Genomic DNA, 55,547 nt, shown 5'->3' with positions numbered 1-55,547 from the left:
GTACGTCGGCATCCACGCGGCAGCCGACACCGAGTACAACTGGCCCTTCTACGAGGGACTGGCCGGTGCCCTCTTCCACTCCCACCCGGCCATCCAGTCCGCCACCGTCGAGGTCGAGGACCGCGCCCACGACGCCACCGCCCATCTCGGCACGACCTGGCAGCGTACCGACGAGTGGTACAACTACCGCACCAACCCCCGCACCACCGCCCACGTGCTGGCCTCCCTTGACGAGTCCAGCTACTCGGGCGGGAACATGTCCGGCGACCACCCGATCGCCTGGTGCAAGGACTACCAGGGCGGCCGGGCCTTCTACACCGGCGGCGGCCACACCGACGAGTCCTACGCCGACCCCGCGTTCCGCCGGCATCTCCTCGGCGGCATCCGCTGGGCGGCCGGCATGGCCGAGGCGGACTGCCGTCCCGAGACCGGCTTCACGCCCCTGTTCGACGGCTCCGCCACGACCGGCTGGAAACAGGCCGGTCCCGGCGGGTTCACCCTCGCCGACAGCACCCTCACCTCGTACGGCGGGCTCGGGATGCTCTGGTACTCCGCCAAGGAGTTCACCGGCGACTACTCCCTCAAGCTCGACTGGAAAGCCGCCGGCGATGACAACTCGGGCGTCTTCATCGGCTTTCCCGCCTCCGACGACCCCTGGTCTGCGGTGAACAACGGCTACGAAATTCAGATCGACGCGACAGATGCGGCCGACCGCACCACGGGTGCCGTGTACGGGTTCAAGTCCGCCGACATCGTCGCACGTGACGCCGCACTGAACCCGCCCGGCGAGTGGAACACCTACGAGCTCCGCGTCACCGGTGAGCGACTGGAGATCTTCCTCAACGGACGCAAGATCAACGACTTCACCAATACCGACCCCGTGCGCAGCCTTCAACAGGGCCACATCGGCATCCAGAACCACGGGGACGGCGACGACGTCGCGTTCCGCGACATCCGTATCAAGGCGTCGGGCGACACGCAGCCGGGCCCCTGGTCGGGCTCGGTCGGGGGAGTCAACGGCAAGTGCCTGGACGTGGAGGGTGGCGGCAGCGCGGACGGTACCAAGGTCCAGCTGTGGACCTGCAACGGCACCGCCGCCCAGACATGGACCCTGGCCGGCGACGGCACCTTCCGGGCCCTGGGTAAATGCCTGGACGTCTCCGGCGGCGCGAGCGCCGATGGCACCAAGGTCCAGCTGTGGACCTGCAACGGCACCGGCGCGCAGAAATGGGCACCCCAGCCCGACGGCACTGTCCGCAACCCCCAGTCCGCCAAATGCCTCGACGCATCCGGCGGCACCTGGAACGACGGAACCCCCGTCCACCTGTGGACCTGCCACACCGGACCCAACCAGAAATGGACCCTGCCATGACGACCTGAGCGACCCATAGACCATTGCGGCACTGCACATGCTGGTGAGGGTCGGCGTGCATGCCGGCCCTCACCCGTAGTCATCGACGCGTGTTCCTTTCGAGCACACGGCCTCGACCCGAGCGCACGGCGGGGAGCACGCCGGTGTTCAGCTTCCGAGGAAATCGGTCAACCGCGGATCGTGGACATCAGCAGCTCGTGGGTATCGACGTCGGCGGTTGCCACGAGCTCACGGCCTGGTGTTCTCACGTCGGCTGAGCGGGTGGGACGATCTTCGGGTTGATCATGCTGGAGGGGGATCGTCTGTGGTGGGTACGTCGCCGTCGTACAGGGGGCACCGGTGCCAGGTCGAGGTGGTCCCGCACTGCGTGGGGCTGTACTTCCGCTTCCCGCTCAGCTTCCGCGAGGTGGAGGAGCTGATGCTCCGGCGCGGCGTGACCGTCTCCCACGAGACGGTGCGGCGGTGGTGCCTGAAGTTCGGACAGGCCTGTGCCGACGGACTGCGCCGCCGCCGTCCCCGGCCGGGGGACAAGTGGCACCTGGACAAGGCCCGGGACAGGTGGAAGACCATCTGGCGCCACGCGTATGCGGCGTCCTTGATGATGCCCAATGGCCCGCGCACCTGAGCACCGCGATCGACGTCGCGATGTGGCCGAGCTGCCACAGGACCTGCCGGCGGGGTCGGTCGCCTACGCCGCCGAAGGCAGCCACGCCTCCGGAACCGGCGGCGGGTCCGGTGCAGACGGGAGCGGACCGTTCCCACCGGCAAGGAGAGGGTCTGCGCCATCTCCTCCTCGGTGAGTCCGTAGGCGCGCAGGGTGAGCACCTGCCGGTGGGAGAGGGTGAAGGCGGCCTCCAGCTCGTCGCGGCCCTCCGTGAAGTGGACCCGGCTGTCGTAGTGCACGGGAACGACACGGCGGGCGCCGAGGAGTGCGCGGCCTCGGAGGCCTGGGCGCTGTCCAGGACAGCGCCGTAGTGGCGGCCCTTGCGGGTGGCGTACTCGTCGGCGCCGACCACCCGCGGCGCCGGCACCCGCGGCTCTGGCAGCGAGTCGAGCAGACGCAAGACGGACTGCGGCCAGGGCCGAACGCAGCCGCTCGGTCCGCTGACCGTGCCTGCGGGTCAGACCAGGTATCTGCTCCACGAAGGTCCGGCGCGGACACATGGTGCTCCCGCACCGGAACCGCCGAAAGAGGAGCTGGAGTACGACGCTTCGTCCGGCGCTCGGTACGTCGGCGGGACACCGCAAGTAGGAGCTGTGAACCGAGTCGACCAGGCTCCGCATCCCGGACAGGCGGCGCCAGCAGCAGCGCATTGCGCCTCGACGCGCGCTATCTCCATATCCATGTCCACCGACAGCACCGCGACGTCCGCGATCGACGGAAACAACAGCTCCTCCAGCCGGAGCACAACCTCTTCCACGGCCGGGACTCCCAGCCCGACCACCTTGACCGCAGTTCATTTTCGGGCGGCCTCGCAGGTGCCCGGAGGCGCTCAGCCGTCACTCACAGTGGCCGCAGCACGGAAGTTGAGCCAGAGCCGTTTCTCGTGAACATCCACGAACGGGTTGATCACTGAACGCTGCTGAAACTCGTCAACAACGCTGCTGCTGAAGCTGAACGAAGCCACGCACACGACGCGCAGTACACCGACCGGCTGACGCTGGTGTCCCCCGGATGCCGGAGTGCCCCGTGTGAGCGGGGGAGCGACGGGGCATCATCCTGCATGCGCATCGTGGTCACCGGGGTGACCGGGAACATCGGTTCTGTCGTCGTGCAACGCCTGCGTGCCGAGGGCACGCACGACCTCGTAGGTCTGGCTCGACGGCTGCCCGAGGGCCCCGACAGCCGTGGTGTCGACTGGCGCTCGGTGGACCTCAGCACCGAGGCCTGCCACGACGCGCTCGTAGAGGCGTTCACCGGTGCGGACGCGGTCGTTCACCTGGCGTGGGGCTTCCAGCCGTCCCACGCTCTTGCCTACCTCGCCCAGCTCGGCGTCGGCGGCACCCGCCGCGTGCTCCGAGCCGTCACCGAGACCGGTGTCCCGCACCTGGTCCACATGTCCTCGGTCGGCGCCTACTCACCGAAGAAGGACGACCGTCCGGTCGACGAGTCCTGGCCCACCGGGGGCGTGCGCAGTTCGCGGTACAGCCGCCACAAGTCGGCGGCCGAGCGCCTCCTCGACGGGCACGAGGCCTCCGGCGCCGGCACGCTCGTCACCCGCCTGCGGCCGGGGATCGTCGGGCAGCGCGCCGCAGGCAGTGCCCTCCTCCGCTACGGCGTGCCCGCCCTCGTGCCCCCCAAGGTGCTCGACCTGCTGCCGGTCCTGCCGATGGACCGGAGGCTGACCATTCCGATGGTTCACACCGACGACGTCGCCGAGGCGATCGTCGCGGTGCTCCACCGGCGCGCGGGCGGTCCGTTCAACCTCGCCGCCGCCACGCCCGTGACCGCGGCGGTCATCGCGGACGCGCTCGGCGCCAGGCTGGTGCACGTGCCCTCCGCAGTGATCCGCGCCGCCATGTCGGCCGCCTGGCACACGCACCTGCAACAGGTCGACACCGGGTGGCTCGACATGGGCTTCGCGCTCCCGACGCTGGACACGACCCGGGCGCGCACGGAACTCGACTGGGCCCCGACCAAGGACGGCCCGCAGGTGCTCGCCGAGGTGATCGAGGGCATGAGGGAGGCCGCGTCCGGCCGGACACCCGTGCTGCGCCCACGCACCGTCCTCGGCGCGCTCGGCGACGCGATCCGTCACGGGCCGGTCGCTGTGCGGCGGCGCCCGTGACCGCCGGCGCGGCCCCGACGCGCTCCGGGCCGCAGCCCGTGCTCGCGCTGCTCGCTGCCGCCCACGGCGGGCCTGCTCTGGCGGTCGGCGTCATCGCGGGCCTGCTCGCGTTCCGCAGTGACCTGCGCCCGCTCGACGCCGCCATCCTCACGGGGGCGGTACTCACCGGCCAGCTCACGATCGGTTGGGGCAACGACCTGTGCGACCTTTCTCGCGACCGCGCCGTCGGCCGCGCCGACAAGCCGTTGGTCACCGGAGCCCTCCCGGTCGCCTGGGCGGTGCGCGCCCTGGTGGCGGCCGGATTCGCCTGCCTTGTGCTTTCCGCGCTCGTCGGCTGGCGCAGCGCGCTGGTCAACGTCATCCTCGGTGCCGGCGCGGGCCACGTCTACAATCTCGGGCTCAAGGCGACCCAGTGGTCCTGGGTGCCGTACGCCAGCGCCTTCGGGACGCTGCCCTCGGTCGTCACCCTCGCCGGCCCCGCCCCGGCCTGGGCGCCGCTGTGGATGACCGGCGCCGGGGCCGCGCTCGGTGTCGGGGCGCACCTGCTCAACACGCTGCCCGACCTCGCCGACGACGAACGCACCGGCGTCCGCGGCCTGCCGCACCGGATCGGCGAACGCCCCTCGCGCGTCCTGGCCGTCGTACTGCTGTCCGCCGCCTCACTGCTGGCCGTTCTCGGTCCCGCCGGGTCTCCTCCGGCATGGGAGTGGGCGGCCCTCGTGCTGGTGATGGCCCTCGCGGTGCTCACGCTGGTCGCCCGGGGACGCATCCCCTTCCGGGCCGCGCTGGCCATCGCCCTGCTCGACGTCGTGTTGCTCGTGGCGGCCGGTTGATGGCGCCGGCACCCACCCACTGGGACCTTGCGGTGGTCGGCGCCGGGCCGGCCGGTGCCGCCACCGCCCTGGGCGCGTTGCGCGCCGACCCGGATCTGCGCGTCGCCCTCCTGGACCGGGCGGACTTCCCGCGGGACAAGGCCTGCGGCGACGGGGTGGCCCCGCACGTCCTCGACCTCCTCGCCAAGGTCGGCGTCACCGGTCTCGTCGACGACCGGGTCCCGGTCGACCGCCTCCGCCTCGGCCGTGGCGGCCTGGTCGCCGAGCGGCGGATGGCCCGCCCGGTGTGGGTGGTACCGCGCCGGATCCTCGATGCCCGACTGGTCGACGCGGCCGTCGCCGCCGGCGCCCGACTCCTCCGGCACCGCGTCCGCGATCTGCGGCAGCACACCGACGCGGTGGTCCTGGACGGGGAGGTCTCCGCCGAGGTCGTGGTCGGTGCCGACGGCGCCCACTCGGTCGTCCGACGCGCGCTCGGCCGGCCCAGCGGTCCGGTGGCCCTGGCGCTGCGCGGTTACGCCCCGGTCGGACCCGGGCGGCGCGGCGCGCAGGTCATCGAGTTCGGCACCCGGCACCAGCCGTCGTACGCCTGGTCCTTCGACCGCGGTGACGGCCTCGCGAACGTCGGGTACGGCGAGTTCCTCCACGAGGACCGTCCGGCGCCGAACCGTGCCCAACTGCTCGAGCGTCTCGAGGCGCTCCTGCCCGGCGCCTCCGAGAGCGGGCGGCACTGGGTCGGGCACCACCTGCCGCTCTCGACGGCGCGCTGGCGCCTCCCGACCGGCCGCGTACTGCTCGTGGGCGACGCCGCCTGCCTGGTGAACCCGCTGACCGGGGAGGGCATCCACTACGCCGTGGCCACCGGCATCACGGCCGGTCGCGCCGCCGCCGCGGCCCTGCGTGACAGACGGCCCGAGGGGGCGGGGGAGCGGTACGCCCGCGCCACCCGCCGGATCCTGCTGCCCCACCTGCGTCACACCGCCCTGGCCGCCCGGCTCGCCCGCAGCACGCACGTCATCGAGGCCGGACTGCGGGCCTCGGCCGCCGACCAGCGCGTCTTCGACGACTTCGTCGAACTCGGTCTCGCCCGGGGCCGGCTCACCCCCACCGTCGCGCTCGGCCTCGGCCGGGCGTTCCTCACACCCGTCCGTCCGTCCGGCCGACCTCAGGAGCCAGCATGAGCATGCGCGTCCTCAGCGTCCGCGGCGTTCTGCCCGAGCACTGCCACCGGCAGGAGGAGATCACCGAGTCCTTCACCACCACGCTGGTCGAGGGCGCGCTCGACCGCGGCGTCGTCGAGCGGTTCCACCGCAACGCGTGCGTCGAGACCCGGCACATCGTGCTCCCGCTGGAGGAGTACGCCAGGCTCGGGGACTTCGGCCGGTCGAACGACGTCTTCATCCGGGCCGGCGTCGAGCTCGGCGGGCGCGCGGTCGTCGATGCGCTCAAGGACGCCGGCCTCACCCCGGCCGACGTCGACTACATCGTGTCGTGCACGGTGACCGGTCTGGCCGTCCCCACGCTCGAGGCCCGCGTCGCGGCGCAGATCGGGCTCCGCCCCGACGTGGTGCGCCTGCCCCTCGTCGGCCTCGGCTGCGTCGCCGGCGCGGCCGGCATCGCACGCCTGCACGACCTGCTGCGCGGTCGCCCGGACGGAGTCGCGGTGCTGATGTCGGTCGAGCTGTGCTCGCTCACGCTCCAGCGCGAGGACACCTCGGTCGCCAACCTCGTGGCGAGCGGCCTGTTCGGGGACGGTGCCGCGGCGGTGGTCGCCGTCGGTCCCGAACATCCACTCGCGCGGTCCGACCACCCCGCCCGCCCCGAGGTGCTCGCCTCGCGCAGCCGCCTCTACCCCGACTCGGAGCGCACGATGGGCTGGGACGTCGGGCCCGGTGGGTTCAGGATCGTGCTCGACTCCTCGATTCCCGACCTGGTGCGCCGATACGTCGGCGACGACGTTCGCGGCTTTCTCGCCGACCACAAGCTGACCGACGGCGACCTCGGCTGGTACGTCGCGCACCCCGGCGGTCCCAAGGTCATCGAGGCCTTGCAGGAAGCACTCGGGGTCGAGCGGGACGCCCTGGCCGTGACCTGGGACTCGCTGCGCCGGATCGGCAATCTGTCCTCCTCCTCGGTACTGCACGTCCTGGCGGACACGCTCGCCGACCGCCCACCTCGGCCCGGCTCCCACGGGCTCATGCTCGCCATGGGCCCGGGCTTCTGCTCCGAACTCGTCCTCCTGCGCGCCCCGGGGGAGGAGGGATGAACGGTCAGGTCCTGTTCACCGTCCTGGTCCTGGCCGTCGGTCTGGAGAGGATCGCCGAGTTGGCCGTGTCCCACCGCAACGCCGGCTGGAGCCTTGCACGGGGCGGCGTGGAGTCCGGGCGGGACCACTACCCGTTCATGGTGGTGCTGCACACGGGCCTGCTCGTCGGCGCGCTCGTGGAGGTGTGGGTGCGCCGACCGGACGCCGTACCGGTCCTCGCCTGGACCATGCTCACCCTCGTCGCGGCCTCGCAGGCGCTGCGCTGGTGGTGCATCGCCACCCTGGGCCGACAGTGGAACACCCGGGTGATCGTCGTGCCCGGTGCTCCGCGCGTGACCGGCGGCCCCTACCGCCGGCTCCCGCACCCGAACTACATCGCCGTCGTCGTCGAAGGGCTCGCGCTCCCGCTGGTGCACTCGGCCTGGGTCACGGCGGCCGTCTTCACCGTGCTGAACGGGTTCCTGCTCGCCACCCGCATCCGCACCGAGGACGCCGCCCTGGCGCGGCTGGCCTGAGGGGACGCGCATGGACCTGCTCGTCGTGGGCGGGGGACCCGCAGGTCTCGCCACGGCCCTGCACGCGGCCCGGGCGGGGCTCGAAGCGACCGTCTGGGAACAGCGCGCCGGCACCATCGACAAGGCGTGCGGCGAGGGGCTGATGCCGGGTGCCGTCGCCGGTCTGGCAGCACTCGGCGTCCACCCGCCGGGCTACGACCTGCGGGGCATCCGGTACGTAGCCGGGGCACACCGGGCCGACGCCGACTTCCGAGCGGGCCCGGGCCGCGGAGTGCGCCGCACTGTGCTGCACGCGGCGCTACGCGAGGTGGTGCTGGCCGCGGGCGTGCGGGTCGAGCAGCGCGCCGTGCGCCGTGTCGAGCAGGACGAGGACGGTGTGGTGGTCGACGGCACCCGTGCCCGCCACCTCGTCGCGGCCGACGGCCTGCACTCACCGATCCGCCGGGCCCTGGGGCTGCACCGCCCGTGTCGGGCCCACCGGCGGCACGGGCTGCGGCGCCACTACGCGCTCACCCCCTGGAGCGACCACGTCGAGGTGCACTGGGCCCGTGACGCGGAGGCCTACGTGACCCCGGTGTCCGACGACCTCGTGGGCGTCGCGGTGCTCACCGCCGACCGGGGACCGTACGACGACCACCTCGCCGCCTTCCCCGAGTTGCAGGAGCGGCTGGCCGGAGCCGGGACCGCCACACCGGCGCGCGGGGCGGGCCCGCTCCGCCAGGACGCGAGCGCGCGCACCGCCGGCCGGGTGCTGCTCGTCGGTGATGCGGCCGGCTACGTCGACGCGCTGACCGGCGAGGGCATCGCGCTGGCGCTCGCGCAGGCGTCGGCGGCGGTGCGGGCAGTCATCAACGGCGACCTGGCGGCCTACGAACGGGAGTGGCGGAGACTCACCCGGCGCTACCGATGGCTGACCCACGCGCTGCTCGGCGCGACGAGGGTGCCCCCGCTCCGCACGGCGCTGGTGCCCGCGGCGCAGCGGCTGCCGTGGTTGTTCTCCGCGACCGTCGACGCGCTGGCGCGTCCGCCGGGGACGTGATCCGGCGGGCTCCGGGCACTGTCGGCCACGACGGCCGGCGGCCTCGATCCGGTTCGCGGTCCTCGTGTCGGCCGCGAGGTGGGCAGGGTGTGCGTGTGCGGCCGACCGGCCGCCATCCGCACCACGCACATCCCGGATCTACGTTCCTCATGTCGTCGTCTCCGGGCTGTGCCCGCACCATGCAGGGGGAACATGTGGGTACTGACCGGGTGGGATGATCTTCTGGTTGGTCATGCCACCCGGTCAGTCAACGTGACAGTGCCCACGGCGGCGGTGCTCGCTGGAGGCGACGCTTCGGCGGCCGGTGCGGGAATGGCGAGGAGCAGGACCGTCAACACTGCGGCTGAGCTCATCCACTGTCGGCTCATGACCGGTCAACTCGAGTCCCTGGGGCGCGGGTAACGGCTGGCAGCCGCTGATCACCCGCCCGGCCGCCAGGCTGGGTCACAGCGTGCCCCACTGCCGGGCTTCCGGTACCCGGTCGGGTGAAGACGCTGCAGTGCCGGAACCCTCCCCGGAGCCTGGCCGTGGTGCAGGGCACGGATCCGATCAACGAAGTGCACGTAGCAGAGGCTGGCCTGGTCGTCGTCGATATCGCCTCCGTCGACGAGGCGACCGCGCTCGCCTTCCAGCAACTGCTCGTCGGGCGGTGGGCGACGGCCACCGCCCGGCACACGAGCCGGGATGCAGGCCAGCCCGGGGTGCGGCTGCGCTGCTACCTGGGTCTGCGTCAGGAGCTGACTTCGCTGTGAAGGCGAAGCGGTGGTCGGCTCTCCAGTGTGGGGTGTTCGAGGGGCCGACCACTTGTCTGCGAGGGGAGGGCGTGGGGCGGAACCGAGAGTGTTGGTCTGCGCGGGCAGCACGTGAAAGCGGATGGGCGGCGCCCTGTTCGGCCCGGCCGCAGACCCGCTTGTGGGTGGAGTCGACATTGATGAACGCCATCGCGTCCGCGCCGGGCAGCAGTGGGGTGTGCGTGGCCGGTTGCGAGGAACCGGCGATGGACAGTGTGGAGTTGAAGATCATGTTCGTGGGTGGACGCACGCGGGAACGTGCCCAGCGTGGACGGGGCGCGAATCCACCGAACACCGTCGGCATCGCCCCGTGACAGACCTGCGCCCCCGACGAACCCTGTGACGGACCTGTCCGCCACATGATCAGCGGAGCGTCGGGGGCCCCGACTCACTCGTCGATCGACGTACCGAAGCGCGCGTCGGTTCCGGAAGCGCCGAGCGAGCCTCCGCCGTACGACCACGATCCGGTGCTCACCGTCCCGGTCGTGGAGGCGGCAAGCCACCAGACCACCCCGTCGTCGGTGTTCTCGCCGGGCGCCGCGGTCAGCAGTTCGGAGCGGCCGTCGGCGTCCGTGTCGGCGAGCCGGACCTGCCCGCCCCAGCGGTCCCCCTTCTCCGCCGTGCCGGGCACGCCCGCCAAGCTCTGGTCGAAGGACTTCGCGCCCACCGCGGTCAGCCCGGCGGCCGAGCCGCGCAGGATCCGCACCCCGCCCGCGTCCGCCACGGCACCGATGTCCTCGCCGGGCACGCCCACGGCCAGATCGGCGTAGCCGTCACCGTCGATGTCGGCGAGGGAGACATCGGCGCCGAAGGCGTCGCCGAGCTCGGCGGTACCGGGCACGCCGGCGGTGTTCTGGGTCCACACCTGGTCGGGTGTGCCGAGTTCGTTCACGTCGTCCATGCCGTTCTCGGAGCCCAGGTACACGCCGACGACTCCGCCCGTGAGGGGTTCGTTCTCGTCCTCGGGCTTGTCGGGTTTGCCGTAGACCAGGTCGTCGTATCCGTCGTTGTCGATGTCGCCGGAGGCCGTGGCGGAGCCGCCGAGAAGGCCGCGGGTGTAGACCGGCCCGTCTGCGGCGCCCATGTACAGGGAGGACCGTGGTCTGTAGTCCTCCTCCAGGCTGCTGCCGGACACGAGCAGGTCCGCGTATCCGTCGCCGTCGTAGTTTCCGGTGGTCAGGGAAGCGGGCTGCATCGAGTCGCGGCCGGGAACACCGGCGGTGTCGAGCCGGCCCGTTCCTTCCAGGGAGCCGGCGCCGTAGGTGAACAGGGAGGCGCCTCCGCGGTCGGCCACGGCGAGGACGTCGCCAGGTGTGGTTCCGGAGAGCCGGGCGGCGGCGACGGCCAGGCCGAACCGGGTGTCCGCCGCGGGTACACCCGACCCCAGGGTGACGCTGCGGGCGGGAGTCAGCCCGGCCCGGGATCCATAGAGGACCGTCACCCGGCCCGCGTCGCTCACGGAACCCTCGTCCTCACCCGGCGCGGCGACGATCGCGTCGTCGTAGCCGTCGGCGTCGAGGTCCCCCGTGGCCACGGCGGTGCCGAAGCCGTCACCGGACTCGGCGGAGCCCGGGACGCCCGCGGTCGCCTGACCGAAGACGGCAGTGCGGACCCGGGGGATGCTGGTGGCGGTACCTAGGCCGCTCGCGGCGCCGTACTGGACGGTGACGTAGCCCGCCCCCTTCTTGCCGCCGTCGGTGCCGCCCGGAGCGCCGGTCAGGACGTCGTCGTAGCCGTCGCCGTCGAAGTCGCTGTTGCGGTCGTCGGCGTAGGTGCCTCCGGGCGTGCCCGCGAAGACTGCGGGCGCGGCGGTGAGGGCCACACCGCTCAGCAGCAGGAATGACGCGGCAGCAACGGCCGTGGAACGTCTGTGGGTCATGATCTGCTCCCGTGTGCGGGTCAATGGTGGGCCGCGGTCACAGGTTGGATTCATGACGCACAGGGAAAGTTGCGCAGGAACTTCTTGAACTCCTCGGCCCGGTGTCGGCGGTGCAGGGAGCCGATCACCTTGCCGGTGGCGACCTCAAGCGCGGCGAACAGTGTGGTGGCGCCCGCCCGCACGTGGTCGTGGGTGACCCGCTGCGGGATCCCGGGCATCATCGGCAGCACGGGCTGAGAGCGGTCCGGGGCCCGGATCTGTGACTTCTCGTCCACGCGGAAGACCAGTGCCCGCCCGGGCGGGTCCAGGTGGAGGCAGGCCGACCACGTCGTGGACCTTGTCGACGACGTACGGGTCCGTCGGCAGCTTGAACGTCTGGGCGCGGTGCGGTTGCAGGCCGAAGGCCCGCCGGATCCGCGACACGGTCGACTGCGACAGGCCCATCTCCTTGGCCATCGCCCTCGTCGACCAGTGGGTGGCGTTCTCCGGCGTGGTCTCCGGCGTCTTGGTGACCACCGCGGCGACCTGCTCGTCGGTGACCGTGCGGGGGCCGCCGGAGCGCGGCATGTCGCCCGGGCCGGCGATCCGGTGCTCGACGAACCGTGCCCGCCACCGGCCCACCGCATGCGGCGTGGAGCCCAACTGCGCGGCCACGTCCTTGTTCGACGCGCCGGCGGCGCACGCCAGGATGATCCGGCACCGCAAGGCCCACGCCTGCGGCGTCGAACGGCGCCGCACCCACCCCTCCAGCGCAGCCCGCTCCCCATCCGACAGCGTCAACCAGGCCTTCGGCCGCCCAGTACGCGCCACCAGGCAAGCCCACACATCTGAACAGAATTCCTGACTCAGAAGACTGGGGCGTGTCCTGTAAGTCGGTGCGCAGCCACAACACGATGGCCGCGATGATGATCTCCGACCGGTAGGAGGCCACTCGCTTCGCGTAGCGGGTGGCCAGGGCGCGGAACTGCGTGGGCAACCCGCCGACGAGGTGCGCTTCGTCCGGGATCTGACGGTTGAAGGGACCGGCCGGCCGGCCGATCGATGAGTTCCGGGTCGTGCGGAGGTCACAGCCTGCAGGACTGCTGGCACGGGCTCGTACCCGAAGGAGACGCATGGCAAAGCTCATCTACTCGATGATCACCTCGCTCGACGGCTACGCCGAGGCGGCGGAGGGCGACCTCGGCACCGGGGCCGACGACCAGGAGGTGCATACCTTCATCAACGACCTCTTCCGCCCCGTCGGCACGTACCTCTACGGCCGACGGATGTACGAGACGATGGTCTACTGGGAGACCGCGCACACCGAGCCCGACCAGCCGCCGCACATCCTGCAGTACGCCCGCGACTGGCAGGCCGCGGAGAAGATCGTGTACTCCACGACGCTTGAGTCGGTGTCCAGCGCGAAGACCAGGATCGAGCGGACCTTCGACCCGGACGCGGTGCGCAAGCTCAAGGCCGAGGCTGATCACGACCTCACCGTCGACGGCCCGAACCTCGCGGCCCAGGTGATCGCGGCCGGCCTGGTGGACGAGTACCACCTGTTCATCACCACGAGCGTGGTCGGCGGCGGCAAGCGGTTCTTCCCCGACGGCGTGCGCCTCGATCTCGAGCTGGTCGAGGAGCGCGCCTTCGACAGCGGACTGATCTACGCGCGCTACCGGACCCGCTGAGCCACACCGGTCGGTCTCACCTGGCGGCAGCCGAACCGGGGCAGGTGAGACCGAGCCGCAGGCGGGGAGCGGGGCGCCTGGGTGGCACCAGCCCAGTGACAACAGCACCCGGAGCGGTCAACGGTCAGTGCAGAGGACCGTTCACAAGCTCGCCGCGCACCAGGCCGCCGCTCCCGCACAGCGGCTAGACCCGGCGATCGCGGAGGCTATGGAGCGGCAGACCAGGGCGATGCGCGAGCTCAGCCGGAGGACGTTCCCGGAGTCGGAGGCCACGCCCGGCGACGCACCGGTCCCGATCACGGCGGCCCTCACCCAGCGCCGCCACCTCCCACACGGCGGCCCTGCGCCGGGCGAGGGCGGAGCGCGTGCCGAGGGAGACCGGGACGGCGGCCGTGCTGCCGCAGCCTGCCCCGCTCCGCACATCCGCATGAGCGGGATCGACCGGATCTCCTCCGTGCTCGGTTCGTCGGGGACCACCATCGTCGAAGGGGCACTCAGCGGGTGCGTTACTACGCCTACTTCACCGATCCCGACGCTTCCGGGACAGAGGACGACGAACTGGAGGTGCTGGTGGAGTCCTGGGACGCAGACGGCAGAGCCCTCGTCCTGAACCAGGAGGAAGGCCGGCTCGTGGCCGCCAAGGACCGGCCGGGCTTCCGGCGAGTGGAGCGGTACGAGGAGCCACAGGCCCGCTGCGTGCTGCCGGGCGGGAACTGGAGGCCGCGGAAAAGGACGGCCCCGCCCGCATCGAATCCCAGGTCGTCGCGTTCCTGGTCTACGACACGTACGTCCGGCCCGTGTCCGGCCTCCCTTCCACCAACGGCCGGTGGCGGACCGCCTCGACAACGCGTGAGCTCTTCCAGTCGGACTGATCAACCGTCCAGTCTGGCCGCGGCGTCCTGCTGAGCAGGGACACCGCGCGTCTTTCCACCCCTCGAACGCTTTTCGTACGCGATCCGTACGGTAAAAGTACGCGATCCGTACGGTTAGTGGGGTAGGGTATGGCTCAGGAGGTGCTCCATGTCCGAGTTGTTCGACGCGGTCGACGCGCTGGTCACGTCCCGCTCTCCGCTGCCGCCGGCGGAGGAGCGCAAGCGGTTGCGGGTCGCGCACGGTCTGACGCTGGACGAAGTCGCCGCTGCACTGAAGGTGCGCCGGGCCACGGTGTCCGCCTGGGAGTCGCCCAAGAAACCGACCGAGCCGCGCGGTCCGGAGCGCGAGGCGTACGCGCGTCTGCTGGAGAAGCTCGCAGAGCTCTACCCAGCGCCCTCCGTGCCGGAGGAGTCGGCCGCCCGGCGGTGCCGCCGGACACGTTCACCGGCACGCCCGCCCCGGCAGAAGCTCAGACTCTGTCCACAGGCCCGGCGCCCGAAGCTGCGTCATGACTGCAACCGAGAACACCCAGACCAACCCCGCCCCCGTCGTCGCTGCTCCGGCGGCCGCGCCGCGTTCGGCGCGTACCACCAGGCCGTCGACATCGCGCCGTCCGGGCGCGAAGAAGGCGGCTCCGGCCGGAACCCCGGCGGGCGGCACCGACCCACGGTTTGAGAACGGGCCGCTGGCGGTCGTCGACGTCGAGGACGGACAAGTGCTGGCGTACTGCACCGGCGGCCTGGTCCTGGACGTGCCCGCCAAGTCGATTCCGGCCCTGGACGCTGCGCGAGGCGAAGCTCGGGCAGCCGAAGCTGTCCGGTCCGGGCAAGGACGCCGACCCGCTGATCGTGCTCACCGAGGCCGCGCTGGAGCGCTAAGGAGGTGTACTTCCAGGACAACGGCCACCGCGCCGGAAGCCTGGAGGAGGTCCGGTTCACGGACATCGAGCACGTCGAGTTCGACCTCTAGACCTACCAGAAACACCCTGCGAGTCTCAGACCGGTTGAGCCGAAGAGCGATGTATGTCACAAAGGCAGAAGTGTTGTCACTCGGGGTTGTCGGGCGGCGCTCGCGAGGTGCCGGATCGAGGCCCTCCAGCGCAGGACACCACTGCTGCCGCTGCGGCGTTGAGGAAGATCGTGAACACCGAGGACTTGTCCACCGCACTGATGCGGCCGACACGGAGAAGTTGTTTCCCCGCCTGTTCGAGGATGCCGACGGTGGCGGCAATACCCTCGACGGTGTGGCCACGCCTCAAGATGTAACGGAACCGAACCCGGTAGGTATGCGCGAGCCGGTTGGCGGGGATCAGGCCGTCCCAGACGTCGAAGGCACTCCCGGCCATCGAGGCGTCGCGTGCAGGACCACATGCCGGCGCACTTGTTGCCGGCCTTGAGCGACACCAGGTCCTCGGTCGCGTTGATCTTGAACTTCTGCCCGGCCGACGCGTTGCACCGCTGCAGCCGGATCGCCGTGCCCTTCTCCACCGACCCGCTGTCCAGCCCCATGCACAGGTCCTCGCCGATGCGCAGGGTGCGGTCGTTGTCGTGGAAGGACCAGATCTGGGCGCCTTGCGAGGCTCCGCAGGGCTGGACGACCAGTTCCGCCCCGGCTCCCCGGGAACTCGCGGTGAGGCACTTGCCGTCGTCCTTCCCCTCCTCCTTGCCGTCCTTCGCCTCCTTGCCGTGCTTCCCCTCGTCGCCGTCCTTGTCCTTCGACGAGCCGGCCTGAGCATCGCCCTTCGGGGGCTCCGCGGCGTAAACGCCCGGCGGCTGCTGTGCCTCCCGACCGTCGTACAGCGCCCGGGAGTCGGCAGCCACGGTGGCGTGGTCCTCGGGCTGCTCGTCCCGGTCGTTACCGGCCACGATCAGCAGCGGTACGGCGAGCAGGACCACCCCGGCGATTCCGGCGGCGGCCAGCATGGGGGCCTTCGGCCGCCCCAACACACCTCGACGCGCCGTCAGACACTCACCCACCCAACAACGGGACGACGCCGTCGTGGTGACTCTCCGCGGCTCTGGCAAGGAAAGTGATCCGGAACCACGGTTCAGGTGTCGCCGAGACCGGCAGAGTCAGGGCGAACTCGACTTCGCGGCCTCCTGGATGCCGTACGGCGAGGGAAGCCCCACCAGGCGGGAATGTCCGAAACGCGACTGTCATCGCCTCCAACCAATCCTTTGCCTCCTTTGTCTCACATGGCGTGGATGCGTAATACACCAGAAGTAGAAGGGGGTTGCTCACCGATGAGACGCTGGGCAACGGCGCTGGCGACGCTGGCGCTGGTACTGGCAGGGACAAGCGCCGCGCCGACTGCCGCGGCCACGTCGCAGACCACCACTTGTAAGACGGACTGGGGGAGTCTGGCGAAGTCGGAACCGGGTTCGGTAGCAATGATCGGTTCCCTGACGGACGTCAGGACCGGCCGTCACGACTGCTACGACCGGATGGTCTTCGACATTCCAGGCATGACCACTGCCGATCCGGCCCTGTACCGGGTGCGGTACGTGCCCGGTTTCGCCCACATCCCGTCTGAGACCGGCATCCCTGTCGAGGGCGGAGCGATCATCGAGATCGTGTTCACTGCGCCGGTCAACCAAGCGCAGTATCCGGTCGCGATCGCGGATCCGCTGCCGGGGCTGGACTTCAGCGGTTACCAGACCTTCCGGGACGCGAAGTTCGGCGGCTACTACTACGGAGGGACCAACATCGGGCTCGGGGTCCGGGCCAAGCTGCCGTTCCGAGTGCTGGTACTGCCTGACCGGCTGGTGGTGGACGTGGCACACAGCTGGTAGCCAGGCCCCTGGCCCCGCCCTGCTCGGCGTCGATGTCGGTCGGCTCCGTCTCCGCGACGCCCGGCCAGGAGCGGGTGTCCAGGGCGCCCCACGACGGGCCGGGGCGGTTCACTGCCAGTCCAGCGACACTGCCCCGTGCCGTTCATGCGGCACTGTCATGTTGGCTGACGGGGTGGGATGATTTTTGAGTTGATCATGTTGGAGGAGGATCCGTGGGGGACGCGTCACCGTCGCACAAAGGGCACCGGTACCGGGTCGAGGGAGTCTCCCTACTCACGTGAGTAAGCGCACTCACGTGGAGGTGGTGGCTCGATCGGAGACTTGGTGCATGAGACGCACCCCTTTCCCGACCAGCTCGGTTGCCCGTTCCTCACGCCGCCCGCGGCTCACGCTCGTGATAGCAGCGCCGAGTGACGCTCCGTTATGAGTGGACATCGAAGAGAGCGAAGGAAGGTGGGGGCGGAGCGAGTACTGCGCGAAGGCGGGTGAGCGTCGTCTGCCGTTGCTTCCAGTCCTCCGGCTCGACCCGGTCTGAGGCCGGTCCCGCCGCATCGCTGGCGATGCGGGCGAGGGTTTCGTCAGCGAGCGTCCGAAGGCCAGTGGGAAGCGCGGGCACGGGTGTTTCCGGCCACGGCTGTCAGTACACGTCCATCAATCTCACAACCCGCTTGATGAGAGCGGGAATTGAGGCGTCCATGGAGTCGGTGGACGACTCGTTCGACAATGCCCTGGCGGAGAACCTGTGGATGCTGGTCAAAGCCGAGTGCATCCGCAGCCGGTGTTCGCCAGCAGAGCCGAGGCCGACCTCGCGCTCTTCGAGTATCTCGACGGGTTCTACAACCCCCGCCGCATCCAGGAACGACTCGGCTACCTCAGCTCCATCGAGTTCGAGGAGAAGCACTACGCCGACCGGGCAATGGCCGAACCGGTGAACCTGAAACCCCGACAACCTGCCCTGACCAGCTGGTCAGCCACTCCCGCACAGCGGGGGAAGCTCAGGAAACCCGGATCCTCACCGAGCTGCTGCGTGCCAGCAAGAACGCCGCGACGGCAGCCGTAGCCCGGTGCCGCTGAGGGTGAAGGCCTCCCGGCCCCTGGAGAACCTTGCCAAGGACGGGCTCATCGAAGCCGTCGAAGAACGCATCATTACCCATCTCGCCTCTCTCACTTCGGGCGTGCAGCGCCAGTGGTCCTACACGCGGGGACAGGTGATAGATGACTCCTGCCTCGCGCGTGGTCTGGAACTGATGCTGGCCGTCGTAGAAGGCCGCACCTCGGCCCGCCCGCTGGAGGTCTCGGGTTTGGGCTACGTCAACCTGCTCCACATGGCCGTCACGCTGGCCGCGATACCCGACTCCGCCGCCCGCGCCGCAGTCGCATCCCGCGCGGCACCTCCCGCGGCAGGCCCTGGAGCAACGCGGCCAGGAACGCCCGGTCGCTCGCGTAAAACCGGACCCGCTGCCCGTTCAGCTGCCGCTCCAGGACCGCAATCCGATGGCGCAGGGCCAGGATTTCTGCATCCTTCTCGCGGCTGCTCACCGGCAAGCAGCCGCAGCATCGCGAACGTGTTCGTCATACCCGGGTACGCCAGTCTCAGCAGCACGACCGATCACCAAGCCGCAACCACCGACCGCGCGAGAGCGCCGACTCGGGCAACCGCCGGCCGACACCCAAACCCGCACCCACCTGCATGGATGAGGTATTCGGCAAGGGCGGCGTTGCCCGCGGCCAGAGGTCCTGGCGAGCACGATGGCCGTCAAGGGCCGATCGCGGATGGCGGTCACTTCCAGGGCCGGACAGTGGACCTTCGCGAGCAGTTCGCGTATGGCGGCGGAGTGTCGCTGCCATACCGCCGACCATGCAGGGTTGCAGCCCGGGTCAAGTTTGCGCAGTGCCGTCTCCCGCTCCGGTTGTCCGTGGGCGACGCGTGCTCCGATGGTGGGGCCGGGGCGTGAAGGGTGTGTTCGGGGGGCGTGAATGCAGTGAACGCGGCCAATTCGCCCGACAGTGCCGGATACTGATGTCTTTCATGACACAGTGCTCAGGGAGGCGGATCGGTGAACTCTGCTGGGAAGAGCCATTGGGGCGTAGACGGAGACCGGGACGAGCGGCATGCGGTCGTCGTGGGCGGGAGCCTCGCAGGGCTCCTCGCAGCGCATGTCCTGGCCGGGCACGCCGAGCGGGTGACCGTTGTCGAGCGCGACAGGTTCCCGGAGGGCGTGAAACCGCGGCCCGGAGTGGCGCAGGGCCGGCATCCGCATGTCCTGCTGGAGGGCGGGCAGTTGGCCCTGGAGTCGCTGCTGCCGGGCTTACTCGCGGAACTGGAGGCGGCGGGGGCGCCGCGGGTGGGTATGCCGTCGGACTTGGTGCTGTGGCAGGACGGGCGCTGGTTCCGGCGGCTGCCTGCAACCACGCACATCTACACCGGTTCCCGCGCACAGCTGGAAGAGCTGGTGCGGCGGCGTGTCCTCGCCGATCCAGGGATCAGCGTGGTGGAGGCGACCGATGTACTCGGGCTCCTCGGTGACGCCTCGCGCGTACGGGGTGTACTGCTGCGGGACCGCTCCGGTGGCGCCCGCGGGGAGCAGCGTGCCCTCAAGGCCGACCTGGTCATCGACGCGTCAGGCAGCGGCACGAAGGCCCCGCAATGGCTCACGGCGATCGGGGCCAGAGCCCCGTACGAGGAGACCATCGACACGGGGCTTGCGTACGCATCCCGCCTCTACCGCGGCAGAAACGGCTTCCTTGACGGCGACACAGCCGGCTACTACGTCTATCCCAGCCCGGCCCAGGTTCACGCCGGCGGTGCGCTGCCGCTGGAGGACGGCACCCATCTGGTCATTGTCTCGGGGCTGCGCGGCGACGAACCACCCACGGCCGACGACGAGTTCGTGACGTACACGAAGAGGCTGCCGCATCCACTCCTGCATCGGTGGCTGGAGGAGGCCGAACCGCTCTCACCGGCGTTCGGCTACCGGCAGACCGCGAACATCCGCCGCCGCTACGACCTGCCCGGCCGCCACCCGGCAGGGTTCCTCGCCACAGGCGACGCCCTGTGCACCTTCAACCCGGTCTATGGGCAGGGCATGGCCGTCGCCGCGATGAGTGCGGTCGCCCTGCGCGATGCACTGGCCGATCCGCGCCGGACTTCTACGACGCGATGCGTGCAGCGGGCACTCCTCGCGGCGTCCCGGCAGGCGTGGAACATCTCCGCCGGGGCGGATCGCAAGATGCCCGGCGCGACCGGCACCGTAGTCGGCGGCGGGCCCGTAGACCGCGCTGCCGACTGGTATCTGCAGCGCGTCCAGGCGTGCTACCCCGGCGACCCGGTCGTGGGGCGCGCCTTCCGCTCCGTACTGACCCTCTCCGCTCCCGTCACCGCCCTGTTCGCCCCGTCCGTGGCCCGGGCCGTCCTTTTCCGCCCGCCCCCGACGACCCCGGCCGAGCCACCGGTGACACCGGAGGAATGCGGAAGCAGCAGGCACCGTCCGGGAAGATCCTCCGCCGACCGATGAACCGCGCAGCGCATCACCACCATCCCACTGTGATCCACCCGACGGCCGCGGCCAAGCGCCACAGTCAGTCGGCCTTGCCGTGCACGCGGCGAGGCGCCGGTCGTAGCGCGGCGGGGGAGGAGCGCGAGTGGGCGCGACGCTGGGTGTAGGTGCGGCCGACACCACCCGCCCTCGACGCCGACCGGACGTCACTCGTCGCGGTCGCCGTGGAAGCGGGCGACACCCGGCCGCAACTGGCTGCCCTCGACGACGAGCCGACCGTCACCCGCCCGCTGTCCGGCCTCCGGGCCGAATTACGGCCACGCCCGAGGCCGTGCTGCGCACGCACACCCACGCCCACCTGCCCTGCCATGATGTACGAGACCCGGCCGACCCCTCGCACAGCAGGCTCCTTCTGCACGACGGCAACCTTGCCCTGCGAGAGCTGGTCGCCGAGCGGCTGCCGCACGCCGAGTTCGCCCACCTGTCCGCTTGCCACAGTTCCGCCCCGGGTAGGGAACTGGCCGACGAGGTCATCTCCATCGCCTCCGCCTTCCAGTTGTGCGGCTACCGGCAGGTGATCGGGGGCCTGTGGAGCGTGGAGCACCGTATGGCCCCGCTGCTCGCCCGCGAGGTCTGCCGGCGCTTGGCGCACCCGACGCTCCGGACGTCGCCTACGCCCTGCACCGGGCGATCGCGGCACTCCGCGAACACGACCGCTACAGCGAACCACTGTTCTGGGACGGGTGGTGACGGGGCTCCCACGCGGGGCGGGACGTCGTCACAGCGGCGTCGTATCCGGCAGCGTGCTTGCCTGATGTCGGCGAGTCCGCCACGCGTCACCGCAGACGGCACTGTCACGTTGGCTGACGGTGTTGGATGGTCTTCGGGTTGATCGTGCCGTGTCGGGGGTTGCTGGTGCCGTCGACCAGATCACCGGTACCACCGCACAGCCCGCCGATGTCTGATCCAGACCCGGCACCGGTGCTCCCGCACCCTGGTACAACCTCGGACGATCATTCCTCAGTCAACGTGACAAGGCCCCCCGCTTGCATCCCGGCTCGACGCTGTCCCTGTGCACCGTCCACCTGTTGTTCAAGGGGACCGCCCGGCCATGGTGTCGTTCGGGAGCGAGGAAGTGAAGGCCAAGCCGCTGATCCGGCGTGCCGATTCCTGAGCTAGGTCAGGCTCTGAGCTTCTCGTAGTCATGCGGTGCGGGTCTCCGTCTCCCGCCAGAACGCGTCGACGAGGGCGTTCCATTCGTCGGGGATCTCCTGGAAGGGCTGGTGCGCTTCCTCCTCCATGACCGCGAACCGGGCGCCGGGGATCGCGTCGGCGACGGCGCGGCAGAGTTCGGGGCGGCTGGTGGAATCACGGCCGCCGGCGAGTACCAGTGTCGGCACGTCGATGTCCGGCAGACGGTTCGTCGTGTCGTGGTCGAGGACGGCATCGAGGAAACGCTTCAGGTTCTCGGTCGTCTGCTTGTGCGGGAAGGCGAGCGCGTCATCGATGAACCGGTCGACCGTGCCGTCGTTGTGCGCCCGGGCCGTGTAGATGTCCAGGAAGAAGCCCTCGAGGAAGGTGCGTTCGCCGGGGGCGGTCTCGACCAGCCAGCGGACGAACAAGCCCCACCGGCGCAGGTAGGCATCCGGCACCGACCAGGTGCTCTGAAGGACCAGGCTGCGCACCAGCCGGGGGTGGCGAAGAGCCAGCTCCTGGCTGATGACGCTGCCGCCGGAGAAGCCGGCGACGTGGGCGGACGGGATGTCCAGTGCCCGCAGCAGCGCGGCGGCGTCGTCGGCCATCGCTTCGACCGAGACAGGGCCCTCGGGCATGGCGGTCCGGCCCGCTCCCCGGTTGTCGAAGGCGGTCAGCCGGTAGCGGTCGGCCAGCCCGTCGAGCTGAAACTGCCAGGACTCGACGGTGTCACCGAGCCCTCCGACCAGCAGGACGTCCGGCCCGGTGCCGACCTGCTCGGTCCAGATGTCCAGTCCGTCCGCGCGCACATACCGTCCCATCGGCCCTCCTTCCTCCACGGTTCCTTCAAGGGTCCGCCCGTCGAGCACGGCACGCCAATCAGGCTCCAGCTCACCGGCCCTGATGTGAGAAGGCCGCCCAGTAGTAAGGGGACCCGGACCCGCCCTCCGCGGCGGCCGTATAGGCTTGTGCCTTTGCCAGGGCCTCGGCAGGGGAGAGTCCGCCCCTGCTCATAAGCCGGTGGAACTCCTCCATCAGGGCGGGGGTGCTCTCGTCGTTCACCGTCCACGGGGATACGACCACGGCGGCCGCCCCGGCTGTCAGGAAGGCCGTGGACAGGGTGAGCGACTCGTCGAAGTCGTCCGCGGTGAGGGCCGAGGTACATGCGGACAACACGACCAGTGGGCCGGCGGCGGTGACGCGCCGACCGCCGTGAGCGAGCAGCCGGCTCACCGTCAGGCTCTGCCCATTGGCCAGCAGCCGGGACGCGGTCGGGTCGTTCTCGAATCTGGCACGGCAGGCAAGATGGAGCATCTCGCCTCGCGCCGCCTGGCAGGCTGGGCGATCGCGGACCACACGCGCACCGGCCTCGTCACCGACGCCCTGGCCGCTGCCGAACGCACCCGCGGCAGCCTCGCCGGGGCCGTCATGCACACCGACCGCGGATGTCAGGGCGGATCCCAGTGGTCATCGCAACACATGGTCGGTTGATCAGGCCGCGAGCAGTTTAGACAGGCGCTCGGCTGGGGTTTCCCAACCGAGCCTCTTGCGTGGGCGGCCGTTGAGTTCGGCAGCGACGGCGTCCAGATGCTCGTGGGTGTGGACGGACAGGCCGGTGCCCTTGGGGAAGTACTGCCGCAGCAGCCCGTTCGTGTTCTCGTTCGAGCCACGCTGCCGAGGGCTCGCCGGGTCGCGGAAGTAGACCGGGATGTCGGTGGCGACGGTGAAGTCGCGGTGGGTGACCATCTCGGATCCCTGGTCCCGGGTCAGGGACCGCTTCAGGTGCGGCGGCAGTGTCTGCACGGTTACCTGGAGGGCGTCTCGGACATCCTCGGCACTGCGCCCGCTGGACAGGTGGACGAGCATCACGTAGCGGGTGCTGCGTTCGACCAGTGTGCCGATGGCGGAGCCGTTGTCCTTGCCGACGATCAGATCGCCCTCCCAGTGCCGGGGCAGCCCTGTCGGCGGCATCGGCGGGATGCTCGCTGATCATCACCATCGACTGGAAGAATCTTTTCTGCCGCTGCTGGGCCTGGCGGTGGGTCTTGCGTCACTCACGGCCGGGTCGCTCGTTCACGCCGACCAGCTCGGAGGCTTCCTTGTTGCTGTATCCCGCCTGCACGCGCCGGAAGTATTCCGCCCGCTCGGCGTGGAGCTGTCGTGGGTGTTCGCCGCGGAGAGGCCGACGAGAAGGGGCAGTCCGTTCGCGTCCGACAGGACGTGCATCCTGGAATCCGGCTTGCCCCGGCCCACGGGGCTCGGACCTGTGAGTTCGCCCCCTTTTTAGCCCTCACGTGCGCGGAGTCGAGGACGGCCCGGGACAGGTCGAGCAGGCCGGCATCGTCCAGGCGGTGCAGGACCTCCTCGTGCAGCCGGCCCCAGACACCGGCTCTCGACCAGATCAGGAACCGGCGGTGGGCCGTCGACTTCGAGATCCCGAAGCACGGCGGCAACGCCCGCCAGGCGCAGCCGGACACCAGCACGTAGATGATCGCCGCGAACAGCGTCTCATCAGGCGTGTCCTGCGTCCCGCCGCCCTGCGGCCGCACCCTCGACGGTGGGATCAGCGGCTCAGCGATCTCCCACAGCCCGTCCGGAACAATCCAACTCCATGTACCCCGCCCCATGACGAGCCCAACGAGCCAGCCCCACATAGGCCACGGTCTAATCTGCGGCCCGGGGTCTCTCTGTGCTCCGGGGTGTCCGACCGGTTCGACGACCCGCCGGCGGGAGCGTCGCGCCCGGTCCACTTCCGGCTCTCGAAGTGCGTCGTGCCAGTTCTGGGGCTCCTGTTGGCCTCGGCCTCGGCCGGGGCCGAGGCCAACAGGGCAGCGAGCGACGGGATCATCGAGTGCTGTGCCGGGTCAGTGCTGCTGGATCCGCCGGATGATCCGTCCCATTGAGCTCGCGCCCAGGGTGACGGCGGCGCCGCGGACGATGCCGTGGCCCGCCGTACGGGTGAGGGAGCGCAGAGAACGACGGCGGCCGTCGTCGAACCTGCCGATCAGCAACGTGCGGGGATCGGCCAGGGAGCCGGTGACCGTGCCGGCGATCGGCCTCGCTCGTAACCCCTCCAGTCCGACCGATGTCCAGTCCCAGACAGCCGCAGCAGGGGCCGCCCCGGTACCACGCCGCTGCAGCCGGTTCTGCAGCCGCTCGAAAACGAGTCGGTCCTCCTCCCACACGACCAGCTCGCCGGCCGACGCGGTCGCATCCGGCAGCTGCTCGGCCCCGGCCGTCGCCTCCGGGAACGCAGGCCCGATCTCGGTGCCGCGCCTCGAGCGCAGCACCACCTGGCCCGCGTCTACGGAGACCAGGGCCCGGAATCCGTCCCACTTGGGCTCGGCGGCGTGCAGCAGGGGAAGGTCCGGGCTGTTGACGGAGATCGTGAGCATCGGCTCCGGCAGGGTCCATGCCATGGGGTGTGGCACGGATGCCGGGTTCAGACGGCGTTCTTCTTGCGGCGACGCCTTGTCGATGCCGCCTTGCAGGACCGACATGAGGTCGGCGACGTTGGTGACCGTGGGCGCCTCCTGTGCCGGCTCGATCTCCTGCCTCTCGGCCTTCCCCCTTCAGCGTGCAGGCAGGCTCACTCCTGGCGGGAGGCGCGCCGCATCCTTCACGAAGCGCGCAAAGCCCCGTGCCGCAGAGGTGTCCGCGCTTCAAGACCACGCCGCTCGTTCGTGCCCTCGACCGGTGCTCCCGCTGGCCGAAGCCGTGCATCTTCGCCCGCGTGGCCTGGAGCAGACCGCTGAGCGGTTGCCCCGGCTGACACGCGGGCGGCAGGTCCTCCTGCCGGCGCACGCTCACCTGGTCGATCTCCATTCGGCTTAACGATCTCCCGGCTGGCCCAGTACTCTCTGTATCCCAGGACGGGTTGGAAGATCGGAAAGGGGACCAGGTGAGAGCGGCGCGGACGTTGGCTACGTTCGACAACGTCGAGCTCGGTGACCACATCTGCTGGTATGCGGACTCAGCCGCCGCCTCCCCCGCAGACGTGCTCGCCTATGTGGCTGACGGCGCTCTGTACGGCGACAAGATCGTGGTGGTCGGCTCCGCCGGCGCCGCCTCCGGCCTTGCCCGTGATGATGTGCCATCGGCCTCGGTGATTCTCGACTTTCCACGCGTTGCGGACCCCGACTCTGTCCTGGCTGCGGTGCGCCGGGAAGCGCGTACCGCAGCCAGGGAGGGCTACCGGTCGGTGCGCGTACTCACCGAGCGGGTGCCTGCGGCAGCGCCCAGCGGGACCGAGGAACTGGTGGCCCAGGAGCTGAAGCTCGATGAGTTCGCCTCGGAGAGCAACGCCATCGTGGTGTGCGCTTTCAGGCCCTCGCAGTGGGACACGCCTACGCTGGAAAATGTGGCATGTGTGCACCCGCACGAGATGGGCATACGCGCTGAACGTCCGGCTTTCCGGATGTACAGCACGGGCACCGACAGCTGGAGTGTTGACGGAGTGATCGACTCAGAGTGCGCGGACGTCTTCAACGCCGCGGTACGCGCAGCGATTCGGCGCTCACCCAAAGTGAAGATGCGCTTCGACGCTCTGGACATGATCGACGCCGCAGGCATGCACGCGCTCGTTGACGCCGCCCGTCACCTGCCGGACCGCCGGATCGTCGTGGAAGGCGCCAACGAGACCGTACGCCTGTGCTGGGAACTCGCCGGCTACGCGACCGCCAGCATGCCGGTGGTGATGGCCGCATGACCGCGATCTCGCCCTCGTATCCGTCCGGCCAGGCCCGACCCTCGTTCCGCCACGAGCTCTACCCCTATCGCGGGGACGCGCAATTCCTGTCCGGAACACTGGGTTACATCCACGAGGCCTTGGACGGCGACGAGGCCGTAGTCGTCGCCGTCCCCCCGGACAAGGCGTCACTCCTGCGCGGCGAACTCGCCGACGAGCCCGCCGTCACTTTCGTCGACACCACGACGCTCGGACCCAACCCCGGCCGGCTCGTCGGCGCCTGGGTGGACTGGATGAACGAGCATGGTGAGGGTGACAGGCCGGTACGCGGCATCGGAGAGACGGCCTGGCGCGAGGCCCGCAACGCCGCGCACCTTTCTGAGCTGCGCTATCACGAGTGGCTCTTGAACCGGGCCTTCGCCCGCAGCTCCGCCTGGTCGATGCTGTGCCCCTACGACGACGCCGACGAGGACCAGAGCGCCCTGCAGTCCTTGTCCCGCTGCCACCCGCTGATCCGCCAGGACGGCCACTACGTTCGCAACGAGGGCTACCTCACCGCCGAGGAGTATCCCTTCGAGGCGCTGACCCCCCCGTGCGATCCCTTCCAGGAGCTGAGCTACACACACGGTGACCTGACCGCGATCCGCTCGAAGGTCGCCCAGTGCGCATCGGACGCGGGCGTCCCGGACGACCAGCAGCGCAAGCTGGCCGTCGCCGTCACAGAGATCGCCACGAACAGCATCCGGCACGGCGGGGGCCGTGGGACCCTGCGCACCTGGGCCCAGGACGCGACGTTCCTGTGCGAGTTCCGCGACGCCGGCTACATCGCCGACGTGATGGCCGGCCGCACCCGCCCCACCACCGAGCAGATCGGCGGCCGCGGCCTCTGGCTTGCCCATCAGCTCTGCGACCTGGTCGAAATCCGCTCCACCCGAGACCAGGGCACGACCATCCGCCTCCATGTCGACGTTCCGCGAAAAAATTGACGGTTGGTCCGCGGTCCCTTCAGGCGGCGGTCGGCTTTCTTCGCCGCCTCCCGGATATCGGGGTTGCGGCCGGCGCGCTTGTGGTCGTCCAGTTCCCGCGGGACGGCGGGCGTCAGGTGGACCATGTACCGCTCAGCACGAGACCCCGAACATCTGCGGCCCGGGGTCTCTCTGTGCTCCGGGGTGTCCGACCGGTTCGACGACCCGCCGGCGGGAGCGTCGCGCCCGGTCCACTTCCGGCTCTCGAAGTGCGTCGTGCCAGTTCTGGGGGTTCCTGTTGGCCGGGGCCGGGGCCGAGGCCAATAGGGCAGCGAGCGACGGGGTCATCGAGTGCTGTGCCGGGTCAGTGCTGCTGGATCCGCCAGATGATCCGTCCCATTGAGCTCGCGCCCAGGGGGAGGGGACGGTGGCGCCGCGGACGATGCCGTGGCCCGCCGTACGGGCGAGGGAGCGCAGAGAACGACGGCGGCCGTCGTTGTTCACGGGTGTGCTGCTCATCGAGTGCCTCACTGTGTTCGGAAACGAGTGGGCTGGGCCCCTCTGGCGCCTGAGGGATCCTGCCTGCGACAAGCCTTGGGCAAGCAGGAAGGCGGAAACCAGGCCCGAGCTGTTGGCCTGAGGACCGATGATTGGTCCATGGACCAGATTCCAGACCCGCTGCCGGCCCCGGAGTTCTGTCCGCGTTCAGCGGCATCTCGTCCCACTTCCGCCCCAGCCGCCATCTGATCCCCGCATCCGGCCATCGAGCCGAGACGACTGTCCGCTTCGCGATCTGGGAGCGGATCACCGGCGTCGCCGGCCTGCCCACCGCGCCGTGAGCACATGGCCGGTACCCAACTCCACCACGCTCCGGCACACCGTCAGACACCCCACACCCAACAACGTGACAATGCCGTTTCCCGGCCGTTGTCCGTAGCGGAATGGCCGGCGGCGCTGGTAGCGGCGGTGGCGATCCGCAAGCCGGCGAGGCGGCGCTCGTAGCGGCGGAGCGGATGCCGTTGGGGAGGGCTGCCGGGATACCCGCCGACGCCCGGCACCCGGTCGCGCGGGCACCGACGCGGGCGGGCCCGCCCGCGTCGGTGAAGCTCAGTAGATGTTGGCCGCGACCTCGGGGCCGTCCCCGCGCCCCGCGTTGATCTGCGCGCGCAGCGAGATCTCGTCGTAGACGCGGACCTCCTTCACGATGCGGCCCTCCTGGATCAGGAACTGCGAGACGCCGAGCACCGTGACCGGCCGCCCGGTGAGGGGGCCGAAGGCCGGGATGCCGCGGTAGGTGCCGTGCATGGTCCACAGGACGGCCACGCGCAGGCCCGCGTACCGCGGGGAGTGGTTCGCCTGGATGTCGCGGACGGCGAACCGCGCGTCGGGGAAGGGCCCGACCATGGTGAGGAGGTCGCTCTGGTAGCGCTCGGGGCGGATGACGGTGTGGTCGCCGATCGTGTGCAGGAACAGGTCGCGATCCATGAAGTCCTTGACCTTGTTCAGCCGGCGCTGCGTCCACACCTCCTCGATGAACTCGAGCACCATCTCGCACTCGGGGCGGAACTCGTCCGGACGCGTACCGCTGACCCCGGCCAGCAGCACGTCGTTCGGCGGCTCCTCGAGCATGGAGCCGCTGTACCCCTGGAAGGTCAGCTCGCGGGCCGCCCCGGCCGGGTCCAGGCCGCTCTGCAGGCAGTCGGCCAGATCGTCGCGCACCACCCACTCCTCGACCATCCGGCCGCGTCGGTACAGACAGTTGGCCACGGTGCGCTTGCGGATGCGGACGAGGCGGCCGTCCACGAGGTGCTCGTCGGCGGAGAAGACCAGGTGGGAGCTGAGGAAGGCGTCGTCGCTGCGCGCCTCCCACACCACGTCCTCCGCCTGGCCGATGTGGCCCGGCGTGCTGCCCATGCGGATGGTGCTGCCTTCGATGACACCGTCACGGCCGACGACGGTGCCGAGACTGGTGTGCACGATCGAGTCGGGCTCGTAGTTGTCGACGATGTAGGCGATGTCGCGGTCGACCCAGATGCGGTCGGTCACCTCGCGGATGAAGTCGTCCGGGTCCTTGTAGGGGAGGTACGCGACGGGGTCCAAAGGCATGGTGGTTCCGTTCCGGTAGTGAGGTGAATGCGTATGTAACTGGATGGTCGGGAGGGTAGCGGGGAAGGCCGCCTGCCGGGTCGTCCGGATCGGGTTTCCCGCCGTGTCAGCGGGCGAACTTGTCCGCGCCTAGGTGGCTCCGGTACGTCTCCGTCATGAAGGCGCTCACGACGACCAGGGCCAGGAGGGCGCCCACCGCCAGGTAGGCCCAGACGGCGTAGATGGTGTCGAAGGTACTGACCAGCAGCGTCGCGACGAACGGCGTGATGCCCATGAAGATGGAGAAGGAGCTGTTGTACGCGATGGCTCTGCGTATCGCCTTCCGCTTGTTCAGGTCGACCTGGGGAGAGCTGACGGCTTGGCCGGGTGGCGCTGCGGCGGACATGGCTTCTCCGATCGCGTGGGGAGGGGGGGCTGCGACGGGGATGGGGATGGGAGCGTGCATACGTATGAACTGGTCGTGAACACTAAGGATCCGGTTGTGGGGGCGTCAAGGGTCTGTCGCGGCTGGATGCGACAGACCCGGAACGCGGCAGCCGAGAGCTCGGCGCCGCCACACGCAGGGGTGCACGAGGCGGTGCACGACGCCTTCGTCGGCGGGCCCGCCGACGAAGGGGGCCCCGCTCCCGGCCGTCAGACGGTGTCTTCGGCCGCGCTCGTCCCCCCGGGCGCGGCCAGGGAGCGCAGGGTGTCCATGAGCACGTGGGCCATGTTGGAGACGATCAGCTGGAAGCCCTGGCGCTCGGCGGCCCGGGCGGCGTCGAGGCTCGGCACGATCGTCATCACCGCGCGTTTGTTGGCCCGCGCCGCGTCGTGTGCCCGGGCGATCAGCCCGTCGATGACGCCGGGCTCCGGGAAGCCGCAGTCCGCGGCCAGATCGGCGGGCCCCACCAGGACCGCGTCCACCCCGTCGGTGCCGGCGATGGCCTCGGCGTCGTCGCAGGCGCGCCGCGTCTCGATCATCGTCACGACCAGGGTTTCACGGGAGGCGGCCACATGGTCGGCCGCCGTGACCGTGCCGAATCGGCCCGCTCTGCTGTAGGTGGCGAAACCCCGTTCCCCCCACGGCGGGTAGTGGCTGGCGGCCACCGCCCGCCGGGCGTCCTCGCGGCTGTCCACGTGCGGGTGGATCAGCCCGGCGGCGCCCAGATCGAGGCAGCGCAGCGCGAACGTCGGCTCGGCCGAACCCACGCGCACCAGGACGTCGATCCCGTGCGCCGCCGCGGCCGTGAGGTGGTGCTGGAGCAGCGCCGTGTCGGCCGGCCCGTGCTCGCAGTCGATGACGACATAGTCCAGTCCCGCGACCCCCGCCATCTCCACCAGCGTCTCCGAGGGGAGCCGCAGCAGGGCACCCCGCAACTGCTCGCCGTCCGCCAGACGCTGTTTGAGGCTGCGGTGCGGTGTGCTCCGCCCCGTCACCGTGCCACCATCCCCGCGGAGAGGTCGATGTCGGCCCCGCACAGCCCACGCATGCGCAGCATCGCGCTGACGGCCTCGCCCACCTCGTCCTCGGTGACCATCCGCTCCAGGGCGGAGCGTGTGACGAACGCCTGCTCGGCCTGTGCGTAGGTGCTGCCCGTGCGCTCCGCCTCCAGCCGGAAGTTGCGCTCCATGCGTGGCCCCGCAACAGGTCCGGGGGACAGGGAGTTGACCGTGACGCCCAGCGGTCCGACCTCGCCGGCCAAAGTGGCTGTGAGGCCGATGACCGCCATCTTCGACGCGCAGTACGGGGTGCGTCGCAGCAGCGGGCGCTTGCCCGACACCGAGGCGATGTTGACGATGTCGCCCGCGCCGCGCCCGGTCATGGCAGGCAGGAAGGCCCGGCACATCAGGAACACCCCGCGCACGTTCACCTCGAAGACCTCGTCCCAGTCCTGCGGGGTGATCTCGGTCAGCGGGGCCACCGGGCCGGCGATCCCGGCGTTGTTGACCAGGATCGATATCTCCTCACCGGCCAGACTCCGGGCGAGCTCGTCCACGTCGTCGGGGCGGGAGACGTCGCAGACGCGGTGCGAGACCTGTGGGCCGAGCCGTGACGCGGTCTGTTTCAGCGTGGTCTCGTCGCGGCCCGTGATCACCAATCGGGCCCCGTCGGCGAGCAGAGACCTGGTGATGGCCCGGCCGAGGCCGCTGCCTCCCCCGGTGACGAGCGCGGTGCGGCCGGCCAGCGGTGCGGTGCGGCCGCTCATGCCACGCCCTCCTCGTTCCACGGCATGGTGCCCTTGCCGTACTTGGCGGCGCGGACGTCACCGGAGCGGGCGTGGCCCTCGAAGAGCTCGACGCGCGCGGCCCGGCCGCACACCTCGCCGAGCAGCGCGGAGGACGCGGTGTCGGTGACCTCCTGGTACGTCACCGTCTTGAGGTACTTGCCGACCCACAGGCCACCGGTGTAGCGCGCGGCGCCACGGGTCGGCAGGACGTGGTTGGTGCCGATGACCTTGTCGCCGTAGGAGACGCAGGTGCCCTCGCCGAGGAAGAGCGCACCGTAGTCCCGCATCTTGTCCAGCGCCTGGCGCGGGTTCTCGGTCAGCACCTCCACGTGCTCGCTGGCGTAGGAGTCGGCGATCCGGAAGGCCTCGTCGAGGGTGTCGGCCACCACGATCTCGCCGTGGTCGCGCCAGGCCGGTGCGGCGAAGTCCCGGGTGGGCATGCCGGGCAGCAGACGCTCGATGTGCCGCTCGACCTCGCGGCCCAGCTCCTCGGACGTGGTGACCAGCACGGCGGGGGAGTCCGGGCCGTGCTCCGCCTGCGACAGCAGGTCGACGGCCACCACGAACGGGTCCGCGTGCTCGTCGGCGATCACCAGGATCTCGGTCGGCCCGGCGAACAGGTCGATGCCGACCTCGCCGAACAGCTGCCGCTTGGCCTCCGCCACGTACGCGTTGCCCGGGCCCGCGAGCATCGGGACGCGCCCGATGGTCCCGGTTCCCACGGCCAGCGCCGCGACGGCCTGGACGCCGCCCAGCAGGTAGATCTCGTCGGCGCCCGCGAGGTGCATCGCCGAGACCGTCGCGGCGGGGATCTCGCCCCGGATGGGCGGGGTGCAGGCGGCGACGCGGGGGACACCCGCCACCTTGGCGGTCACGATCGTCATGTGGGCCGACGCGGTCAGCGGGTAGCGGCCGCCGGGCACGTACGCGCCGGCGCCGGACACGGGGACGTGCCGGTGGCCGAGGTGGACGCCGGGCAGCGTCTCGATCTCGACGTCACCCAGCGCGTCACGCTGGGCCTGGGCGAAGGTGCGGACCTGCTGCTGCACGAAGCGGATGTCGTCCAGGACCGTGCCGGGCACCTGGGAGACGATCCGCCGGATCTCGTCGGGAGTCAGGCGGAACGACTCGGGGCTCCAGTTGTCGAACTTCTCGGAGTACTGGCGGACCGCGTCGTCGCCGCGCTCGCGGATGTCGTCGAGGATGACGCGGACGCGCTCGGCGACATCCGCCCGGGCCGCGGTCACGTGCGCGGCGGGCACGGGGGACTTGAGGTGTCGGGGCATGACGGCTCTCTTCCACTGCGGATGAAGGGGCAAGGGAGATGGAATCGGGGGCGTTCAGGGGGCGGCGGACGTGGCGCTCGCAGGTGTCGTGCCGGTGGTGGCCGCGACCAGTTCGCGCAGCGCGGCCGTCACCGCCTCGGGCTGCTGCCACGGCAGCAGGTGCCCTGCGCCGGGCAGCAGCGTCAGGACGGCTCCGGGGACCGAGTCCGCGATCGCCCGGTGGAAGGCGGGCGGGCACAGTGTGTCCCGCGCTCCCGCCAGGACGACGGTGGGGCAGCGAGCCGTCCGCAGTACGTCGGCCGCGTCCGTGCGGGTCGCCTGCGCGGCGAGCTGGGCGCGGGCGGCGGTGGCACCCACGGCGTGCGCCATGGCGCGGTAGCGCCGCGCGGCCTCGGGCGTGGGGCACCGGTCGGGGAACATGTCCGGCAGCGTCTGCTCGACGACGTCCCCGAACCGGCCGGCCGTGATCAGCTCGTCCATCGCCCGCCAGGCCACGTACTGCTCGGGGCGCGGCGCGCCCGCGTTGGTCGCCATCACGCACAGGCCCGCGATGCGCCCGGGTGCCCGGCGCAGCGCCTCGAAGCCGACGATGGCCCCGAGACTGAGCCCGACGAGCACGAACGGGCCCGGAACCGCGGCGAGCACGTCCTCGGCGAGCGCCCCGATGTCTGCTCGCCACAGAGGGACGTGGTGGACCTCGTGGCCTTCGGGAAAGCCGACGTCGCGCCACAGGTTCGCGTCGCAGAGCATCCCGGGCACGAGGACGAGCGGCAGCGGACCGGCCGTGTCCTCGTTCGGCACGCCGGTCACCAGGAGCGTGCGGAGCGGGGCAGCAACGCGTACGGGGCGACGTACCCGTTGTGGTCGATGCCCAGGCCCGCGTCCGCCGCGCTCTTGAGAACCTCGTCGTCCCACTCCAGCCGGACCCGTCCGTCACCGGAGTTGACCACGAGGAGGTCGCCCCGCTCGTCACCGACGTTGCGTACGGTGCGCCAGGCGTCCTGCGGGACGGAGAGCATGTCGCGGGGGCCGAGACGCACCGAGACGGTGTCGGTGCGGTTGAGGGTGATCTCCCACAGACCGTCCTTCACTATCAGGGTCTGGTTCTCGTGCTGACGGTGTGCCGAGACGCCCTGCCCGGGGTCGGCGCGGAGCCAGGCGGCGTTGTGCCCGTGCGGATTGAACACACGGGGCTCCTGGTGCGGGTCCTCGGTCATGCCGTAGCCGATGACGCAGCTCAGACGGGCGCCGCCGCCGGGCAGGGTGCTGTCGAGGAAGGGGTGCTCGGAGAAGACCAGCTCGTCCGCGGCGGCGATGCGGCGCCTCATCTCCCCGGGGGTGTAGTGCCGCAAACGGTCGATGTGCTCCTGGGCCAAGAGGCTGACGAGATCGGACTCCGGCGGCACGGTGTCGCCGGCGACGGTGTCGATGAGCTCGTTGTCGGCGGTGAGGTACAGGCCGTGCTTCTGCGCCTCCCGCAGAACCGACGGGCCCCAGATGATGCCGCCGGTGTCGTCCATGCCCAGCACGGTGAACAGCCAGCCGTCGTCAGGCCCCGTGTTGGTGAATCCGCGGAAGATCCAGGTCGGGATGGAGGCGATGTCACCGGCCCTGAGCGTGAGCTCGCCCTCGGTGCCGTCGGCACCCCAGCGCAGCTGGTACTCGCCCTCGGTGCAGATGAACACCTCGGCCGTGTAGTGGAGGTGCAGGTTGTTGGTGATGCCGTGCGGCATGGCGGCGGCGCCGATGTTGTAGCCGTGCGGCAGCCGGAGGTTGACGTGCTGGTCGGCGGCCTGCGAGACGCCCGGCCCGATCATCGCGTAGTTCTCCTTGCGATCCGAACCGGGCGTACGGCAGTCGATGAAGGCCTGGTTGCAGGAGACGAAGTCGCTGCGGCGCACCGTACGGCGGGCCAGCTCGCTGGGGGTGACGACGGCATCGGACATGATTGCTCCTCACTTATGAATACGTATGTATTCCATGACAAGCTCCGAATGGGGGGATGTCAAGAGGGATGGTCAAGGTCGCAGTGGGCGAGTCGGATGTCACAGGGCGGAGCGGGGGCGATCCGCGCGGTCCGACGACCGTATTTCGGCATACGTATACTGAGGTGGGGTGCGCCACCGGGTGGCGCCGGTGGCGACGAGGAGAGAGCCGTGGGGATCACCAGTCACGACGTGGCCAGACTGGCCGGTGTCTCGCAGCCCACGGTCTCCCGCGCGTTGCGCGACGACCCCCGCGTGTCCGAGGCCACCCGGGAGAAGGTCAGGCGCGCCGCCCGGGCGCTGAACTACGTGCCGAGCGAGGCCGGACGCACCCTCTCGACGCGTGCCACACGACGGGTCGGCGTCATCGTCACCGACCTGACGAACCCGTTCTACCCGCACGTCGTCGCCCCGCTCCACGACGAACTGAGCAGCCTCGGCTACCGCATGATGCTGATCACGGAGCGGTCCGACGAGGCGGTCGCCGAGGAGAGGCTGCTGGACCAGTCGATGGACGGCGTCGTCCTCGCGACGGCCACCACCGACTCCCGCCTGCCCGCCCAGCTCGAGCGCCGCGGCATGCCCTACGTCTTCCTCAACCGCGACACCGGCCGGGCCGGCGACTTCGCCTCCGTCGTCGACAACGAGGGTGGCGGGCGGCTCGTCGCCCGGGAACTCGTGGCCCTCGGGCACCGGCGCATCGCCGGTGTCTTCGGCGCGGCCAACACCACCACGGGGCGCGAGCGCGAAATGGGCTTCCGGCTGGCTCTCGCCGAGGCGGGCGTGGGACTGCCGGAGGACCGGGTGGTGCGCGGAGCGTTCGAGTACGACACCGGCTACCGGGCGCTGCCCGCCCTGCTCGAGGCGGACGAGGCACCCACGGCGGTGTTCTGCGGCAACGACGTCGTCGCCATCGGTGTCCTGAATGCGGCCCTCGCGGCCGGTGTCAAGGTTCCCGACGACCTCACCGTCATCGGCTTCGACGACCTCCCGATGGCCGCCTGGGAGGTGTTCCGGCTCACCACCGTCCGGCACGACCTGCGGGAGCTGTCGCGCCAGGCGGCGCGCCTGCTGGTCCGGCGGATCGCCAAGGACGTCGACCCGGCGGGAGAGCGCCTGGTCCTGCCGACCGAGTTCGTCCCCCGCGCCACCCACGCCCACGCCCGCTGATCCGTCACGGCCCGGGAGCCGTCCGCTCCGTGTCCCGGGGCGAGAACGCCGGGGCAGCCCCGCGGCCTGCCGGCCGCCGCCGCGGAACGCCCACGCCGACGAGCACCGCGGCGAGACCCGGTGAGAGCCTCAGTTCCAGCCGGTGGCCCGGCCCGGTGGCCCGGCAGAGCAGCGGCACCCCGGCGATGAAGGCGACCGTGTAAGGGTTGGGATAGGGAGATTTCCGCACCCTGACCTCGGCCGTCCTCCCCTGCGGGCCATCAGACGGGCCGGTGTGCCCGGGACGAGCCGGCAGGGGCGTGGTGTGCCGGGCGTACCGGCGAACGCGTGCCGCCGCACGCGGCGCGGCGGCACACGAGGGGTCAGAGCTGGTCGCGCAGAGCGGCCGGAATGTCGTCGAACGCGCCGGACGTCCGTCCGATCCGGTCGATGCGGAGCGTCGCCGTAGCGCCGTGGGCCGCCAGCCCCTCGAACGCCGAGATGCGCTCGACGGCGGGTGCCAGGGACGCGGTCCCCTCCTTCGAAGCACGCTGGTACGTCAGCGGCTTCAGGAACCGGGAGACGGAGAGCCCCGCGTTGTAGCGGGCGGTCTTGCCCGTGGGCAGGACGTGGTTGGTGCCGGCGATGCCCTTGTCGGAGTAGGCGACCGTCGACCAGGACCCGATGAACAGCGAGCCGTAGTTGGACAGGTTCTCCAGGTAGTAGTCGTCGTCCTCGGTCTGGATCTCCAGGTGTTCGGGAGCGATCACGTCGGCCACGGCGACGGCGCCGGCCCGGTCGTCCACCACGATGACGGAACCGAAGTCGCGCCACGCCGGGCCCGCGATGTCCCGGGTGGCCAGGGACTCCAGCTGGCGCTCCATCTCCGTGATCACGGCGCGCCCCTGCTTCTCGGACGTGGTGATCAGGGCGGCGGGGGAATTGGGGCCGTGCTCGGCCTGACCCAGCAGGTCCGCCGCGACCCACACCGGGTCGGCGCTGTCGTCGGCGATGACGGCGACCTCGGAGGGACCGGCCAGCAGGTCGATGCCGACCCGGCCGAACAGCTGCCGCTTCGCCTCGGTGACGTACGCGTTGCCCGCGCCGACCAGCATGTCGACCGGGGCCTCGCCGAGCAGACCGAAGGCCATCGCTCCGAGCGCCTGGACACCACCGAGCGCGAACACCCGGTCGGCGCGCGACAGGTAGGCGCCGTACAGCACGGCGGGGTGGGCGCCGTGCTCCCCCGACGGGGGAGTGCACGCCAGCACCGTCGGCACCCCGGCCGTCTTCGCCACGTTCACCGTCATGAAGGCGCTGGCGAGCAGGGGAAAACGGCCGGCGGGCAGGTATGCGCCGACGCGGGAGACGGGAACGTAGCGCTGGCCGCCGATGACACCGGGAGCGACCTCGGTCTCGAAGTCCGTCAGGTGCCCGCGCTGCGCGGCGGCGAACCGGTGGGTGCGCTCGTAGCCCATCTCCAGTGCGGTGCGGACGTCCGGGGGCAGGGCGTCCCCCGACTTCTTCAGCTCGGCGGCCTCGATCTCCAGGGCGCCGGACCAGCCGTCCAGCTCCTGGGCGTAGGCGCGCACCGCGTCCATGCCCTTGCGCTCGATCTCCTTCAGCATCTGCGAGACCCGCTCGACCACAGCGGGGTCGCGCTGGGCGGGGGGACCGTCCACGGACGGCTTCTTGAGCCACTGGAACGGGGGGAGGGCCTGTGCTTCGTCGTGCGTGATCTGCATGGCGAGGACGCTAGGCGTCTCGCTGCCACAGGACCAGAGGGCCCATTCCTGTCGGAACCACAGGGTTTCCCTGTCCATCAGGAATGTGTCCGCTTCCGCCCCGCACGCCTGGCGGTCAGAGGCCGAGATCGGTGCGGATTTCGCGCAAGGTGTCCTCGGCGATCCGGGCGAGCTCCCTCGTGGCCCGCGACAGCGGATGCCCCCGCCGTTTGACCAGGGCGATGGTGTCGTACAGCGGGTCCGCGAACGGGACGGTGCGCAGCCCCGCGGGAAACGCCGGGCCGACGACCACCGCCCGGCTGGCGATCGTGTCGCCCACCCCGGCGGCCACAAGGCCCAGTGCGGCCTCGACATGTTCCAGCTCGATCAACGGATCGATACCGACCCCGGCGAACTGGGCCCGCTCCGCGAGCTGCCGCCGGGTGGGGTCCTGCCACCCGTAATGGGCGTCGTAGAGGACCAGGGGCGCCCGGGCGAAGTCCTCCATCGTCACCGGCGTGCGGGTTCGTTCCTCGTTCGCGCTGACGAAGAACACCTCGTCGCGCAGCAGCGGGGTCACCGTCAGCCCCTCGTCGTCGATCGGCAGGACGACCAGGCCCGCCTCGATCCGTCCCGACGCCACGGCCGCCGCGGTCTCGGCCGAGTTCTGCCCCACGAGCCGGACCCGGACGGACGGATATCGGGTGTGGAACATCTGTACGAGGTTGGACAGGAGGTAGTAGTCCGCGTTGCGGAGCACGCCGAACGTGGCGGTCCCCCCGCCCAGCGAGCCCAGGGAGCGCACCGCCCGGGTCCCGCTCTCGGCGGCCTCCACCGCCTGCTGGGCGTACGGCAGCAGTTCCTGACCGGCCGAGGTCAGGGTCAGGGTGCGGCTGCCGCGCGCGAACAGCTCGGCGTCCAGCTCCGTCTCGAGACGGCGCACCAGTTCGGAGGCCGACGCCTGGGCGATGCCCACGGCCTGCGCCGCTGCGGTGAACGACCCGAGCCGTTCCGCCTCGACGAAGGCCCTCAGCTGGTTGAGGGTCATACGTTGCCTGTGTCCTGTCGAGTCGGTGATCCGCGTCGCGGACGCGGTGACCCTCGTTCTACCACGGTGTTTCGGGACGGGGACCGGGCGGGCACCTCCCGGCGCGGCCCCTGGGTTTTCCTGTGGATGCCGCTGGAAGAAGGGATCTTGTCCCGTGGACGGCACGATGATTGGCTCGACCGCACCCACCCCGGACGCCACCGAGTGCGGAAGGCCACCCCAGCGATGACGACCCCCTTGTCGATCGGCCTCGTCCAGACGGCCGCACGGCACCACGCCGCCGACGATGTGGACGCGTTCGCCGCGGACGTACGCCGCGTCACCGCGGCGCACCCCGGTGTCCGGCTGCTCGCGTATCCGGAACTGCACCTGTGCGGCCACCGGCCCGGGGAGGACCCCGAGACGGTCATGACCGCGGCGGCCCAGCCGCTGGACGGACCGCGGGGCACCCGGCTGGCCGCCCTCGCACGCGAACTGAACATCTGGTTCGTGCCCGGCAGCGTCTACGAGCAGGGTGCGGACGGCCGGATCTACAACACGGCCCCCGTGTACTCGCCCGCGGGCGAACGGGTCGCGGAGTACCGCAAGATCTTCCCGTGGCGGCCCTACGAGACCACGGCGTCCGGCAGCAGCTTCGTGGTCTTCGACATGGGAGACCACGGACGCGTGGGCCTGACGATCTGCTACGACGCCTGGTTCCCCGAGATCACCCGCCACCTGGCGTGGCAGGGCGCCGACCTCGTACTGAACCTGGTGCGCACGCCCACCGTCGACCGAGCCCAGGAAGTCGTGCTCGCGCAGGCCAACGCGATCGTGAACCAGGTGTTCATGGCCAGCCTCAACGCGGCGGCGCCGGACGGCGTCGGGCGCAGCCTCGTCGTGGACCCCGAGGGGCACACGCGCGCCGAGGCCGGGCCCGGCCCGGAAGAGGTCCTGACGGACGTGCTCGACCTCGCCGAGGCCCGCAGGGTGCGCCTGCGGGGAACCGCGGGCCTCACCCGGGTGTGGGACCCCTTCGCGGACGACCAGCCGCCGCTCGAGCTCCCCCTGTACGCGGGCCGGATCGACCCCGAGCGCTGGCGCCGCGGGGCCCGTCCGTGAGCCGGCGGGCCCCGCGGTGACCGCCGCCGTCCGGCCGCACGCTCCTCCGACGTCCGGCCCGGACGGCACCTCCGGCCGGTCTCGCGATGCGAGGGGCCGAACGTCGCTTCTCAGCGGTCGGACGCGGAACCGGTGCGCAGCCAGGCGGTGGTCCACGGCGGGAGCTCGTCACCGGTCAGCGGGCCGGAGGCGAGAAGCACCTCACCCTGCGGCAGCGGGACGGGCCCGTCGGAGAGGTTGCTGACGGTGTGCCAGCCGCCGGCGCGGGCGAAGTGCAGCAGTCCCCGACGCGTCCGCTCCCGCGAGCCGATCCACTCCAGCCCCTCGTCCGCGACCAGCGTGCGGCGCAGCCGCAGAGCCCCGCGGTACAGCTCCAGGAAGGATTCCTTGTCACGGCTCTGCACATCCGCCGCGTACCGGCCCCAGTCGGCGGGTTGCGGCAGCCATGACCCCCCGGGGCCGAACCCGAAGCTCGCGCCCTCGCGGGCCCACGGCAGCGGCACTCGGCAGCCGTCGCGGCCCTTGACACGTCCGCCGCTGCGGACCCACATCGGGTCCCGCAGGTCCGCGTGGTCCAGGTCGGCGACCTCGGGCAGCCCCAACTCCTCGCCCTGATAGACGTACGCGGACCCGGGCAGCGCCAGCATCAGCAGCGCCGCGGCACGCGCCTTGCGCACACCCGCAGGCAGGTCCGGGACCGGTTCCCGGCCGTCGGTGAGCAGCCACGCCTCGATGTCGTGCTTGGTGGAGTCGCCGGGCAGGGCGTAGCGCGAGACGTGACGCACCACGTCGTGGTTGGACAGCACCCAGGTACTGGTCGCCCCCGCGCGGCGGGCGTCGGCGAGCGCGCTGTCGATGGTGGCGTGCATCCCGGCGGCGTCGAGCCGCGCGCCGAGGAAATCGAAGTTGAACGCCTGCCCCAGCCCGGTCGCGGAGGCGTAGGCCGTACGCCGCGAGGCACGCACCCAGGCCTCGGCCACGGCGAAGCGCGGCGGGTCGTACGCGTCGAAGACCTGCCGCCAGCCGCGGTAGATCTCGTGCACCGCGTCGCGGTCCCACAGCGGATGGCTGCCGTCGACCGGCAGGGCGTCGGGCTGGTAGCTCCGCTGCTCGCCGAGGTCACGCAGCGGCGCTCGCAGGTCCTTGGCGAGCCCGTGGGCGACGTCGACGCGGAAACCGGCGACGCCCCGGTCCGACCAGAACCGCAGGGTGTCGTGGAAGTCCTCGCGGACCTCGGGGTTGTCCCAGTCGAAGTCGGGCTGCTGGGGGGCGTAGAGGTGCAGGTACCACTGTCCGTCCGGCACCCGGGTCCAGGCGGGGCCGCCGAAGCTGGACGGCCAGTCGGTGGGCGGCAGTTCACCGCCCCCCCGGCCGTCGCGGAAGACATAGCGCTCGCGGGCGGCCGAGCCGGGCGCGGCCGCGAGCGCCTCCTGGAACCAGACGTGCTGGTCGGAGGAGTGGTTGGGGACGATGTCGACCATGATCTTCAGGCCGAGCCGGTCGGCTGCGGCGACCATCGCGTCGAAGTCGTCGAGGGTGCCGAGCCGGGGGTCGACGTCGCGGTAGTCGGCGACGTCGTAGCCGCCGTCGGCGAGCTGCGAGGGGTAGAACGGGCTCAGCCAGACGGCGTCCACACCGAGGTCCGCGAGGTAGGGCAGACGGGAGGTGACGCCGGGGATGTCCCCGATGCCGTCGCCGTCGGAATCGGCGAAACTGCGAGGGTAGACCTGGTAGACGACGGCCTGCCGCCACCAGTCCGCGTCGTGAGGGGAGGGGGCGGGGGAGCCGTGGTGGGGCATCTGTGAACCTCTCGGGCGTGTGCCCAGGGTGGGGTGCGGGTGTACGGACAGGCGGAGGGAACGGCCGGATCCGGCCGTCACCCGGGAACAGGGCTTCGTGCGGGGCCGCTCAGCCCTTCACGGCGCCGGTGGTCATGCCGGAGACGACCGACCGGCGGAAGATCAGCACCAGGACCGCGATCGGCACGGTGGCCACCATCGCGCCGGCGAAGATCACGCCGTACGGGACCTGGTACTGGCTGGTGAACAGCGCGATGCCGACGGAGACGGTGCGGCGGTCGTCGGAGCCGTTGAACGTGAGCGCGAGCAGGAACTCCGACCAGGTCGCGGTGAAGGAGAACACACCGGCCGTGAACAGCCCCGGCCGGGCCAGCGGCAGGATCACCGTCAGGGCGGTACGCAGGGGGCCGGCGCCGTCGACGACGGCGGCCTCCTCCAGCTCGCCCGGAATCCCGCTGAGGTAGTTGCGCATGATCCAGATCGCGAACGGCAGATTCAGCGCCACGTACGGGATGACCAGACCCGGATAGCTGTTGAGCAGCCCGGCCTGGCGCTCCATCAGGAACAGCGGTACGAGCAGGGCGATCGGCGGGAAGACCGACAGCATCAGCAGCGCCGTCATGACGGCCCCGCGACCGCGCAGCGGCAGCCGGGCGAGGGCGTACCCGGCGAAGAACGCCAGGGACAGGATCAGCACGGTGGACAGACAGGCCACGACGACGCTGTTGAGGAAGTAGTGGCCGATCCCGTTGCGGGTGAACGCGGTCTCGTAGTTGCTGAGGGTGAGGTCCTTCGGCAGCAGGGAGGGCGGCGTCGCGCTGATCTCGCCGGGCCCCTTCAGGGAGGCGGACGCCATCCAGAACAGGGGCAGCGTGGCGCAGACGGCGATCAGCAGCCCGCCGAGGTTGACGACATTGACGTAACGGCGCACGCCCGTGCGCGGGACGCGGCGGCTCATGCCCGGCCTCCTTCGTCGACGTGAGCGCGGAAGACGCGCAGGAACAGCAGGCAGCAGCCCAGGACAATGGCAGCGGTGGTGACCGCGACGGCGGCGCCGCCTCCGAAGTCGAGATTCTGGAAGAGGATCCGGTACCCGAGGATCGCCACCGACTGGGTGGCCGTGCCCGGGCCGCCCTGGGTCAGCACGAACGGCAGGTCGAAGATCCCGAACGCCTGGAGGATGCGGAAGAGGACCGCGATGGCGATTATGGGCCGCAGCTGCGGCAGTGTGACCCTCCAGAACGTGGTCCACGCCTTGGCGCCGTCGATTTCGGCGGCCTCGTAGACGTCCCCCGGGATGAGCATCAGACCGGCGAGAACGACGATGGCGACGAACGGCGTCGTCTTCCACACGTCGACGGCGACCATCGCCGCCATCGCGGGCACCGGCTGCCCGAGAATGTCGGGTTGGGTGCCGAACAGCTGCTCACACAGCCAGCTCACCGCGCCATAGGTCCCGTTGAACAGGTACGACCACAGCTGTGCGGCAATCACGTTGATCAGCGCCCAGGGCAGCAGAAGCAGGGCCAGGATCCAGCCGCGGGCGGCGCCGAGCCGCTCCAGGACGAGCGCCGTCAGCGTTCCGAGAACCAGCTCGATGAAGACCGAGACGATGGTGAAGCCCAGCGTGAACGCCAGGGCCCGGTACCACTCGGAGTGCGTCAGGAGCGCCTCGTAGTGGGCGAGGGTGGGCGAGCCGAACCGCAGGCCGCCGTACTCGAGCCGGACCTCGCAGAACGACAGCACCACCGAGAAGACGACGGGAAACACCGTCACCGCGGCGACGACCACAAGTGCGGGGGAGGCGAACAGCCACCCGGCACGGGCGCGACGGCGGGCCGCGGAGCCCGGGGGCGTGCTCCCCGGGGACTTCCGCGAGGCATCGGCGCGCACACCGCCACCCTCGCCCTTCGGCGGCGTCCCCGCCCTCTTCGTGTGCGGTACGGAACTCACAGCGCTTTTCCTTCCAGGGCCGTACGCAGCCCCTCGCGTGCGGCGCGGACGCCGGCCGCGGGGGAGAGGTCGCCGCGCACGACCGCGTTCGCCGGGGTGTACAGCGCCTTGCTGACCTGCGGGTAGTACGGGGTCTGCACGGGCCGGGCGACGAGTCGCAGGTCGGCGGCGCGCAAGACGGTCGGGTCGCCGGCGGCGCGCGCCTCCGGACCGTCGAGCACGGAGGTCATCGCGGGGATGACACCGGCTTCCCGGGCGAGGAGGCGCTGCACCTCGTCCCCGGCGCAGAACCGGGCGAACTCCATGGCGGCGCCCAGTGCCTGGGAGCTGGGGTTGACGAAATTGCTCCAGCCTCCGGCGCAGGAGACGCCGGAGCGGCCGGTGCCCTCGAAGCCCGGACGCAGCGTGGCCCCGACCTTCCCGGCGACGCGGGAGACCTTGGGGTTGCTCGCGTTGACCCAGGCGTACGACCAGTTGCGCAGGAACAGTCCGCGGCCGTTGACGAAGGCGTCCTGCGAGTCCGATTCCTGATACGTGGCCACGGTGCGGGGCGTGACCCCGCGGGCGGTGAACTCGGCCATCAGCGAGAACGCCCGTTCCGCCTCCGCGCCGCCCAGTACGGCCCTGCCCCGCCCGTCCAGGACGGCGGCGCCCGCGTCGGCGAGGAACTCGGTGACGTTGGCCGTCAGCGACTCGGTCACCGCCGCCTGCCACAGGAACCCGGCCTCCGTGTCACCGGCCCGCTGCACCGTGCGGGAGGTGTGCAGCAGTTCCTCCCAGCTGCGGGGAACGCGCAGCCCGTGCTTGGCGAGGAGGTCCTTGCGGTAGAAGAGGTAGGTGCTGTCGGTGAAGAACGGCACCGCGTAGACCTTGCCCTGATACGTGGAGCCGTTACGCAGGGCCGCCGGGTAGGCGTCCCAGAAGTCGCGCGGGAGCAGCGTCTCCACCGGCAGCGCGAGCGAGGAGTGACCGAACTGCGCGGGCCACGTCGTGTCGCCCAGGTACACGTCGGGCTGAGGGGAGCCGCCGGCGAGCTGGGTGGCGATGGCGCTGCGGTTGCCGTCCGAGGTGGACAGCGCGTTGATCTTCGAGACACGGATACGGGGATGCCGCCGCTCGAAGGCACGGATGATCAGATCCGCGACGACGGCGCCCCGCCGCGAGGGGATCTCGGAGACCCACCAGGTCAGCCGGGCCGACTTCCGGGGAACGGTCGCGGCCTGCGCGAGCAGGCCGTCGAGGTCCTTTCCTCCGCATCCGGCCAGCAGACCCGCCGCGGCGGCGCTCAGGGCGCCCGTCAGCAGTGTTCTGCGGTGCAGGGACATGGCGTACTCCTCCTCTCTCGGACTGCCTGATGACAGCGCTGTCACCGTAGGAGTGGCCGGATCGCGTGTCAACGGTCACAACAATGTAATTACTGAGGGAACCTCAATGACAGCGCTGTCATCCCACCTGACCCGGTGAGGCGGCCGTTGTGTTAGCGTCCCGCACATGGTCGGTGAAGCCGTTGAGAAGGGGGCCACGCTGGCCGATGTCGCACAGCGGGCCGGAGTGTCTCCCTCGACCGTCTCGCGAACCCTGCGCGGTCTGTCAACGGTGTCCCCCGCGACCCGGGCGCGCGTGGAAGAGGCGGCGCGCGAGCTGTCGTTCGCGATCTCGCGCAGCGCGTCCAGTCTGGTCACGGGGCGCACGGGCCGGGTCGCCGTGCTCGTACCCAACCTCGACTCCTGGTTCCTGGGCGCGGCGCTCGCCGGTATGGCTCCCGCGCTCAACGCGGCCGGCCTGGACATGCTGGTCTACAGCGTCACCACCGCCGAGCAACGCGCCCAGTTCTTCGACCGTCTGCCGGCCCGCCGCAACGCCGACGCCCTGCTCGTCGTCAGCTTCGCGCTCTCCCCCGAGGAGCGGGCGCGTCTGGACGACCTGGGCATGCCCCTGGTCTTCGTCAGTCAGCACGAACAGGGCAGGGCCGGCGTCTACGTCGACGACGTGGAGGCCGCCCGGCGCGGCACCCGTTACCTGCTCAACCTCGGCCACCGGCGCATCGCCTACCTGGAGCCCGCGGACCCCTCGGGTTTCCGCTGGAGCAGCAGAGACCGCCTCGACGGGTACCGTGCGGCCCTGGCCGAGGCAGGCATCGACCGGGACGACGACCTCGTCTGCCAGGTCGCCCACTGGCAGGGGCCGAGCCTGGAAGCGGCGATGGGGCGGCTGCTCAGTCTCGCGGAGCCCCCCACGGCGATCTTCGCCGAGACGGACGACATCGCCTTCAGGCTTCTCACGGTGCTGCGCGGCGTCAACGTCCCGGTCCCGCACCGGATGTCGATCCTCGGCTTCGACGGTCACGCGATGGCCGAGCCGTGGGACCTGTCCACGATGGCCCAGCCGGCCCGCCGACTGGGCGAGGCGGCGGCGGAGCTGGCCCACCGCGTGATCCAGGACCCCGAGGCGCACCGGGAGCGACACGTGGTCCTGCCGGTGGAACTCGTCCCGCGGGGCAGCACGGGCCCGGCGCCAGCTCCGCGCCCGCGGCCCGGGGACGGGGACGGGGACGGGGACGGGGCTGAGAGTATCTGGCCGTGAAGCGGCACTCGGCGCGGTGGGACGACATTCGTCACCGGTCGCGTCGAGGCCGCATCGCCGTTCCCGAAGTCACGGACAATCACCTGAGGTCGCCCAGCCCGTGCGCGCCGGGCACCGCGACACCGACGCCGGGCTCGCTCTCGATCGCCGAGACTTCCGTGCCGTGCGGCCGACGGGGCGTTCCGGGTGCTGCCCGACGGCCTGCCCGGTCCGAGGATCGTGCGGCGGGACGGGGCGCGCATCCCGCGTCGCTCGGACCGTTCGTTCAGCGGGTGACCAGCAGGCCCCGGCTGCGCAGCACCCGCCGCTCCAGCGGACTGAAGATCAGCGGATCGATGACGATCCCGACCAGCAGGATCAGGAAGATGACCACGAACACCTGCGACATGCTGGCGTTGTTCCGTCCGTTCTCCAGCAACTGGCCCAGGCCGGTGCCCAGATCGGGTGTGGTCCACCTGGAACGAGCCGCTCGTGAACACCAGATCACCGTCAGCGGTCCACTGCCGGACAACCCCACCCGCCACCGTCTCGACATGGATGGGCTGTTCTGGATCCACGAGCACCCGCACGGAGACCCACGCCCATTGAGCCCTGCGCGTACTGTCAGCGGCCCGCCGATCACAGCTCCGCCCGCCCGTGCGTGACTGGGGGCGCGCTGCCCGTTGCCCGGACCATGAGCGTTTTCCAACCTCAAGGTGCTGATCGCGACTCGGACACTCCCGCGGAATGACGAAGCTCCGGGTATGCGGGTTCCCGACCGAGATCATCATGTCGCCAAGAGCTTCGCGTGCTTGTCTGCCCGTCCTCGATCAATCTATCCGGCCACACTCCGCGGTACCTGAGCAGGCAACTCGCGGCCCAGCGGCGGGGGATCGGGACGTGTTGGCGGCGGCCGACGCTGATGAGGGCTTGGACTGGACCGTGTCGGTGGACTCCACGGTCGTGCGGGCGCACCAGCACGCCGCCGGAGCATGCAAAAAAGGGGGGCCGCAGGCCGTGACGAGCCGGACCATCACGCACTCGGGCGCTCTCGCGGCGGGCTGAACACCAAGGTCCACCTGGCCGCGGACGGCTGCGCACGCCCGATCGCCTTCGCCGTCACACCGGGCCGGGCCGGTGATGCTCCGGCCTTCGAAGCCGTCATGGCCGGCATCCGTGTGCCCCGAACAGGACCGGACCGGCCCCGCACCAGCCCTGCCACAGTCCTGGCCGACCGCGCCTACTCCTCCCGCGTGATCCGCCGCCACCTGCGACGACAGGGATCAGCGCCGTCGTTGCGCAGCCCTCGGACCAGGATCGGGCACCGCATGTGGCGGGGCCGTCCAGGAGGGCGCCCACCGGGCTCCGACGCCGAGGCATGCAAGCGGCGCAACACCGTCGAACGCTGCATCAACCGCCTCAAGCGGTGGCGCGGTCCGGTCACACGGCGCGACGAACTCGCCCTCGCCCACCAGAGGCACTCCACCTCGCCGCCGTCCTCATCCGGGCACGACGCCGACCAAAGCGATAGAACCTTGTCATGCCAAGCTTCGAGGTCACACCGATAGGTACGGTCCGGAACAACCGAACGGACGTCCAGCACACGGACAACTGGGATGCCGTCCGTAGCACGATCACCCTCGACGAGCGCTTCGGCGAGGCGTGCCTCCAGGGTCTGGAGGGCTTCTCCCACGTGGAGATCCTCTTCATCTTCGACCGGTTCCCGGAACACGACGACTACCGCGAACCCCGCCCCTGCCGCGGTCGCTCCGACCTCCCGCCCGTCGGTGTCTTCGCCGGCCGCGGCCCCCGCAGACCGAACCGCATCGGGGTAACGTGCTGCGCCATCGAATCCGTCCACGGCCGCGAACTGACGGTGGTGGGCCTCGACGCGGTCTCCGCCACCCCGGTCATCGACCTGAAGCCGACGATGGCGGAGTTCCGCGCGGTGAACATAAAGCAGCCGGAATGGGTCAGCCGACTGATGTCGGAGCACTTCCAGCCGTAAACGGCCCCGTCAGCCTGCCCGCCCTCACAGCCTCACCCTATGGCAGGTCACGAATGCGGCTGGAGTGTTGATCGAACAGGTATGTCCGATCAACTGACTACCCGACCTATGAGACACGATTTGGTCCGCGACCCGCTTTCGGCCCCCGCCCGGCCGCCGCACCCGGCCCAACGGTTCCTCTCCGGCCTTCAGCTCGGACACACCCTTGCGGACCGTCGTCTCACTCACCGCAGCCGCCCGCGCGACTGCCCTGGCACCGCCCCATGCCCCAGCCCCCGGGCCTCGGCAGCCATAAGCAGTCGCCCTGCCGCTCGTCCAGATGCGAGAACAACACTGCGAACTTCGCGGCGAGTTCGCCGCAGGTCTCGTCCGGGATGCGCGTACCACGTCAACGAGCTCCGGAACGGGGAGCAACACGTTGATGATCTGCAAACCCTTGGCGCATCAACACCGACGTCATGGGTACTCCGCATCCCTCACCGTCCACCCCGACCCGGAGAGCCATGAGTCAGAACACTGAAAACGAGAAGGGCAACCGGTTCTGCAAGGCGTGCGGTACGCCGGCCGAAGACGGGAAACTGTGCAACCACTGCGGCACCGTTCTAGACCTGCCTAACGATGCAGGGCTCATCGAAGACCAAGGTGCGGCAGCACGACGCGACTTCGAAGGACGCCCTCAGCAGCAGGAGCCGAGGTGACCGAACCAGCGAAACAACAGGGATGAACCCGAACCGCTGAACAGCGTCCACCGGGGTATACGGGCCGGCATGGCATTCAAGACTGATCGCGTCATGTCCCTGCGGGCCGTGCGGCAGCTGCGCCGGGTTCGCGCCTTCTACATGGCAGGCGTCCTGCTGTGGGCGGCATCGACTGCCTGGACCGGTTGGCAGTCTCCCGGGAGCCGGCAGATGTGGGTGTCCGCCCTCCTCATGGCCGTCTTCACCGGTCTTCTGCTCGCGGCCTCCCTGTGGCTGCGGCGTCTCAAGACCGCAGGTTCAAATACTCCTGCACACCACGCCGCATCACGGAGGGCGACTGCACCACGTCACGCGCATGCCTGACCAGCCGCCAGCTGGGCCGGAGCATCCGTCTTTCGCAGTCAGTTGCCGCCCATGCGGTCCTTGCCCAGGATTCCTAGGCGGAGGCGTTCTTCATCGACCCGCTCACCGACATGCCCATCCTGCGCATCCCCGGCGACGACGGCAAGCAGGTGCGGCGGTTCTACGCATCGCTGTCTTTTCCGGCCGACGGCGCGGAACTCGCCTCGGTCGTCGTGCACCACACTCTGTGGGTCACCACCAGCGACGGCCACGTCCACCCCGCGCCGTGCGTTGCATGCCGACCGAGCACCTGTGGTGGGATGATCGGGCCAGCGAGGCCGCGGCCGTTGTCGACCAGCTCCTGGACGACCTCGGCGCCACCGTCGACCACATCCTCGATGACCAACGCCGACAACCCCGAAAACACCGTTCCTACAAGCGCGTTCGCATCATGCACACTCAATGATCACAGGTGGGCACTCACCGTCACCGCCGACTACGGAACAGACCCGTTCGTTTTACAGTCCCGCACCCGGCAGATGCACGACCGGCGCCGGGTTCCCGCCGGTAATACTGCCGAATCGAACGCTAAGCCGCAGTATCCGTCTCCTTGATGGGGATCCTTGAAAACGGCCGGGGCCGCTCCTCGCCCCACTTGTTTGGTCTTTGAACTGTGTGAGGAGGGTAGGGATCGAAAAGCGGTCCTTGATCACCAGAATGTAGGTTCTGGCCATGACTGGTGACTGGCGGATGGACCGGATCGGGGCTGCGCTGAGGGGCGAGAACCCGGCCGTGCTGCGGCGGTTGACGTCGGGGTTCGCGGTGATCGGGGATGTTCAGTTCCTGCCGGGTTACTCGGTTCTGATCGTGGACGAGCCGGATGTGCGGCGGCTGTCGGACCTGCCGAGGGCGAAGCGACTGTCGTTCCTGTCTGACATGGACCAGCTCGGTGAAGCGGTCGAGCGTGCCTGTCAGCGGCTGGACCCGGCTTTCCGCCGGGTCAACCTGGAGATCCTGGGAAACACGGACCCGTTCTTGCATGCGCATGTCTGGCCGCGGTTCGAGTGGGAGCCGACCGATGTGGTGGGCAAGCCGGTGTGGCTCTATCCGCGTGAACGGTGGAGCGACAACCGGTTCAGGCTCGGTCCGCAGCATGACGTGCTGCGGGAAGCGATCGGCAGCGAACTGGACCAGCTGCGCTCGGGGACCTGACTGTTGCGGGCCCGCCGAACGTCAGGTCGGCGGGCCCGGTGCTCGGTGACGGTCAGCCGAAGCTCACTGGAGACTGTGATGTCTCAGCCCAGTTGCGGTGAGAAGCTGTTGCTCTATCGATCTTGGTGGGCGTGAGTTCGAGATCGTCGACTCGGTCGGGTGATCTTCTGGCTGGCCGAGCATGAAAGCGGGGTCTCCCGCACAGCTCGTGGGTGTCGAATCCAACCGAGCAACAGGAGGCCCCTGATGCTGCAGTCTTCCGTGCCGGCGTCGATGGCGTCCAACTCGGTGTCTCTGGCGTGTGATTGTCTCGCTCACCGGTTCGGGAACGCCGGGGACCGGCCGTACAGGCGACCGAAGTATCCGTCGGACATGAGCGACGCGGAGTGGGCCGTCGTACGTGACGTGCTGCCGGTGCCCGGCTGGCTGGAGGGCCGCGGCGGGCAGCTGGAGAGCTATTGCCACCGGCAGATGTTCGGCGCGGTGCGCTACCTGGTCGCGGGCGGCATCACCTGGCGGGCGATGCCTGCGGACTTCCCCGCATGGGACCGCGTCTGCGCCTTCTTCCGACGCTGGCGGGACAAGGGCCTGACCGCCGAGTTCCACGACCGGCTGCGCGAGAGAGTCCGCCAGGCCGCGGGCCGGGATACGGAGCCGACCGCAGCCGTCATCGACGCGCAGTCGGTGAAGGCAGCCGCATCGGTGCCGGCTGCGACCAGGGGCTTCGGCGGCGGGAAGAAGGTCAACGGCCCCAAGCGGCACATCGTGGTGGACACCCTCGGACTGCTGCTGGCCGTGATGGTCACCGCGGCCTCGGTCACCGACCGGGAGGTGGGACAGACACTTCTGGCCCGGCTGCGTGAACGGCACTGGCGCATCACGCGAGTGTGGGCCGACAGCGGCTACACCGGGCGTCTGGTCGACCTCGCCCGCGACGCCTGGCGGATCGCGCTGACCGTGGTCAGACGCAGCGACGACACAGCGGTTTCACCGTGCTGCCGAAGAGGTGGCTGGTGGAGCGCACATTCGCGTGGCTGATGCACTCACGCCGGCCGGCCCGCGACTACGAGACGCGCACCGACACCTCGGAGGCGGTGATCAAGTGGGCGATGAGCATGGTCATGAGCCGCCGCCTCGCCCGGCGGGCACGCTGAACAGCCCCGGCCGTTCCTCCGCCAGCCAGCCAGCCCCGCGCGGCCAGCCGCTTGGCTTTCGACCGCACCCCTTCCACCTTCGCCGGAACCGGCTCCAGCCCGAGGGCGGCCGCGAGCTGACGACAGTCCATCACCGCCCCGCGCATCCCGTTCCTGCCGGCCAGGACGTCCACGATCCGCTGGTAGTCCGGCGCGAGAACCGCCGGGGCGAGCCCTTCCTCCCAGTGCGGCACCACTGGCCGGGCACCGCCTGCCTGACCCGCACCGGCCGTTCACCGGCCACCACGACCGGCGCCACGTCCTCGCCTCCGCGGGGCTCCGCCAGAACCTCGCCCACCGTCTCACGGGCGATCACGAACCGCTCCCACACCGCCTCGGCCTCCCGCAGCTCGGCCTGGAGAGCCTCCACCCGCTGCCGAGCGGCGCGTTCACGCTCCTCCAGCAACCCCATCACCGACGGCATCCCGGCACCTCCGCCGAAGAGACAACACGACACCCCGTCCCTCCCGCCGAAACACCACCCCTGCACCTGACCAGCAGCTACGGGACAGGCCTAGGCTGGCCCGGGCAGGGCGTGCGTGGATGATTCTGCCCCACCGCCCAGGCGGAATGCACTCGGGTGCCTGCCGAACAACGTGCCTCTGCCATGTATGCAGGGAGGGCGGGTACTCGCGCACTCGTGTACGGGGAATGGGGGCGAGGCCAGTGGGAGCCCATGCCGATGCCGACGGTGACGGCTGTGGGGCCGCGAACGGATATTTGATGCGCGCCGGCTACGCCCTGAGCGGGTACGACGGCTGCATCGCCGAAGCCCGCCACCACGCTGTCGCCTTCCTCGAGAAGGCCCGGACCGGCCATCGCCTGCCCGTGCCCGCTCGTGCGAGGGACCTCACCCAGCTGGTGGTCAGCGAGCTGGTCACCAACGCCCGCAAGTACGCTCCCGGCCCTGTCCTGCTGGAACTGTGCATCAATGCCCGCGCCGTGGATGTTGTCGTGTGGGACAGCGACCCCACCGTGCCCGCTGCCCGGGCCGCCGATCCCGACCGGATCGGCCAGCACGGCCTGGAGATCGTCAAGGCTGTCGCCGAAGACCTGTTCACCGAGCAGGAGCCGGTCGGCAAGCGCATCACGGCCCGCATCGCCCTGTCCGACGGCCCCGGTGGACACGCCACCAGTCGCCACCCCTAGTAGCAGACAGCGCGCCCCCCTGGCCCGTCGCCTTGCCATGACGGCCTGCCCCAGACAGCCCACGGGTCCCAAAGGGCGGGCAGCCTGGCATCCCTTGGGATCCGGCCGGGGGCGCGCGGTTCAACGAAGACCGCGACGCGTCACGCGTGCGCCGACCGGTCTCCGGCTGGCCCCCTCAGCCTTCCTCGGCCCGGGCGGACTCCATCTGGCGCCCTTATCGCTGCTCGATGGCCGATTACCTTCCCGTCGGACACGCAGAAAACCTGTGTTGGCTGGAGTAGACATTGGGCGGTGGTGTGGTTATGGTTTCTCTCGTAGCCCAGAGGGACAGCAGGGCCTGGCAGGCACGAACTGCCGGGCAGCAGTACGTAGTTGCAGTTCGCAGGACGGTGCGGTGGTGGAGTTCCGGAGCCAGGGTTGTAGGACGGTGACGGGACTGACGACCGGACCGGGTGGCCCGCAGTGATCAGGGGCCGCCGTGAGCAGTACCAGTGAGTGAAGTTCGCAGTACCCAGCAGTGCAGTCAGTGAGCGGTACCTCGGTGAAGGCGTCGGCTGCGGGCGCGCGCACCGGGAGGTTCGGCAGTGGGGTTCCAAGCCAGAGCAGACGCAGGACGGGCGACGGGCTGGCTGTCGAAGTGTGGCGCTGTGACAGGCCGTGGAGCAGATCGCATTACCAGCAGTACGCAGTAGAGCAGTACCAGCATTGAGGGAATGAACGGAGGAATTGGGCGCCATCAGGATCGCCCGGGCGGCTTGTTGAGTCCGGGTACCGCAGGACATCGATAGTGAGGTGGTCTCCGGTCGAGCAACCGCGATCCCAGCATCCCCGGCAGCAGTTCGGTCGGGTGTGCGCAGACAGAAGGCCGGCGCAGTAACAGGGCCGGCCGATGGTGAAGCAGTTCCTTCGGGCCCTGGTGCCGCACGGCGCCAGGGCCCTCCACGCGTTCCCCTCCACGCGTTTTACAGAGAGGTCAGATGACAGCAGACGATTCCTTCGGCCGTCTCGACGACGACGATTACCCCGCCTACACCATGGGCCGGGCCGCCGAGATGCTCGGCACCACGCAGGGTTTCCTGCGCGCCATCGGCGAACACCGCCTCATCACCCCGCTGCGCTCCGCGGGCGGACACCGCCGCTACTCCCGCTACCAGCTGCGCATCGCCGCACGCGCCCGGGAACTCGTCGACCAGGGGACCCCGATCGAGGCCGCGTGCCGCATCATCGCCCTTGAGGACCAGCTCGAGGAAGCCCAGCGCATCAACGCCGAACACCGCCGTAGCGCAGCCCTGCACACAGCCGCCACCTGATACGCGGTCCGCGATGCCGCGCCCGGCCGCACGCTTCCGCCATTTCAAGAATATGAGCGCATGATCGCCGAAGACACTGAGCCGCCGTCCCACGGACGGGAGCCCCAGCCCGGCCCGAGCAACCCGCCCGACGCCCTGTGAATCCCGGCGATGGATGCGTCTCCCGTCGCAACAGGCCGGCTGACTGCCGCTACCGGCCTGGAAGGCGGGGTGGAGCGGGCGGCGGCTGCGCTGAAGCCGAGGTTGCGCGGCTGGCTGCACGCCGGGGTGTTCCCCCTGTCTCTGGTCGGCGGGATCGTCCTGATCGCCGTTTCGCGCACGGGCGCGACGGTGGCGGTCTGCGCGGTGTCGGTCTGTCTGCTGTTCGGTACCAGCGCGGTCTACCACCGCGGGACGTGGGGTCCGCGCGGGGAGGCGGTTCTGCGGCGGCTGGACCACGCGAACATTTTTTGATCATCGCAGGCACCTACACCCCGCTGGCGGTACTGCTGCTGCCCGAAGGCCAACCGAAGGTGCTGCTGACGGTGGTGTGGGCGGGCGCGCTGGCCGGGGTCGCCTTCCGCGTCCTGTGGATCGGGGCCCCCGCTGGCTGTACACCCCGTGTTACATCGCGCTGGGCTGGGTGGCCGTCTTCAATCTGCCCGACTTCGCGCGCACCGGCGGCACCGCGGTCGTCGGACTCGTCATCGCCGGCGGTCTGCTCTGCACCGCGGGCGCCGTCGTCTACGGACTCAAGTGCCCGGACCTCTCACCGGCCTGGTTCGGCTTCCACGAGGTCTTTCACGCCCTGACCGCCGCCTTCACCGCGCACTGCACGGCCATCCTTCTCGCAGCCGCCTAGTAACGGTGTTTGCGGGCAGAAGTCGGGCCCGGTGGGTGCAATGTGACCTGTCCGGGTACCGGGATCGGTACTGGTCTTCCGCGTCTTTCCGGGCGAAGTCCTGAGCGTCATCGAGCAATGGAGGAGTCGCTGTGACTGTAGGAGGGCCGGATGGTGGGCGGGTCTCTCGACTTCCCCGGGGCGGGAGTGGCCGGGGCAGGGCGATGACGTTGGCGGGGACGCTGGCGGCGGCGGAGGCCGCGGCGCCGGTGGAGTCGCTCGATGTGGTCGCGCGCATGCTCCAGGAGCGCCTCGGGGCGGTGTCGGTGTCGTTCCTGATCACCGACTTCACCGGCAGTTCGGTCGTACGGCTGGGGGCGGCGGGCAGCGTTGATACCGATGAGCCCGCCCGGCGCATCCCGCTGCGGGGCACCCTGTACGACGACGTGATCCGCACCCAGCGGCCGGGCGTGGAGGACAAGGGCGAAGGCGCGCTGGTGCGGATCGTCGCCCCGGTGACCAACCGGGGGGACGCCATCGGGCTCCTCGAACTGTTCCTGCCCGCGGCGCCGGACGGGGAGGCGATGCGGGAGATCGGCGAGACCGCGCACGCGCTGGCGTATCTGATCATCGCCAACCGGTCCTTCACCGACGTGTACCAGTGGGGCCGCCGGACCAAGCCGCTGAGTCTGGCCGCGGAGATCCAGCACCGGCTGCTCCCGGCGTCGCT

General features: G+C 70.5%; 48 protein-coding genes and 14 pseudogenes (1 of these 62 running past the window's edge). 35 read left to right on the top strand and 27 right to left on the bottom strand.

Annotated features, from left to right (window positions below; genetic code table 11):
• Together ACFWVE_RS03075 and ACFWVE_RS03070 are read left to right on the top strand one after the other, a co-directional pair.
• Positions 1 to 1,372 carry the 3' portion of a ThuA domain-containing protein gene (locus ACFWVE_RS03075; protein ID WP_384007662.1) on the top strand. 410 nt of this gene lie to the left of the window's left edge, so only the last 1,372 of its 1,782 coding nucleotides appear in the window; its start codon lies beyond the left edge, outside the window; it ends in the stop codon at positions 1,370 to 1,372.
• Positions 1,373 to 1,676: 304 nt separating this feature from the next.
• A pseudogene (locus ACFWVE_RS03070) lies at positions 1,677 to 1,949 on the top strand (IS6 family transposase); the annotation flags it as partial.
• A gap of 111 nt (positions 1,950 to 2,060) precedes the next feature.
• On the opposite strand, the pseudogene ACFWVE_RS03065 reads toward ACFWVE_RS03070, so the two are convergent.
• Positions 2,061 to 2,206: pseudogene (locus tag ACFWVE_RS03065) on the bottom strand (sigma factor-like helix-turn-helix DNA-binding protein); the annotation flags it as partial.
• On the opposite strand from ACFWVE_RS03065, the gene ACFWVE_RS03060 reads away from it, so the two are divergent.
• The 9 genes from ACFWVE_RS03060 (at position 2,204) to ACFWVE_RS03020 (ending at position 9,919) form a co-directional block, all read left to right on the top strand.
• Positions 2,204 to 2,347, top strand: a complete 144-nt coding sequence (locus ACFWVE_RS03060; RefSeq protein ID WP_384007786.1) for a hypothetical protein — start codon at positions 2,204 to 2,206, stop codon at positions 2,345 to 2,347. The pseudogene ACFWVE_RS03065 and the gene ACFWVE_RS03060 overlap by 3 nt on opposite strands.
• Before the next feature lie 749 nt (positions 2,348 to 3,096).
• On the top strand, positions 3,097 to 4,161 hold the full coding sequence (locus ACFWVE_RS03055; protein ID WP_384007660.1) for an NAD-dependent epimerase/dehydratase family protein: 1,065 nt from the start codon (positions 3,097 to 3,099) through the stop codon (positions 4,159 to 4,161).
• Entirely contained in the window at positions 4,158 to 4,994 is an 837-nt protein-coding gene (locus tag ACFWVE_RS03050) for a UbiA family prenyltransferase (RefSeq protein ID WP_384007658.1), read from the top strand. Before ACFWVE_RS03055 ends, ACFWVE_RS03050 begins: the two co-directional genes overlap by 4 nt.
• Positions 4,994 to 6,175, top strand: a complete 1,182-nt coding sequence (locus ACFWVE_RS03045; protein ID WP_384007656.1) for an NAD(P)/FAD-dependent oxidoreductase — start codon at positions 4,994 to 4,996, stop codon at positions 6,173 to 6,175. Before ACFWVE_RS03050 ends, ACFWVE_RS03045 begins: the two co-directional genes overlap by 1 nt.
• Complete coding sequence (locus ACFWVE_RS03040) at positions 6,172 to 7,260, top strand: type III polyketide synthase (protein ID WP_384007654.1); 1,089 nt, start codon at positions 6,172 to 6,174, stop codon at positions 7,258 to 7,260. The genes ACFWVE_RS03045 and ACFWVE_RS03040 overlap by 4 nt, the downstream gene beginning before the upstream one ends.
• Positions 7,257 to 7,775 (top strand): isoprenylcysteine carboxyl methyltransferase family protein, encoded by a 519-nt coding sequence (locus ACFWVE_RS03035; RefSeq protein WP_384007652.1) that lies wholly within the window; start codon positions 7,257 to 7,259, stop codon positions 7,773 to 7,775. Before ACFWVE_RS03040 ends, ACFWVE_RS03035 begins: the two co-directional genes overlap by 4 nt.
• A gap of 10 nt (positions 7,776 to 7,785) precedes the next feature.
• Positions 7,786 to 8,814, top strand: a complete 1,029-nt coding sequence (locus ACFWVE_RS03030) for an NAD(P)/FAD-dependent oxidoreductase (RefSeq protein ID WP_384007650.1) — start codon at positions 7,786 to 7,788, stop codon at positions 8,812 to 8,814.
• A 557-nt stretch (positions 8,815 to 9,371) separates the two neighbouring features.
• Positions 9,372 to 9,566 (top strand): DUF6207 family protein, encoded by a 195-nt coding sequence (locus tag ACFWVE_RS03025; protein ID WP_384007648.1) that lies wholly within the window; start codon positions 9,372 to 9,374, stop codon positions 9,564 to 9,566.
• Positions 9,567 to 9,745: 179 nt separating this feature from the next.
• Positions 9,746 to 9,919: a hypothetical protein gene (locus tag ACFWVE_RS03020; RefSeq protein WP_384007646.1), complete on the top strand. Its 174-nt coding sequence runs from the start codon at positions 9,746 to 9,748 to the stop codon at positions 9,917 to 9,919.
• A gap of 74 nt (positions 9,920 to 9,993) precedes the next feature.
• On the opposite strand, the gene ACFWVE_RS03015 is transcribed toward ACFWVE_RS03020, so the two are convergent.
• Together ACFWVE_RS03015 and ACFWVE_RS03010 are read right to left on the bottom strand one after the other, a co-directional pair.
• Positions 9,994 to 11,484 (bottom strand): FG-GAP repeat protein, encoded by a 1,491-nt coding sequence (locus tag ACFWVE_RS03015; protein ID WP_384007644.1) that lies wholly within the window; start codon positions 11,482 to 11,484, stop codon positions 9,994 to 9,996.
• Positions 11,485 to 11,558: 74 nt separating this feature from the next.
• Positions 11,559 to 12,294: pseudogene (locus tag ACFWVE_RS03010) on the bottom strand (IS630 family transposase); the annotation flags it as partial.
• A 302-nt stretch (positions 12,295 to 12,596) separates the two neighbouring features.
• Between ACFWVE_RS03010 and ACFWVE_RS03005 the strand changes: the two are divergent.
• From ACFWVE_RS03005 to ACFWVE_RS02995, 3 genes and pseudogenes are all read left to right on the top strand, one after another.
• The gene (locus tag ACFWVE_RS03005) at positions 12,597 to 13,154 is read left to right on the top strand and encodes a dihydrofolate reductase family protein (RefSeq protein ID WP_384007643.1); all 558 of its coding nucleotides are present in this window, start codon (positions 12,597 to 12,599) and stop codon (positions 13,152 to 13,154) included.
• A gap of 1,020 nt (positions 13,155 to 14,174) precedes the next feature.
• Positions 14,175 to 14,902: pseudogene (locus tag ACFWVE_RS03000) on the top strand (helix-turn-helix domain-containing protein); the annotation flags it as partial.
• Position 14,903: 1 nt separating this feature from the next.
• A pseudogene (locus ACFWVE_RS02995) lies at positions 14,904 to 14,996 on the top strand (XRE family transcriptional regulator); the annotation flags it as partial.
• Between the two features lie 56 nt (positions 14,997 to 15,052).
• On the opposite strand, the gene ACFWVE_RS02990 reads toward ACFWVE_RS02995, so the two are convergent.
• Positions 15,053 to 15,970 carry a ricin-type beta-trefoil lectin domain protein gene (locus ACFWVE_RS02990; protein ID WP_384007641.1) on the bottom strand — a complete coding sequence of 306 codons (918 nt, stop codon included), beginning with the start codon at positions 15,968 to 15,970 and terminating at the stop codon, positions 15,053 to 15,055.
• A 300-nt stretch (positions 15,971 to 16,270) separates the two neighbouring features.
• Here ACFWVE_RS02990 and ACFWVE_RS02985 point away from each other — a divergent pair, with 300 nt between their 5' ends.
• The 4 genes from ACFWVE_RS02985 to ACFWVE_RS02970 all read left to right on the top strand — a co-directional run bounded on the left by ACFWVE_RS02985 (position 16,271) and on the right by ACFWVE_RS02970 (position 21,208).
• Positions 16,271 to 16,819, top strand: a complete 549-nt coding sequence (locus ACFWVE_RS02985) for a hypothetical protein (RefSeq protein ID WP_384007640.1) — start codon at positions 16,271 to 16,273, stop codon at positions 16,817 to 16,819.
• A gap of 778 nt (positions 16,820 to 17,597) precedes the next feature.
• Positions 17,598 to 17,879, top strand: coding sequence for an IS3 family transposase (locus ACFWVE_RS02980; protein WP_384007638.1), 282 nt, complete (start codon positions 17,598 to 17,600; stop codon positions 17,877 to 17,879).
• A gap of 1,063 nt (positions 17,880 to 18,942) precedes the next feature.
• Complete coding sequence (locus tag ACFWVE_RS02975) at positions 18,943 to 20,334, top strand: FAD-dependent oxidoreductase (protein WP_384007774.1); 1,392 nt, start codon at positions 18,943 to 18,945, stop codon at positions 20,332 to 20,334.
• Between the two features lie 127 nt (positions 20,335 to 20,461).
• Entirely contained in the window at positions 20,462 to 21,208 is a 747-nt protein-coding gene (locus ACFWVE_RS02970) for a CHAT domain-containing protein (protein ID WP_384007636.1), read from the top strand.
• Positions 21,209 to 21,518: 310 nt separating this feature from the next.
• On the opposite strand, the gene ACFWVE_RS02965 is transcribed toward ACFWVE_RS02970, so the two are convergent.
• Positions 21,519 to 22,331, bottom strand: coding sequence for an alpha/beta fold hydrolase (locus tag ACFWVE_RS02965; RefSeq protein ID WP_384007634.1), 813 nt, complete (start codon positions 22,329 to 22,331; stop codon positions 21,519 to 21,521).
• Between the two features lie 70 nt (positions 22,332 to 22,401).
• A complete protein-coding gene (locus tag ACFWVE_RS02960; protein ID WP_384007632.1) occupies positions 22,402 to 22,824 on the bottom strand; it encodes a CHAT domain-containing protein in 423 nt (140 codons plus the stop codon).
• Positions 22,825 to 22,830: 6 nt separating this feature from the next.
• On the opposite strand from ACFWVE_RS02960, the pseudogene ACFWVE_RS02955 reads away from it, so the two are divergent.
• Positions 22,831 to 22,956 (top strand): annotated as a pseudogene (locus tag ACFWVE_RS02955) (IS3 family transposase); the annotation flags it as partial.
• A 45-nt stretch (positions 22,957 to 23,001) separates the two neighbouring features.
• Here the strand turns inward: ACFWVE_RS02955 and ACFWVE_RS02950 are convergent.
• The 3 genes and pseudogenes from ACFWVE_RS02950 to ACFWVE_RS02940 all read right to left on the bottom strand — a co-directional run.
• Positions 23,002 to 23,560: pseudogene (locus ACFWVE_RS02950) on the bottom strand (IS30 family transposase); the annotation flags it as partial.
• A 104-nt stretch (positions 23,561 to 23,664) separates the two neighbouring features.
• Positions 23,665 to 24,137: pseudogene (locus tag ACFWVE_RS02945) on the bottom strand (IS5 family transposase); the annotation flags it as partial.
• A 237-nt stretch (positions 24,138 to 24,374) separates the two neighbouring features.
• Positions 24,375 to 25,010: a hypothetical protein gene (locus tag ACFWVE_RS02940; RefSeq protein WP_384007630.1), complete on the bottom strand. Its 636-nt coding sequence runs from the start codon at positions 25,008 to 25,010 to the stop codon at positions 24,375 to 24,377.
• A gap of 419 nt (positions 25,011 to 25,429) precedes the next feature.
• On the opposite strand from ACFWVE_RS02940, the gene ACFWVE_RS02935 reads away from it, so the two are divergent.
• The 3 genes and pseudogenes from ACFWVE_RS02935 to ACFWVE_RS02925 all read left to right on the top strand — a co-directional run.
• A complete protein-coding gene (locus ACFWVE_RS02935; RefSeq protein WP_384007629.1) occupies positions 25,430 to 26,218 on the top strand; it encodes an MEDS domain-containing protein in 789 nt (262 codons plus the stop codon).
• The gene (locus tag ACFWVE_RS02930) at positions 26,215 to 27,183 is read left to right on the top strand and encodes an anti-sigma factor RsbA family regulatory protein (protein WP_384007627.1); all 969 of its coding nucleotides are present in this window, start codon (positions 26,215 to 26,217) and stop codon (positions 27,181 to 27,183) included. Before ACFWVE_RS02935 ends, ACFWVE_RS02930 begins: the two co-directional genes overlap by 4 nt.
• Positions 27,184 to 27,857: 674 nt before the next feature.
• Positions 27,858 to 28,001 (top strand): annotated as a pseudogene (locus ACFWVE_RS02925) (IS6 family transposase); the annotation flags it as partial.
• A gap of 268 nt (positions 28,002 to 28,269) precedes the next feature.
• On the opposite strand, the gene ACFWVE_RS02920 reads toward ACFWVE_RS02925, so the two are convergent.
• The 7 genes from ACFWVE_RS02920 to ACFWVE_RS02890 form a co-directional block, all read right to left on the bottom strand.
• Entirely contained in the window at positions 28,270 to 29,268 is a 999-nt protein-coding gene (locus ACFWVE_RS02920) for an ester cyclase (protein WP_384007625.1), read from the bottom strand.
• A gap of 106 nt (positions 29,269 to 29,374) precedes the next feature.
• Entirely contained in the window at positions 29,375 to 29,653 is a 279-nt protein-coding gene (locus tag ACFWVE_RS02915) for a hypothetical protein (RefSeq protein ID WP_384007623.1), read from the bottom strand.
• A gap of 248 nt (positions 29,654 to 29,901) precedes the next feature.
• Positions 29,902 to 30,687, bottom strand: coding sequence for an HpcH/HpaI aldolase/citrate lyase family protein (locus ACFWVE_RS02910; protein WP_384007621.1), 786 nt, complete (start codon positions 30,685 to 30,687; stop codon positions 29,902 to 29,904).
• Entirely contained in the window at positions 30,684 to 31,457 is a 774-nt protein-coding gene (locus tag ACFWVE_RS02905; RefSeq protein ID WP_384007619.1) for an SDR family NAD(P)-dependent oxidoreductase, read from the bottom strand. Before ACFWVE_RS02905 ends, ACFWVE_RS02910 begins: the two co-directional genes overlap by 4 nt.
• A complete protein-coding gene (hisD, locus tag ACFWVE_RS02900; RefSeq protein ID WP_384007617.1) occupies positions 31,454 to 32,764 on the bottom strand; it encodes a histidinol dehydrogenase in 1,311 nt (436 codons plus the stop codon). Before hisD (ACFWVE_RS02900) ends, ACFWVE_RS02905 begins: the two co-directional genes overlap by 4 nt.
• 54 nt (positions 32,765 to 32,818) lie before the next feature.
• Positions 32,819 to 33,565, bottom strand: coding sequence for an alpha/beta fold hydrolase (locus ACFWVE_RS02895; RefSeq protein WP_384007615.1), 747 nt, complete (start codon positions 33,563 to 33,565; stop codon positions 32,819 to 32,821).
• Between the two features lie 5 nt (positions 33,566 to 33,570).
• Positions 33,571 to 34,710, bottom strand: coding sequence for a cupin domain-containing protein (locus tag ACFWVE_RS02890; RefSeq protein WP_384007614.1), 1,140 nt, complete (start codon positions 34,708 to 34,710; stop codon positions 33,571 to 33,573).
• A gap of 210 nt (positions 34,711 to 34,920) precedes the next feature.
• On the opposite strand from ACFWVE_RS02890, the gene ACFWVE_RS02885 reads away from it, so the two are divergent.
• Positions 34,921 to 35,919, top strand: a complete 999-nt coding sequence (locus ACFWVE_RS02885) for a LacI family DNA-binding transcriptional regulator (RefSeq protein ID WP_384007612.1) — start codon at positions 34,921 to 34,923, stop codon at positions 35,917 to 35,919.
• Positions 35,920 to 36,281: 362 nt separating this feature from the next.
• Here the strand turns inward: ACFWVE_RS02885 and hisD (ACFWVE_RS02880) are convergent, their stop codons facing one another.
• The gene (gene hisD / locus ACFWVE_RS02880) at positions 36,282 to 37,643 is read right to left on the bottom strand and encodes a histidinol dehydrogenase (protein ID WP_384007610.1); all 1,362 of its coding nucleotides are present in this window, start codon (positions 37,641 to 37,643) and stop codon (positions 36,282 to 36,284) included.
• 115 nt (positions 37,644 to 37,758) lie between these two features.
• Complete coding sequence (locus ACFWVE_RS02875; RefSeq protein WP_384007608.1) at positions 37,759 to 38,670, bottom strand: LysR family transcriptional regulator; 912 nt, start codon at positions 38,668 to 38,670, stop codon at positions 37,759 to 37,761.
• A 225-nt stretch (positions 38,671 to 38,895) separates the two neighbouring features.
• Between ACFWVE_RS02875 and ACFWVE_RS02870 the strand changes: the two genes are divergently transcribed.
• Positions 38,896 to 39,771, top strand: coding sequence for a carbon-nitrogen hydrolase family protein (locus tag ACFWVE_RS02870; RefSeq protein WP_384007606.1), 876 nt, complete (start codon positions 38,896 to 38,898; stop codon positions 39,769 to 39,771).
• A 110-nt stretch (positions 39,772 to 39,881) separates the two neighbouring features.
• Here the strand turns inward: ACFWVE_RS02870 and ACFWVE_RS02865 are convergent, their stop codons facing one another.
• The 4 genes from ACFWVE_RS02865 to ACFWVE_RS02850 all read right to left on the bottom strand — a co-directional run bounded on the left by ACFWVE_RS02865 (position 39,882) and on the right by ACFWVE_RS02850 (position 44,848).
• Positions 39,882 to 41,570, bottom strand: coding sequence for a glycoside hydrolase family 13 protein (locus ACFWVE_RS02865; RefSeq protein ID WP_384007604.1), 1,689 nt, complete (start codon positions 41,568 to 41,570; stop codon positions 39,882 to 39,884).
• Between the two features lie 109 nt (positions 41,571 to 41,679).
• Positions 41,680 to 42,528: a carbohydrate ABC transporter permease gene (locus ACFWVE_RS02860; protein ID WP_384007602.1), complete on the bottom strand. Its 849-nt coding sequence runs from the start codon at positions 42,526 to 42,528 to the stop codon at positions 41,680 to 41,682.
• Positions 42,525 to 43,523, bottom strand: a complete 999-nt coding sequence (locus tag ACFWVE_RS02855) for a carbohydrate ABC transporter permease (RefSeq protein ID WP_384007600.1) — start codon at positions 43,521 to 43,523, stop codon at positions 42,525 to 42,527. Before ACFWVE_RS02855 ends, ACFWVE_RS02860 begins: the two co-directional genes overlap by 4 nt.
• Complete coding sequence (locus ACFWVE_RS02850; protein WP_384007598.1) at positions 43,520 to 44,848, bottom strand: extracellular solute-binding protein; 1,329 nt, start codon at positions 44,846 to 44,848, stop codon at positions 43,520 to 43,522. The genes ACFWVE_RS02855 and ACFWVE_RS02850 overlap by 4 nt, the downstream gene beginning before the upstream one ends.
• A 166-nt stretch (positions 44,849 to 45,014) precedes the next feature.
• Here ACFWVE_RS02850 and ACFWVE_RS02845 point away from each other — a divergent pair, with 166 nt between their 5' ends.
• Positions 45,015 to 46,106 carry a LacI family DNA-binding transcriptional regulator gene (locus ACFWVE_RS02845; protein WP_384007596.1) on the top strand — a complete coding sequence of 364 codons (1,092 nt, stop codon included), beginning with the start codon at positions 45,015 to 45,017 and terminating at the stop codon, positions 46,104 to 46,106.
• Positions 46,107 to 46,371: 265 nt separating this feature from the next.
• Here ACFWVE_RS02845 and ACFWVE_RS02840 read toward each other — a convergent pair.
• Positions 46,372 to 46,554, bottom strand: a pseudogene (locus tag ACFWVE_RS02840) (ABC transporter permease); the annotation flags it as partial.
• A gap of 431 nt (positions 46,555 to 46,985) precedes the next feature.
• On the opposite strand from ACFWVE_RS02840, the pseudogene ACFWVE_RS02835 reads away from it, so the two are divergent.
• Positions 46,986 to 47,616, top strand: a pseudogene (locus ACFWVE_RS02835) (IS5 family transposase); the annotation flags it as partial.
• A 9-nt stretch (positions 47,617 to 47,625) separates the two neighbouring features.
• On the top strand, positions 47,626 to 48,093 hold the full coding sequence (locus ACFWVE_RS02830; RefSeq protein WP_384007594.1) for an SAM-dependent methyltransferase: 468 nt from the start codon (positions 47,626 to 47,628) through the stop codon (positions 48,091 to 48,093).
• A gap of 123 nt (positions 48,094 to 48,216) precedes the next feature.
• Here ACFWVE_RS02830 and ACFWVE_RS02825 read toward each other — a convergent pair.
• Positions 48,217 to 48,469 (bottom strand): annotated as a pseudogene (locus ACFWVE_RS02825) (ISAzo13 family transposase); the annotation flags it as partial.
• 723 nt (positions 48,470 to 49,192) lie between these two features.
• Complete coding sequence (locus ACFWVE_RS02820) at positions 49,193 to 49,375, bottom strand: hypothetical protein (RefSeq protein WP_384007593.1); 183 nt, start codon at positions 49,373 to 49,375, stop codon at positions 49,193 to 49,195.
• 53 nt (positions 49,376 to 49,428) lie between these two features.
• Between ACFWVE_RS02820 and ACFWVE_RS02815 the strand changes: the two genes are divergently transcribed.
• The 4 genes from ACFWVE_RS02815 (at position 49,429) to ACFWVE_RS02800 (ending at position 51,499) form a co-directional block, all read left to right on the top strand.
• Positions 49,429 to 49,599 carry a hypothetical protein gene (locus ACFWVE_RS02815; RefSeq protein ID WP_384007591.1) on the top strand — a complete coding sequence of 57 codons (171 nt, stop codon included), beginning with the start codon at positions 49,429 to 49,431 and terminating at the stop codon, positions 49,597 to 49,599.
• Positions 49,600 to 49,865: 266 nt separating this feature from the next.
• The gene (locus ACFWVE_RS02810; RefSeq protein WP_384007589.1) at positions 49,866 to 50,345 is read left to right on the top strand and encodes an HIT family protein; all 480 of its coding nucleotides are present in this window, start codon (positions 49,866 to 49,868) and stop codon (positions 50,343 to 50,345) included.
• A gap of 372 nt (positions 50,346 to 50,717) precedes the next feature.
• Complete coding sequence (locus ACFWVE_RS02805) at positions 50,718 to 51,383, top strand: IS5 family transposase (protein ID WP_384007587.1); 666 nt, start codon at positions 50,718 to 50,720, stop codon at positions 51,381 to 51,383.
• On the top strand, positions 51,284 to 51,499 hold the full coding sequence (locus ACFWVE_RS02800) for a transposase (RefSeq protein WP_384007772.1): 216 nt from the start codon (positions 51,284 to 51,286) through the stop codon (positions 51,497 to 51,499). The genes ACFWVE_RS02805 and ACFWVE_RS02800 overlap by 100 nt, the downstream gene beginning before the upstream one ends.
• On the opposite strand, the gene ACFWVE_RS02795 is transcribed toward ACFWVE_RS02800, so the two are convergent.
• Together ACFWVE_RS02795 and ACFWVE_RS02790 are read right to left on the bottom strand one after the other, a co-directional pair.
• A complete protein-coding gene (locus tag ACFWVE_RS02795) occupies positions 51,409 to 51,735 on the bottom strand; it encodes a hypothetical protein (RefSeq protein WP_384007784.1) in 327 nt (108 codons plus the stop codon). The two genes, ACFWVE_RS02800 and ACFWVE_RS02795, sit on opposite strands and share 91 nt — an antisense overlap.
• Complete coding sequence (locus tag ACFWVE_RS02790; protein WP_384007585.1) at positions 51,630 to 51,962, bottom strand: hypothetical protein; 333 nt, start codon at positions 51,960 to 51,962, stop codon at positions 51,630 to 51,632. The genes ACFWVE_RS02795 and ACFWVE_RS02790 overlap by 106 nt, the downstream gene beginning before the upstream one ends.
• A 299-nt stretch (positions 51,963 to 52,261) precedes the next feature.
• Here ACFWVE_RS02790 and ACFWVE_RS02785 point away from each other — a divergent pair, with 299 nt between their 5' ends.
• From ACFWVE_RS02785 to ACFWVE_RS02770, 4 genes and pseudogenes are all read left to right on the top strand, one after another.
• Complete coding sequence (locus ACFWVE_RS02785) at positions 52,262 to 52,687, top strand: ATP-binding protein (protein WP_384007583.1); 426 nt, start codon at positions 52,262 to 52,264, stop codon at positions 52,685 to 52,687.
• Between the two features lie 977 nt (positions 52,688 to 53,664).
• Positions 53,665 to 53,997 carry a MerR family transcriptional regulator gene (locus ACFWVE_RS02780; protein WP_384007582.1) on the top strand — a complete coding sequence of 111 codons (333 nt, stop codon included), beginning with the start codon at positions 53,665 to 53,667 and terminating at the stop codon, positions 53,995 to 53,997.
• Between the two features lie 150 nt (positions 53,998 to 54,147).
• Positions 54,148 to 54,838, top strand: a pseudogene (locus ACFWVE_RS02775) (hemolysin III family protein).
• A gap of 203 nt (positions 54,839 to 55,041) precedes the next feature.
• A pseudogene (locus ACFWVE_RS02770) lies at positions 55,042 to 55,547 on the top strand (serine/threonine-protein phosphatase); the annotation flags it as partial.

It is taken from the genome of Streptomyces sp. NPDC058632 (assembly GCF_042717095.1).
Lineage (GTDB): Bacteria > Actinomycetota > Actinomycetes > Streptomycetales > Streptomycetaceae > Streptomyces.
The sequence above is the reverse complement of the archived record's forward strand: the minus strand, read 5'-3'. Positions and strand labels throughout refer to the sequence as shown.

Bases quoted from the DNA above. Each gene is read 5' to 3' on its own strand.
- ACFWVE_RS02940 (WP_384007630.1), bottom strand. From the start codon at position 25,010: ATGTCGGTCCTGCAAGGCGGCATCGACAAGGCGTCGCCGCAAGAAGAA.
- ACFWVE_RS02790 (WP_384007585.1), bottom strand. From the start codon at position 51,962: ATGCCGTCGGTGATGGGGTTGCTGGAGGAGCGTGAACGCGCCGCTCGG.
- ACFWVE_RS02865 (WP_384007604.1), bottom strand. From the start codon at position 41,570: ATGCCCCACCACGGCTCCCCCGCCCCCTCCCCTCACGACGCGGACTGG.
- ACFWVE_RS03040 (WP_384007654.1), top strand. From the start codon at position 6,172: ATGAGCATGCGCGTCCTCAGCGTCCGCGGCGTTCTGCCCGAGCACTGC.
- ACFWVE_RS02875 (WP_384007608.1), bottom strand. From the start codon at position 38,670: ATGACCCTCAACCAGCTGAGGGCCTTCGTCGAGGCGGAACGGCTCGGG.
- ACFWVE_RS02785 (WP_384007583.1), top strand. From the start codon at position 52,262: ATGCGCGCCGGCTACGCCCTGAGCGGGTACGACGGCTGCATCGCCGAA.
- ACFWVE_RS02815 (WP_384007591.1), top strand. From the start codon at position 49,429: ATGCCGACCGAGCACCTGTGGTGGGATGATCGGGCCAGCGAGGCCGCG.
- ACFWVE_RS02905 (WP_384007619.1), bottom strand. From the start codon at position 31,457: ATGAGCGGCCGCACCGCACCGCTGGCCGGCCGCACCGCGCTCGTCACC.
- ACFWVE_RS03035 (WP_384007652.1), top strand. From the start codon at position 7,257: ATGAACGGTCAGGTCCTGTTCACCGTCCTGGTCCTGGCCGTCGGTCTG.
- ACFWVE_RS03005 (WP_384007643.1), top strand. From the start codon at position 12,597: ATGGCAAAGCTCATCTACTCGATGATCACCTCGCTCGACGGCTACGCC.
- ACFWVE_RS02845 (WP_384007596.1), top strand. From the start codon at position 45,015: ATGGTCGGTGAAGCCGTTGAGAAGGGGGCCACGCTGGCCGATGTCGCA.
- ACFWVE_RS02830 (WP_384007594.1), top strand. From the start codon at position 47,626: ATGCCAAGCTTCGAGGTCACACCGATAGGTACGGTCCGGAACAACCGA.
- ACFWVE_RS02810 (WP_384007589.1), top strand. From the start codon at position 49,866: ATGACTGGTGACTGGCGGATGGACCGGATCGGGGCTGCGCTGAGGGGC.
- ACFWVE_RS02860 (WP_384007602.1), bottom strand. From the start codon at position 42,528: ATGAGCCGCCGCGTCCCGCGCACGGGCGTGCGCCGTTACGTCAATGTC.
- hisD (WP_384007617.1), bottom strand. From the start codon at position 32,764: ATGCCCCGACACCTCAAGTCCCCCGTGCCCGCCGCGCACGTGACCGCG.
- ACFWVE_RS02870 (WP_384007606.1), top strand. From the start codon at position 38,896: ATGACGACCCCCTTGTCGATCGGCCTCGTCCAGACGGCCGCACGGCAC.
- ACFWVE_RS02985 (WP_384007640.1), top strand. From the start codon at position 16,271: ATGAGACGCTGGGCAACGGCGCTGGCGACGCTGGCGCTGGTACTGGCA.
- ACFWVE_RS02920 (WP_384007625.1), bottom strand. From the start codon at position 29,268: ATGCCTTTGGACCCCGTCGCGTACCTCCCCTACAAGGACCCGGACGAC.
- hisD (WP_384007610.1), bottom strand. From the start codon at position 37,643: ATGCAGATCACGCACGACGAAGCACAGGCCCTCCCCCCGTTCCAGTGG.
- ACFWVE_RS03045 (WP_384007656.1), top strand. From the start codon at position 4,994: ATGGCGCCGGCACCCACCCACTGGGACCTTGCGGTGGTCGGCGCCGGG.
- ACFWVE_RS02915 (WP_384007623.1), bottom strand. From the start codon at position 29,653: ATGTCCGCCGCAGCGCCACCCGGCCAAGCCGTCAGCTCTCCCCAGGTC.
- ACFWVE_RS03015 (WP_384007644.1), bottom strand. From the start codon at position 11,484: ATGACCCACAGACGTTCCACGGCCGTTGCTGCCGCGTCATTCCTGCTG.
- ACFWVE_RS03030 (WP_384007650.1), top strand. From the start codon at position 7,786: ATGGACCTGCTCGTCGTGGGCGGGGGACCCGCAGGTCTCGCCACGGCC.
- ACFWVE_RS02780 (WP_384007582.1), top strand. From the start codon at position 53,665: ATGACAGCAGACGATTCCTTCGGCCGTCTCGACGACGACGATTACCCC.
- ACFWVE_RS03055 (WP_384007660.1), top strand. From the start codon at position 3,097: ATGCGCATCGTGGTCACCGGGGTGACCGGGAACATCGGTTCTGTCGTC.
- ACFWVE_RS02850 (WP_384007598.1), bottom strand. From the start codon at position 44,848: ATGTCCCTGCACCGCAGAACACTGCTGACGGGCGCCCTGAGCGCCGCC.
- ACFWVE_RS02960 (WP_384007632.1), bottom strand. From the start codon at position 22,824: ATGCTCCATCTTGCCTGCCGTGCCAGATTCGAGAACGACCCGACCGCG.
- ACFWVE_RS02805 (WP_384007587.1), top strand. From the start codon at position 50,718: ATGAGCGACGCGGAGTGGGCCGTCGTACGTGACGTGCTGCCGGTGCCC.
- ACFWVE_RS02890 (WP_384007614.1), bottom strand. From the start codon at position 34,710: ATGTCCGATGCCGTCGTCACCCCCAGCGAGCTGGCCCGCCGTACGGTG.
- ACFWVE_RS02930 (WP_384007627.1), top strand. From the start codon at position 26,215: ATGACCGCGATCTCGCCCTCGTATCCGTCCGGCCAGGCCCGACCCTCG.
- ACFWVE_RS02965 (WP_384007634.1), bottom strand. From the start codon at position 22,331: ATGGGACGGTATGTGCGCGCGGACGGACTGGACATCTGGACCGAGCAG.
- ACFWVE_RS03020 (WP_384007646.1), top strand. From the start codon at position 9,746: ATGAACGCCATCGCGTCCGCGCCGGGCAGCAGTGGGGTGTGCGTGGCC.